This is a genomic window from Quadrisphaera granulorum (assembly GCF_003149145.1).
Lineage (GTDB): Bacteria > Actinomycetota > Actinomycetes > Actinomycetales > Quadrisphaeraceae > Quadrisphaera > Quadrisphaera granulorum.
This window is the reverse complement of the sequence record NZ_QGDQ01000031.1, coordinates 1-54,224: the sequence shown is the minus strand read 5'-3', so window position 1 is coordinate 54,224 and position 54,224 is coordinate 1. Positions and strand designations below refer to the sequence as shown.

The following is a 54,224-nucleotide window of genomic DNA, read 5'->3' as shown; positions in this document are numbered from 1 at the left end:
GGCTACCTGCTGCCCACCGAGTGGACCAGCACCGCGAAGCCCCCTCCGCCAAGATCACCTCGCCGCGAGGTCACGACGCGGTGGATCGAGGCTGAGCGCGTCGTGGGTGTCCCCCAGCGGCTGACCTACGCTGGAGGGGTGACGCTGGCACCTGAGGGACGTCGGATGCTTCGGGTGGAGGCCCGCAACGCCGCCGTACCGATCGAGCGCAAACCCGAGTGGATCCGCACCACCGCCAAAACGGGCCCGGAGTACCAGGCCCTGCACTCCCTGGTGAAACGCGAAGGCCTGCACACGGTCTGCCAGGAAGCCGGCTGCCCCAACATCTTCGAATGCTGGGAAGACAAGGAAGCCACCTTCCTCATCGGCGGTGACCAGTGCACCCGCCGCTGCGACTTCTGCCAGATCGACACCGGCAAACCCGCCGCCTTCGACACCGACGAACCCCGCCGCGTCGCCGAGAGCGTGGCCTCGATGGGGCTGCGGTACGCCACCATCACCGGCGTCGCCCGTGATGACCTGGCCGATGGTGGGGCGTGGTTGTACGCCGAGACGGTCAGACGCATCCACGACAACCCCACCGTTGATGGTGCGGGCACGGGGGTGGAGCTGCTGATCCCGGACTTCAACCGCGATCAGGCGCAGTTGGCGGAGGTGTTCTCCTCAGCCCCGCAGGTGCTGGCGCACAACGTGGAGACGGTGCCGCGGGTGTTCAAGCGGATCCGCCCCGCCTTCACCTATGAACGCTCCCTGGGGGTGATCACCGATGCCCGGGCGGCGGGGTTGGTGACCAAGTCCAACCTCATCCTGGGGATGGGGGAGACCACCGAGGAGGTGGTCACTGCGCTGCGGGATCTGCATGAGGCGGGCTGCGACATCATCACGATCACCCAGTACCTGCGGCCCTCCCCGCGTCACCTTCCGGTGGATCGGTGGGTCAAGCCGGCGGAGTTCGTGCAGTTGCAGGAGGAGGCGGTGCGGATCGGGTTCACCGGGGTGCTGGCGGGGCCGTTGGTGCGTTCGTCGTATCGGGCGGGGCGGTTGTACGCCCAGGCGTTGGCCGCCCGCGGTGGGGTGCTGCCGGAGCACCTGGCGCACCTGGGGGCTGCCTCGGCCGCGGGGCCGGCACGCCAGGAGGCCTCCGCTGTGCTGGCCCGCCACAGCTGACAACCCTCCGGACGGCCGTCGCCTGGTCGCCGCACCGCGCCCTGGGCGGCGTCTGCCAGCGCGCCTAGAATCTCGTCTCATGGCCCGACGCTCCGACCCCGCGCCCTCCCCCGCCCCGGCGGAGGGACGTCGTCGAGGGCTGTTCCGCCGCAAGCCCCGCACGGGGCCCGGGCGCATCGCGCAGATGCGCGAGGTCTACAAGATGACCGCCCGCGTCGACCCCTCCGTCAAGTGGTGGATGCTCGGCGCGCTGCTCATCCCGTTCGCGGTGTTCGAGGTCATCGGCCTCATCACGGGCCACTGGATCTACTTCGGCATCATCGGTCTGCTCTTCTCCGTGCTCGCCGCGCTGTTCGTTCTCGCGCGGCGCGCGGAGTCCGCGGCGTACAAGAGCCTCGAGGGGCAGCCGGGTGCTGCCGGCGCTGCGCTGCGCACGCTGCGCCGCGGCTGGCTGGTCGAGGAAGAGCCGGTCGCCATCGACCCGCGCACCCGCGACGTCGTCTTTCGCGTGGTCGGGCGGCCCGGCGTCATCCTCGTCTCCGACGGCCCCGCGCCCCGCGTCAACCGCCTCCTGGAGGACGAGAAGCGCCGCACCGCACGCGTCCTGCGCGACGTCCCCCTGCACACCATCCAGTGCGGCCGCGGCGAGGGCCAGACTCCGCTGCCGAAGCTGCCGAAGAAGGTCCAGCGCCTGGAGCGCAAGCTGACCAAGCAGGAGGTCGCCGAGGTCACCAAGCGCCTCAAAGCCCTCGGCGGCGTGCGTCCCCCGATCCCCAAGGGCATCGACCCGTTCCGCGCCCGGCCCGACCGCCGCGCGGTGAGGGGCCGCTGAGCAGCAGCCCTAGGCAGCGGATCCGCGCGCTCGTCGTCGACGGCGTCCTGCGCCGCTGGGATCCGCAGCTGTGGGTCACCGCCGAGGCCCGGGCTGGGGTGCCCCGCGGGGCGCTCTAGCGAGCCGCCTTCGACAGGACGGCGCTGCATGACGTCGTCACCGGGCGCGCCACCGACGCCCAGTGGCTCGACGGCACTGCGGAGCGCCTCGCACAGACGCACGGGGTGCCGCTGGAGAGCGCGCGCGACGTCGTCGCCACCTGGTCCGCCTCTGTGTGGACGACGAGGTGGACGCCGTCTACGCGACGTGGCGCCTGGGCGTCGCCAAGCCCGACCCGGCCGTGAATCGGCACGTCGCCGACGACCTCGGGCTGCCGCCATCGGCGTGCGCTTTCGTCGATGACTCCCCGCGCCACGTCGCCGGTGCGGAGGCGGCGGGCATGGTGGCCTACCTCTTCACGGGCGCAACGAACCTGCGGCTCTTCCTCGCGACCCTGGACCGCTGAGCGCGAGCGGCCATGCCCGCAAGGCATGTCACCAATGCTCGCCCGGCCGTGGACAGACGATCTCCGGCACCGAACAGTTGCGCAGGCGCTCCGACGAGGCGCGCATCGGGCAGGCGGAGGACGACCATGACAGCGACGAGCACTTCAGGTCTCGGTACGAATACTAAGGATGGCGGTCTGGCCCGCAACCTGGGGTTGGTTGCCCTGGTCGGGCTCGGCCTGGGGTACATGACGCCCACGGTGATCTTCGACACCTTCGGGACGGTCTCCGAAACCACGGCGGGGGCGGTGCCCTCGGCCTACCTCGCAGCGCTGGTGGTCATGGCGCTCACCGCGCTCAGCTACGGCAAGCTCGTCATGGCCTTCCCCTCGGCGGGATCGGCCTACACCTACGTCCGCGAGACGATGCACCCGAACCTCGGGTTCATGGTGGGCTGGTCGTCACTGCTGGACTACCTGCTCCTGCCCATGGTCAATGCGCTCATCATCAAGCTCTACGTCGAGCAGATGCTGCCTCAGGTGCCCAGCTGGCTGGTCGTGCTGGTCTACGCGGTGTGCACCACCACGCTCGTGGCCATCACCATGCGCGGCACGTCACGTGTGAACCTCGTCCTTCTCGTAACGGCCGTTGTGGTAATGGCCGCGTTCGTCGTCATCGCCAGCTACCAGCTGCTGCAGGGAGAAGGCGCGGGCACCCTCGTCAGCGGCCGCGCCTTCGCGGGCCCGGAGACCACCTTGCCCCTGGTGCTCACGGGCGCCACGGTGGTGTGCTTCTCCTTCATCGGATTCGACGCCGTCACCATGTACGCCGAGGAAGCCAAGAGCCCGAAGATCATGCCCCGGGCGATCATGCTGACCGTGCTGCTGGGCGGCGCGATCTTCCTCGTGGCGGCCTACGTGACCCAGCTGCGCTTCCCCGACAACACGCCGTTCGGCGAGTTCACCGACGACCCGCTGCCCCAGATCGCGCGCATCGTCGGCGGCCCGGCGTTCCAGGCCGTCCTCGTGGGTGCCGCATTCATGGCCACCGTCGCCTCCGGCCTCGCCTCGCACGCCAGCGTCTCCCGCATGCTGCTGGTGATGGGCCGCAACGGCGCTCTGCCCGGCAAGGCCCTGCGCTGGGTCAACCCCCGCACGCACACGCCTGTGGTCAACATCATCATCGTCGGAGCGGTGTGCCTGCTGGCCGTGGACCTCTCCCTCGAACTGGTCTCGGCGTTCATCAACTTCGGCGCGCTGGTGGCGTTCACGTTCGTCAACGCCTCGGTCATCGCCCACTTCGCCATCCGCCGGCGCGAGCTCCGTACGCCCCGCGAGTGGATCGTCAACGCGGTGGTGCCCGGCATCGCCACGCTCCTGACCGCCCTGCTGTGGACCCAGCTCCACAGCGACGCTCTCATCGCCGGCGGGATCTGGGCCGCGATCGGCCTCACGTACTTGATCGTCTACACGCGCGGCTTCCGCCGCCCGATGGCCTCGCTGGAGGAGTAGGACGACGACGAGGGTCAGCCCCCCTCGTACGCCGCGAGCAGGGAGAGCGCCGCGAGGGACACCGCGTCGACAAGTCGACCTCCGGTGACCATCGCGGCGAACTCCTGGCGGGAGACCCAGCGCGTGATGAGGTCCGCCTCGGTCTCCTCCAGGTGCTGTTCGCCCGGGGTGAGGCCCTCGGCCAGCCAGGCGTGGCCGCGCTGCGAGGCCATGCCGGCGGCCAGGTCGAAGCTGCCCAGCAGCGTGAGCCGCGCAGCGCGCAGGCCGGTCTCCTCCGCGAGCTCGGCGCGGGCGAGGTCCTCCAGGGAGCCGGAGGCCCCGGAGGGCCAGGTGCCCTGAGGGAACTCCCAGCGGCGGGCGCGCACCGGGTAGCGGTACTGCTCCACGAGCCACCATCCCTCGCCCGGTCCGTCGTCGGCGGTGGTGCGGGGCAGCACGATGCAGAAGTCCGGCTTGTCGACCACCCCGTACACGCCGGTACTGCCGTCCTCGCGGCGCACGAGGTCTTCCCGGACGCTGATCCACGGGTTGGCGTAGACGACGCGACTCTCGAGGGGCTCCACGCGGGCGACGCTACGACAGCCTCACCGGCGCTCAGCGACGCAGGAGCAGCGTGCCCGCCGCCTTGTCGTGCAGCTGGCGGCCGTCCCCACCGGGCAGCAGGGCTGGCACGAACAGCCCGACGAGCACCGCGCGCACCAGCGCCGCCAGCGGCGCGGGAGGCGTGGCGCCGTCGACGGTGCGGTGCACCCGCATCCCCAGGAGGACGTGCCCGAAGCTTCCGCCGAGCGTGGCGATGAGCAGCACCTGCTCGAGGACGAAGATGCCCAGCGTGACGACGGGGTTGTAGTCGAAGAACGCGAAGGAGACGAGGGAGCAGGCGAGCCAGTCGACGGTGAGCGCAGCGACGCGCCGCCCGGGGGCCGCCAGCGAACCGCGCCCGCTCTCGGGCAGGCCCAGGCCCTGCCCCGGCCAGGCGTCAGCAGGTGCCGTCACAGCGCCACAGTACGTGGAGGGCTGGTGCACGGTCCGACGTCCGGTCCCGGTGATCCGGCCTGACCAGCCCCCGCGTAACCTGCGCTGGTGCCGGCGTCGCCAGCCGGGGACACGTGCTCCTCATCGTGCGACGACGGCAGACGCACGAGCGCCAGCGCGACCCCCCGAGGAGGGTGGATGTTCAAGGACGCGAACGAGGTCACCAGGTACATCACCGACAACGACGTCAAGTTCGTCGATGTCCGGTTCTGCGACCTGCCCGGTGTGATGCAGCACTTCAACGTCCCCGCCGCTTCGGTCGACGAGGACTTCTTCACCGAGGGCCAGATGTTCGACGGATCCTCGATCCGCGGCTTCCAGGCCATCAACGAGTCCGACATGAAGCTCATCCCGGACCTCGACACGGCGTACATCGACCCGTTCCGGGTCGAGAAGACGCTCAACATCAACATGAGCATCGTCGACCCGATCACGGGCGAGCCGTACAGCCGCGACCCCCGCCAGATCGCCGCGAAGGCCGAGGCCTACCTCAAGAGCACGGGCATCGCCGACACGGCGTTCTTCGCGCCGGAGGCCGAGTTCTACATCTTCGACGACGTGCGCTTCAAGACCTCCCAGCAGGAGGCCTACTACCACATCGACTCCATCGAGGCCGCGTGGAACACCGGTCGCGTGGAGGAGGGCGGTAACCGCGGGTACAAGACGCCCTACAAGGGCGGCTACTTCCCGGTCCCGCCGACCGACCACTACTCCGACCTGCGCGACCAGATGAGCCTTGCGCTCGACGCGCAGGGCCTCGGCGTGGAGCGCGCCCACCACGAGGTGGGCACCGCCGGCCAGACCGAGATCAACTACCGGTTCGACACGCTCGCGAAGTCGGCCGACAAGATCATGCTCTTCAAGTACATCATCAAGAACGTGGCCTGGCAGGCGGGCAAGACCGTCACCTTCATGCCGAAGCCGCTGTTCGGTGACAACGGCTCGGGCATGCACGTGCACCAGTCGCTGTGGAAGGACGGCAAGCCGCTCTTCTACGACGAGTCCGGCTACGGCGGCCTGTCCGACATGGCCCGCTGGTACATCGGCGGCCTGCTGCACCACGCTCCGTCGCTGCTCGCCTTCACCAACCCGACGGTGAACAGCTACCACCGCCTGGTGCCGGGCTACGAGGCGCCGGTGAACCTCGTGTACTCGGCGCGCAACCGCTCCGCGTGCGTGCGCATCCCGATCACGGGCTCCAACCCCAAGGCGAAGCGCATCGAGTTCCGCGTGCCGGACCCGTCGTGCAACCCGTACCTGGCCTTCTCCGCGATGCTGCTCGCCGGCCTCAACGGCATCCAGAACCGCATCGAGCCGCCGGACCCGGTGGACAAGGACCTCTACGAGCTGCCGCCGGAGGAGCACGACTCCATCGCGCAGGTCCCGGGTTCGCTCGGCGCCGTCCTCGACGCCCTCGAGGAAGACCACACGTACCTGACCGACTCCGGGGTCTTCACCGAGGACCTCATCGAGACCTGGATCGAGTACAAGCGGAAGAACGAGATCGACCCGATCCGCTTCCGCCCGCACCCGCACGAGTTCGAGATGTACTACGACATCTGATCCTCGCGAGCGCATGACCGCGGTCAGCTGACCGCGGGGTCGAGCCCGCACTGCTCGTCCTGACCGGGCGATTAGTGCGGGCTCGTTGCTCGTGAAGCGAGCGTGCCGCTCAGGCGTGCTGCGGGAGCCCCTCGAGCGCCTTGCGGATGCTGGCGATGGCCTCGTCGCTGGAGGGCGCCGTCGGACGACGCGGAACTCCCACCGGCTCCCCCTGCAGGGCGAGGGCGGCCTTGACCGCGGGGATGAACGGCTCCGACAGCAGCGCGTCGATGACGGGGTAGAGCGTCTTCCACGCCGCCAGGGCACCGGCGAGGTCACCGGCGGCGATGAGACGGCTGACCTGGACGACCTCGGCCGGCACGACGTTCGCGGTGCCGGCCATGACCCCGGCGGCGCCCTCGACGAGGGCGCTGTAGAGGTAGGCGTCCCAGCCGATGAAGGTGCCGATGACGTCGGAGTGGTGGTGGATCAGGCGCAGCGCCTGCTCCCAGTCGGCGCTGGAGTCCTTGATGTACTTGACGTTGTCGACCTCGGTGGCCAGCCGGCGCACGGTGGCCGGGTCAAGGTTGAGGCCCGTCACCGACGGGATGTTGTAGAGCATGATCGGCAGCTCGACCGCGGCCGCGACGTCCTTGATGTAGGCGACCGTCTCCTCGGTGGACAGCGGCTCGTAGTACGGCGAGATGAGCATCAGCACGTCGGCGCCGGAGACCTGCGCGGCGCGGGAGAGGCGGATGGCCTCGGCGGTGGTGGTGGCGCCGGTCTGGGCGATGACGGGGACGCGCCCGGCGGTGTGCTCGACGACGACGTCGACGAGCTGGCGGCGCTCCTCCGAGCTGAGGGCGCCGACCTCGCCGGTGGAGCCGGCCGCCACGACACCGTCGACGCCGGCGTCGATGGAGCGGTCGACGACCTTCTTGAGCAGGGGGACGTCGATGGCGTCGTCGCTGTCGAAGGGGGTCGTGAGGGCGGTGAGGACGCCTCGCAGGTCAGTGGTCACAGGGTGCTCCTGGTTCAGGGGGGTTCACGGGATGGACAGCGCGAAGGGTGCGCTCTGGCGGTCGGTGGCCAGCACGCTGGCGGCGTCCTGGGCGGCGGAGAAGCCGGAGGTGATGGACGTCTCGGTGTAGAGGGTTCCGAGGTAGTCACCCGCGAGGAACACGCGACCAGCGCCGCGAGTCAGGGTCGACTGAATCTTCGCTCGCCCGGGGAAGGAGTACGGGGAGGCGACGGCCCAGCGGGAGGCCTTCGCCTCGACAACGGTCTTGGAGAACCCCGGGCAGTCCAGCACCGCCTCGAGGTCGCGCAGGTGGGTGGCCACGACTTCGTCGTCGCTCTTGTCGAGCAGCGCCCTGCCGAGGGCGGCCGGGGAGAACGTCATGAAGCTGCCGCCGGGGCGGCGGACGGTCTCCGAGCCGCGCACGATGCTGGCCTGGTTCAGGGCGATGGCGAAGGACCGCTTGGGCGCGGCGATCGCGTAGATGTCGTCCCACGGCTGCGGGCCCGTTTCGTCGGTGAGGAACGCGGAGCTGACGTGGGGGCCGTACTTCACCATGCCGAGGGCCTCCTTGAGGTCGGCCGGCAGGTCCACGCCGATGCGGTTCGTGACGTCGGCGGTGGTGGCGAGCACCACCGCGCGAGCCTCGACCTCCTTGGCGACGCCGTCCTGGGTGTACCTCACCAGCACCGATCGGGGCCGGTGGACGACCTCGGTGACGACGGCGCCGAGCTGCACCCGCTCGCCCAGAGCAGCAGCCACGGTCTCCGTCAGGGTGGACGGGCCGCCGACGATGCCGCAGTTCAGACCCTGCCCGAAGCCGAGCACGAGGCTGAAGTAGCCGATGCCGGCGCCCGCGGAGATCTGGTCCATGTCACCGGCCGAGCGCGTCACGGTGGTCTTGAACAGGGCCGCGGCGTCCTCGGGCAGGTCGCCGATGAGGTCGGCGAAGGTCTGGGTGTTGGCGAAGTCGTAGATGCGCTGCTGGCGCATCGCCCCGGACTCCCCCGCCCGCTTGCGGACGACGTCGGTGTACTTGGCCACCCCCGTCACCACCTTCATGCCGGCGGTCACGGTGGCGATGCGGGAGGCCAGCGGCATGGGGATGCGCAGCGGGTACGTGGCGATGTGCCCCTTGCGCAGGAACTTCCCGTTCATCGACAGCGCCTGCAGCGACCCGGGGACGGCCACGGCCATCACCCCGACCTCGTTCAACAGCGCGTCGGTGGACGATCCCGGGCCGGCGAAGACGTGCCCGCCCCAGTTCAGCCAGTAGTCCCCGCGGCGCTCGGACTTGATGCGCCCGCCCACGCGGTGGTCGGCCTCCAGCACCAGCCCGTCCCAGTGGCGCAGGCGCCACCCGGCGGCCAGTCCCGCCAGTCCCGCTCCGACGACGACGACGTCCTTCATCTCGTGCTCTTCTCTGCGTGCGTGGGTGCGGCCGGGTCAGCGCGTGCGGTTGTGCATGACGTGCTTGGTGCGGGAGAAGTCGTCAAGGGCGTAGATCGAGAGGTCGCGGCCGTAGCCGGACCCCTTGAACCCGCCCCACGGCACCTCGCTGGCCAGCACCAGGTGGCAGTTGACCCAGACCGTGCCGAAGTCGAGCTGACGGGCGACGTCGTGGCTGCGGGCGGCGTCGCGGGTCCACACCGACGCGGCAAGGCCGTAGACGACCTCGTTGGCGCGGGTGATGGCTTCGTCCTCCTCGGTGAAGGTCTCCACCGTGACGACGGGGCCGAAGATCTCCTCACGGGCGCACTCGGCGCCGGCGGGCACGTCGACCAGCACGGTGGGGGCCACGAACCAGCCCGGTCCCTCGGCGGGGCCGCCGCCCACGGCGGCGGAGATGCCGGCCTCGCGGGCGCGGTCGAGGAACCCGACGACCTTCTCGTAGTGGCCCTTCGAGACCAGCGGGCCGATCTCGACGTCGTCGCCGGCGCCGGGCTCGCCCACCACGAGGGACTCGACCTCGGCGACCAGCAGGCGCGTGAACTCCTCGGCCACCGAGGCGTGGACCAGCACGCGGCAGCCGGCGCCGCACTCCTGGCCGGAGTTCCAGTACCCGGCCGCCCGCAGGGAGCTGGCGGCGGCGGCCAGGTCGGCGTCGGCGAAGACGACGACGGGGGCCTTGCCACCGAGCTCGAGGTGCACGCGCTTGAGGGAGGCTGCCGCCGACGTGGCCACCGCCCGCCCGCTGCCGACCGACCCGGTGAGGGCGACCAGGGCGACGTCGGGGTGGGTCGAGAGACGCTGGCCCACCACGGGGCCGGTGCCGGTGACCACGTTGAAGGCGCCGGCGGGCAGCAGGTCCGCGATCAGCTCGGCAAGCTTCAGGGTGGCCAGCGGGGTGATCTCCGAGGGCTTCAGCACCAGGGCGTTGCCCGCCCCGAGGATCGGGGCGATCTTCCAGGCGGCCATGAGCAGCGGGTAGTTCCAGGGGGTGATGACCCCGACCACCCCGACCGGCTCGCGGTGGATGACCGAGAGGTGGTCGGTGACGAACTCGTCGGCAGCGGCCGACGTGGCCGTGCGCAGCGCACCGGCCATGAAGCGGAACGTGTCGACGGCCTGGGCGACGTCGTCGCCGGAGACCGACAGCGGCTTGCCGGTGTCGAAGGACTCCAGGCGCGCCAGGGCCTCGGCGGAGCTCTCGATCCGCTCGGCGATGCGCAGCAGCACCAGCGAGCGCTCCTTGGGCGTGGTGGCGGCCCACGCGCGGCCGGCGGCGCGAGCGGCGGCCACGGCGGCGTCGACGTCCTCGACCGAGCCGGCGGGTACGGCGGCGATCTTCTGACCGGTGCAGGGGTCGAAGACGTCGAGGGTCTCGGTGGAGGTGCTCGAGGCCGGCGCGCCGGCGATCCAGTGCTGCAGGGCGGGCAGGTCGCCGTCTTCGACGAGCACGGAGCCGGCGGCGGCGCGGCGCACCGCGGTGGGGCCCGCGGTGGCGGTCGCGGTGGCAGTGGCAGTGGCGGTGGTGGACATCAGGAGACCTCCGGGACGAGGAAGCGGATAGGTGGGTGGTCGCTCAGCGGACCGGGGCTGTGGTGCGCTCGGACATGGAGCGCAAGAACTGACGCGTGGACTCCACCTGCGGATCGTCGATGACCTGGGAGGGAGGGCCGATCTCGGGGACCGTGCCGCCGGACATGAAGACCACCTCGTCGGCCACGCTGCGGGCGAAGCCGATCTCATGGGGAGGCGGCGAGCGCGATCTTGACGAGGAACGACGAAGAGCTGTTCACGGTGTCTTCTCCTGGTGGTGCGATCGGCGTTCGAGACGTGAACGGGCTCGACGGTGAGCTCGCGGTCGATCGGCGGTGCTGGCGTCCACAGCGCCGGGCTGGTGCGCGAGCGGTGTCTCGCGTCCCAGCGGCCGGCCCTGGCGTGCGGCGTTGATGAGAACCTAGGATGTGATCACAGATCACACAAGAGGATGAGTGGCAGCGCCCGCAGCTTTAACATGACGGCAACAGGGGAAAGCCACAGGGAAGCGCTGGTGCCCTGGCCGTGGAAGGCTGTGCGGCACCGACTGCTCGGAGGATCACGGTGGCGATGACCCCGGCTGCACCGTCACTGCTGGCCGACCAGGTCTTCGTGACGCTGCGCGACATGATCGTGAACGGCCACCTGCCCGGTGGGACCCGGCTGCGCATCCGCCAGATCGCGGACGAGGTCGGCACGAGCGTCATGCCGGTGCGCGAGGCGATCCGCCGCCTCGAGGAGGCGGGCCTCGCGGTGAGCAGCCCCCACCGCGGAGCGGTGGTGCGGGAGGTGAGCAAGGACGAGCTGCTGCACATCTACGACATCCGCATCCTGCTCGAGACGGACGCCGCGGAGCGTGGCGCACGGGACGCCACTCCCCAGCGGGTTGCCCTGATGGCCGAGCAGCTCGAGCACCTGCGCACCGCAGCGGACCGAGGCGACGTCGACGGCACCCTGGACCGCGACGAGGACCTGCTGCGCGTCCTCTACGGAAGCCAGCCCAACCGCCATCTCGTCGAGCTCGTCGAGGGCCTGTGGCGCAAGTGCCGCATCTTCAAGATCTTCGGCGCCAAGACGGCACTGGCCGTGGGCGATGACGCACTCTGGGCGTACCCGGCCCGACTCGTCGAGGCCGCCCGCCGCCAGGACGGCCAGGAAGCCGCAGCGGCCACGAGAGAGTCGCTGCTGAGCGCCAGGGGGCGCATCGAGTCGTTCATGGGATCGACCCAGACCGCTTCCGACAGCCCGCCCGTCGAGCATCCGGCGTAGCGCCCCCGCTGCAGCGTGAGCCCCATGCCTGCGGGGGCCGACGCGGGTCTATTCCTTGTCGGCGAGGAAGTGGCGCAGCGTCAACGGGGCCTGCAGCAGCAAGGCCTCGTCGGGGAAGGTCACCGGCTCGTGGCGCCAGTGCGGCCCGGCGTAGCGCACGAGACTGCCCTCGTCGCGCCACCAGCTGACGTACTGCACCCGCGTCGGGTCCTCGAGGTCGACGAGCACCTCGTGCCGGAGCAGGCCGGGGTGCGCCTCGGGGAAGCCCGCCACCAGCTCGTGGAGGCGGATCATGAAGTCCTCGACCCGGTCGGGCCGGACGCTGGCCTCGGACACCCTGATGATCACGCACTCACGCTCGCATGCAGTGCCCGCGCGAGGGGGGCCAGCTCCGGCATGCCCTCCGCCGTCGCCAGGGACTCCTCGAGGACGCGGTCATGGGTGGGGCGGGCGTCGGCGAGCAGGTGCTGGCCGGCCGGGGTGAGCTCGGTGTAGATGCCGCGCCGGTCGTCGGCGCACAAGACGCGCATCAGGAGCCCGCGGTCTTCGAGGCGAGTGACCAGGCGCGTGGTCGCACTGCTCGACAGCGCCGCAGCGCGAGCGAGCTGCTGCATGCGCATGTGCCAGCCACGCTGGCGACTGAGGGCATCGAGCACGGTGTACTCCACGACGGAGAGCTCGTGCTCGCGCTGCAGCGACCGCTCCAGCGCGGCCTCGATGAGCCCGTGCAGGGCGGCGAGCGTCCGCCAGCCACGTGCACGCACCTCGACCGCGTCGTCGGCGATGCCCATCTGCAACCCCCTTGTCGACTCCCTCGACGATCGGGAACCACCGTACCTCACTTGCGCGGATATCCCGCGCCTGCAACTATCTATCCCGCGCCTGCAACTACTGCGAACGCCGGTTGTTGCGTTCGCGTCGTCCTGGACTTCCTCCGGAAGGACTTCCCCATGCCCATCGCCCTCGTCGCGCTCGCCCTCGGCGGGTTCGGCATCGGACTCACCGAGTTCGTCATCGCAGGCCTGCTCCCCGAGGTGGCCGCCGACTTCGGCGTCACCGAGCAGGTCGCCGGCTACCTCATCTCCGGCTACGCCCTGGCCGTCGCGATCGGCGCCATCGCGCTGACGGTGGCCATGTCACGTGTGAACCGGAAGCTCGTCCTCGTCCTGCTCATGGTCCTGTTCCTCGTCGGCAACGCGATGTCTGCGCTCGCACCCACCTATGACGTGATGCTTGCCGGGCGCATCGTGGCCGCGCTGTGCCACGGCGCGTTCTTCGGCATCGGCTCCGTCGTCGCCGCGAGCCTGGTCCCGGCCCACCGCCAGGCCGCCGCCATCTCGATGATGTTCGGTGGTCTGACCATCGCGAACGTGCTCGGTGTCCCGCTGGGGACGTTCCTCGGTCAGGCCGCGGGCTGGCGCTCGACGTTCTGGGCGATCACCGTCATCGGCGTCGTCGCCCTGATCGGCATCCTCGCCCTCATCCCGGCCGCCGCGGTCAAGGCACCCAGCGCCACCGGCAGCATCCTCGGTGAGTTCCGGATCTTTAGGTCCGGGCAGGTGTGGGCGTCGATCCTCCTCACGATCCTCGGGTACGGCGGCATGTTCGGCGCCTTCACCTACATCGCCTTCACCCTCACCGGTGTCTCCGGCTTCGCTCCCGCCGTGGTCCCCTGGCTGCTGGTGCTGTTCGGCGTCGGCCTGTTCCTCGGCAACGTGGTGGGAGGCCGCGCCGCCGACAAGAACGTCGGCGCCACGCTGCTGGTCACCCTCGCCGGCCTGGTGCTCGTCCTGGCCGGGTTCGCGGCAGTGGCCACCAGCCAGATCGCCACGGTGGTCGCCCTCGTGCTCATGGGCGTGTTCGGGTTCGCGACCGTGCCCGCGCTGCAGATCCGCATCATGCGCCACGCCGCGAGCGCCCAGGCCCTCGGCTCGGGCGCCAACATCGCCGCGTTCAACGTCGGCAACGCCTTCGGCGCGTGGATCGGCGGGATCACCATCGCCGCCGGCCTCGGCTACACCTCGCCCCTGTGGGCAGGTGCCCTGGTGACCCTCGCTGGTCTCGGGGTGCTCCTCGTCGCGGGATTCGCACCCGGCGGCGAGCTGCGCCGACAGGCTCAGCAGCCCGAGGCCGACACCGCGCTGAGCCACTCCCGATAGCCGCTACCCGGTGGACTCCGCCGCCTCCAACGCAGCGAAGGATGGAGTCATGCCGTACCCCGGTCGGTGAGGACGGCTGGCGCGCTCCGGCTCAGCGCTCGCCGGAGCGCACCAGTCGCTCAGCGGTCCGGCCGTCCTTCAGCGTCACCTGGATGGTCAGTTCCTGCTCGGCCTTCCCGGGCCACCAGGCGGCGAAGTACCCGTCAGCGACGGTGGCCAGGACGTGGCGGCCGTCCGCCGTCGTCAGCCGCACTGCGGTGACGTCGTCGCCGACTCGTCCGATGGCGCTGGTGAAGGTCCCGGCCGCGGTGCTGGAGGTCGCCCCCCAGGAGACGGCGGTGCCGTCTGGCGCCGGCGCCGGCAGGTCAGCGGACAAGCCCCAGGAGACCGCGCCCTGCTCCTGCTCTCCGTCGGTGCCAACGGGGGCCTCGTCGAGCAGGAAGCAGTTTCCGACGCCGATGGGCGTGGCCACCACGGTGAAGGAGTACGTGCCCCGGGCCTCGCTCAGCCCGGCAACCTGCGCCCCCCCGAAGCCGAGGGCAGCTCCGGTCGACAGGCAGTCCGCCTGAAGCGCTGCGGCCCGATCATCACTGAGCGGTGTCGGGGTCGGGGTCCAGGAGGCAAACGCCGACGAACCACCCTCCAGCAGTGAGGGAACGACGACGGCGACTGCCGTCGCAGCTGCGGCGACTCCGCCCAGCACCCACCAGCGACGGTGGACATCGCGTTGACGAGGTTCGCCTGCTGCGCGGAAGGGCTCCTCCTGCGGCGTGGTCAAGATCCGCGCCAGCATCTGGTCGGCGGTCGCCGAACGGGAACGGTCCTGGCGTCGCGTCGAGGTATCGATGCTGGTCGGGTCGAGACGGCGTAGGTCGACGTCGTCGAGGGTGATGCGCTGCTGGTTCACCGGAGACCTCCAGGGGTGGTGGTGTTCGAGGGACGCAGCCGGGCTCGGCGCGCCGGGGAGTTGAGGTGGACGCGTAGCCGCCGACGGGCACGCATGAGCCGCACGCTGAACGCCGTGGTGCTGATGCCGAGCACCTGCGCCGCGTGGGTGTTGCTGAGGTCGTCGAGCGCGGTGAGGGTCAGCGCCTCCTGGTCAGCGGGGCTGAGCAGCGACCAGGCCCTGGCCAGGTCGATCTGGGACACGACGTGCTCGCTGCCGTCCGCGAGCTGACCCTCCGGGGGCAGCACCTGCCCGATCCGGCTGGTGAGGGCGTCGCGCCTGGCGTCGGTGCGACGTTGGCTGGCCAGGAGCCGGTGAGCGACGCCGAACAGCCACGCTCGGGCCTGGTCGTGCTCTGTCGGCACGTGGGCCAGGCGCCGCCAGGCCACCACGAAGACCTCCGCGACCACGTCCTCGGCAGCCAGCGGGTGGATGCGGCGCTCGGTGAAGCGCAGCAGGTCCTCGTACGTGGAGCGGAACAGGACGGCGAAGCGCTCGTCGTTCGCGCCGCCCATCGCCTCCCCCGATCCGCGTGTGGGTGCCGGCGGGTCGACCGTCGGGCCCGGTGCTCGTGGTGTCGTCACACCCACACATGGCTTCAGAGCCAGGGATCACTACAGGCGACCTGAGCAGATGTCCAGCAGCCGTCCGTCCTCCCGAGGCGCCACGGCAGCCGGCACGCCACCCACGCAGATTCGGCAACCCTGAGTGACAAGGGAGCAACGCTCGGAAACGGCGTCACCAGAGGGCGACGCATCGCCGGGCGATTCCGCCCGCAGCACGGTCGCACGCTGCTCCGTCGCCTGGTTACCGTGGGACTCGTGCCTGCTGGAACCGCTGTGCTGGTGCTGCTCGCCGTCGTCGTCGTGACGGTCGTGATGGGTCTGGTGATGCGCAGCCGCGCTGGTCGGGCGCGCCCCGCCGCCGGTGATGTCGTCGGCGTGGCCCCCGCGTCGCACTTCGGCGAGAAGGCGACCCTCGTGCAGTTCTCCACGCCCACCTGCGCCCGCTGCCCCGCCACGGCACGCCAGCTCGACGCGCTCGCGGCGCGGCACCCCGGAGTCGCCCGCCTCGAGATCGACCTCACCGAGCGGCCCGAGCTCGCGGCGCGCTTCGACGTCATGCAGACCCCGACAGTGCTGGTCGTCGACAGCGCCCTGGCCGTCCGTTCCCGCTTCGGCGGGCAGCCCCGTCCCGCTGAGGTCACCTCGTCCCTCACCGCCGTCCTCGACCAGGAGCACACCGGTGCCTGACACCCGCCCCACCACGCCTGCGGCCCTGCCCACCAGCCAGGGCATCGACCCCCGCTCGCCCCGCTTCGGTGCGGCCATCACGTCGGTGCTGCTGGCCGTGACCCTCCTGCTCACGCTCACGCGCGGCACGGAGGCCGTGGGCGTCGCGCTGCTGGCCGTCCTCGCCGTGGTCTTCGCGTGGGGAGGCTTCGCGGGGATTCGCCGCCACCCCTACGGCGTGCTGTACCGACGGTTCGTGCGCCCGCGCCTGGGTCCTCCCGCTGAGCTGGAGGACCCGGCGCCCCCGACGTTCGCGCAGCGAGTGGGCCTGGTCATCACCGCCGCGGGCGTGGTGCTGGCGCTGCTCGGCGTGCCGTGGGCGGCAGCCGTGGCCGCAGCGCTGGCGCTGGTCGCCGCGTTGCTGAACGCCGTGTTCGACGTCTGCCTCGGGTGCCTGATGTACGTCTGGCTGGTGCGGGCCCGCCTGACCTAACCGGCGATGGCCGTGTTCGCGGCGTCCTGGGCCTGGCGCATCCCGTCAGCCACCGCCAGACGCCCGGCGATGACCTCCCGGAGGAACGGCTGGGCCGCCTGCCCGCCGATCTGCGCCCTCCGCCCGAACGGTGCTCTGATGGTCTCCCCCGCGGCAGCGTCGAGGAACGGCGACACGTCGACCCCCTGCTGCTTCCAGTAGTCCAGGTAGGTCTGCTGCGCCGCGGTCACCGCGGGGAACGCCGCCCCCTCGGCGCCGATGAACAGGGCACCCTCGGGCGAGGCGAGCCAGCGCAGCACCTCGAGCGCGGCCTCACGGCGCGGGCTCTTGGCGTTGGCCACCGCGACGATGCCGTTCGTGACGGTGACCCGCCCGGCCGGGCCGGTGAGCGCGGGTGCGACGGCCCACTTCGCCGTGAGGCCGTCGGCCACGTTCCGGAGGTTGTAGGTGCCGGACTGGAACAGCGCGAGGTTGCCCTGCGTGAACTGGTCGCGGCTGAAGTCGCCGTTGGCGTTGGTGTCCGCCGCGGACGGCGCGACCTTGTGCCGGTTGATGAGGTCGACGACGTACTGGATCGCCTCGACGGACTTCGGGTCGTCGCCGAAGACGTAGCTGGCGTCGTCGGCTTGCCAGCGACCGCCGTTGGACCCGACGAAGTTGTAGTAGATGGCCTGCAGGTCGAAGGCCGCGTTGAAGCCGTACTGCGGCCGGGCCCCGCCGAGCGTGGTGAGGGCCTTCGCGGCGGGCAGCAGGGTGTCGCCGGTCCCGGCGGGGTTCCACACGAGGTCGGAGGCGTCCACGCCCGCGGCCGAGGCCAGGTCGGTGTTGACGAACAGGGCGATGGCGTCGGACAGCTGCGGCACACCCCACAGGGCGCCGTCGCGGGTGAACTGCTGCACCACCGACTGCTGGAACCCGGCCAGGGCGTCGGGCAGGGCCTTCGAGATGTTCTCGAAGGTTCCCGCCTCGACGTAGTTGTCGTAGTTGGAGCTGTTGATCCACAGGATGTCGGGCAGGGTGCCGCCGGCTACATCCACGGGCAGCCGGTCCCAGTAGCTGGCCCACGGCACCAACTCCACGGCAACGGAGATGTCGGGGTTGGCCTGTGTGAACGCCGAGAAGCTCTTCTCGTAGCCGGGCTGCACCGTGTCGTCCCAGATCCGCACCGTCACGGTGGTCGCGGCCGCGCTGGTACCGCTGCTGGTGGCCGGGTCGTCAGCGATGGAGCATCCGGCCGCTCCTGACAGCCCGACGAGCAGGCCCGAACGCAGCACCGCCCGGCGGGTGGGCTGCAGGGCGGCGAGGGATGCGGCGAGGGCCGTCGGGGATGTGGTGCGGCGGCCGGGGTGATTCGTCACGGAGGTCTCCAAGGGGACAGCGCCCATCAGCGGAAGCCGGTGGCGGTGAGGGAGTCGGTGACGTGGCGCTGAACGAGGAGGAACAGCACCACGAGCGGGGCGATGGCGAGGGTGGTGGCGGCTGTGACGAGCGTCCAGTTGCCGTTGTACTGGCTCTGCAGGGCGGCCGTGGCGACCGTCAAGGTCTGCCACGTCGGTCCTGTCGTGATGATGAGCGGCCACAGGAAGCTGTTCCACTGGCTCACCACGGTGATGACGGCGAGTGTGGCCAGCACCGGACGCGACAGCGGCAGCACCACGTGCCGCAGCACGCGCAGCGAGCCGCAGCCGTCGAGGCGGGCGGCGTCTTCCAGCTCCACGGGGACGGCGCGGAAGTGCTCGCGCAGCAGGTACACCGCGAAGGGACTGCCGAAGAGGGTGGGCAGCACGATGCCCCAGAACGTGTTGCGCAGCCCGGTCTGGGAGAACATCACGTAGAGCGGCACCACGGTGACCACCTGCGGCACCATCATCGTGGCCAGGTAGGCGCCGAACAGCAGCCGCCCGCCCGGTACGTCGTACCGCGCGAAGGCGTACGCGGCCAGCACGGAGAACGTCAGCTGCCCGACCAGCAGGACCAGCGCCACCTGCACCGTGACCACCAGCGCCGGCACCAGGCTGGACGCTCCACTGAGCAGCTCGGTGTAGTTGTCGAAGGTCAGCGGATCGGGCCAGGTCAACGTGGCCTGACGCGCCAGCTGCACCGGCTGCTTCAGCGAGGTCAGCACCGACAGCGCGAACGGCGCCAGCGCCAGCAGCGCCCCGGCGAGGAGCACGAGATAGGTGGCCGCGGCGGCAAGCGGGCTCAGGCCGCCGAGGCGGCGGCTACGAAGACGGGCACTCATACGACCATCTCGTACGTGCTGCGGCGGGCGAACCACCAGCGCAGGCTCACGGTGAGCGCCACCATGACCACGAGCAGGACGACGGACAGCGCCGCCGCCCGTCCCATGCGCAGCGCGGTGAACGCCTCGGCGTAGATCTGGTAGGCGATGACCTGGGTGGCGCCGCCGGGGCCGCCGCGGGTCATCGCGTAGACGGTGTCGAACACCTGGAAGCTGGCGATGATCCCGGTGACCAGCACGAACGACGTCGTGGGGCGCAACAGCGGCAGGGTGATCGACCAGAAGCGCCGCCAGGCGCCGGCCCCGTCGATGCGGGCGGCGTCCCCCAGCTCTTGCGGGATCGCGGCGAGACCGGCGAGGTAGAACAGCGCCACGTACCCGACGTGCGTCCACACGGTGACGAAGGCGACGGCGGGTAGCGCGAGCGCCGGTGACGTCAGCCACTCGACCCGCACGCCGGTGAGGGCGTTGAGCGCCCCCGTCGACGGATCGAGCACCCACCGCCACACCAGCCCGACGACGAGCGGCGCGCTCACCCACGGCACCACGAAGGTGACGCGGAACACTGCCGATCCGGGAAGGCGCCGGTCCAGCAGCAGCGCCGACGCCAGCCCGAGGGCCGTCTGGACGGGGATGACGAGCGCGGTGAAGAGCACCGTCGTCACCAGCGACCGGCGCACGGCCGGGTCGGCGGCGATGGCGGCGTAGTTGTCGAGCCCGGCCCAGGTCGGCGGGCTCACCAAGTCCCACCGCTGCAGGCTGAGCCACAGCGCCACGGCGACAGGCACCAGCAGGAAGACGGTGGTGCCTAGCAGGCTGGGCGCCAGCAGCAGCAACCCCGCGGTCCGGCGAGCAGTGCGCTGTGAGGTGCGCCCACTGCTCACGAGAGTTCTCCCCGCCACGGTCTTGCGCCGCGCTCCGCGACGCCTGGTCCTCACCCGGGGCACCCCTGCGTGGTGGGGGTTGCCGGTCGACCAGCCGGGGCCTTTGGGTCGACGCTCGTGACCTACTGGTCGGATTCCACCTCACCACCCGCGGACTCGTCAAGCAGGGAACGACACCCCGGCGCCCGGTCTCGTTGACACTCGTTGCCGTCGCCACCTAAAGTCCCTCACAGCCATCCAGAGCGACCGAGAGACCTGGCTCGTCGACGTCGCAGCAACCACCCGCGAGGGCCGGTGCTACCGCCAGGACCGATGGGAGATCACCATGGTCATGCCGCCCGCTGGGCTGTCGCTCGTGCGCCGTCGCCACGTCGACCTGCTGCACCACGCCAGCGCGCTCTGTCGCCGCTGACCCCACCTCCGCGACCGTTGCCGCAGCGGTCCGCCACCAGCACCACCGCACCACCCGCCCGGTAGCACCGGCCGGTCGCTTTCGCGTGCTCTGAGGAGCGCGAGGGCCCCGGCGACAGGTCGACGCCGGTCGGGCGATGCCCTCTGTCCACCCGCAGTACCTCCACCTGCCGCACTGTCGGCCACCCCACCCAGGAGCTCCTGTGTCTCTCCGCCCACCCCTCATCGACGCCGCCGAGCTGGCGGCCACCGCCGCCCGCGGCTGGCGCACCACCGACGGCACCCCCGTTCGCGTGCTCGACGTCCGCTGGCGCCTCGGCGCCGCCGATGGCCGCGATCAGCACGCCGCGGGCCACGTGCCGGGTGCGGTCTACGTCGACCTCGACACCGAGCTCGCCGTCCCCGCTTCCGAGCACGGCCCCGCCGACGGCCGCCACCCGCTGCCCACCCGCGAGGCCCTACAGGCCTCCGCGCGGCGCTGGGGGCTGCACGACGGCGACGCCGTCGTCGTCTACGACGACTGGGACTCCTTCGCCGCGGCCCGCGCGTGGTGGCTGCTGCGCCACGCCGGCATCGTCGACGTCCGCGTGCTCGACGGCGGCCTGTCCGCGTGGAAGGCCGCCGGCCAACCTCTCGAGACCGGCGACGTCACTCCCGCGCCGGGCTCGGTGGAGCTGAGCTGGGGGCACCAGCCGGTGCTGACCATCGACGAGGCCGCTGCGTTGCCCGAGCGCGGGGTGCTCCTCGACGCCCGCGCCGGGGAGCGGTACCGCGGTGAGGTCGAGCCGGTCGACCCGGTCGGCGGGCATATCCCGGGGGCGGTGAGCCTGCCCACCGCGAGCCATGTCGACGGCGGCCGGTTCCGCACCCCGGAGCAGCTGCGTGAGGCGTTCGCGTCGGTCGGGGTGCCGGTGACCGGGGAGGACGACGACGGCGAGACGCCCGTCGGTGCCTACTGCGGCTCCGGTGTCACCGCCTCGCACACCGTGCTGGCCCTGGAACTCGCCGGTCTGCGCGGCGCGCTCTACCCCGGCTCCTGGAGCCAGTGGTCCAACACCCCCGGGCGCCCCGTCGCCACCGGAACCCAGCCCACCCCGTCCTCCCTCGCTGAGCCTGCAGGAGCCCCCCGATGACCGTCGAGTTCATCAGCGCGATCAACGTCAACCCCGCCAACGAGATCAACGGCTCCACCGACACCCGGATCGACCCGAAGTACCTCGCGCGGTACGCCCGCACGCTGGAGGAGGCCGGCTTCGACTACACGCTGGTGCCGTACGGCTCGCCGTCCTACGACCCGTTCACCGTGGCCGCGACCGTGGTGGCACACACCGAACGCATCAAGCCGATCATCGCGCTGCGCCCCAACACCATCTACCCCACCGTGGCGGCCAAGGCCCTGGCCACGCTCGACCAGCTCTCGGGCGGTCGCGCAGTGGTCCACTTCATCGCCGGGGGCAGCACCCAGGAGCAGGCCCGCGAGGGAGACCGCCTCTCCAAGACCGAGCGGTACGCGCGGCAGGCGGAGTACATCGAGATCCTGCGCAAGGTCTGGACGTCCACCGAGCCGTTCGACCACACCGCCACGTACTACTCCTTCGAGGACTTCGTCTCCCGCGTACAGCCCGTCAACGGCACCATCCCGGTGTCCGTGGGGGGCTCCTCCGACGACGCGTACCGCGTGGGAGGTGCCCTCGGCGACATCTTCGGTCTCTGGGGCGAGCCGCTCGCGGAGACGGCGGAGCAGATCAGCCGGGTCGCCGAGGCCGCCCGAGCCGCCGGCCGCACCGACACCCCGCGCACGTGGGTGACGTTCCGGCCGATCATCGCGCCCACCGAGGAGCTCGCGTGGGAGCGAGCCCGCGCCACCCTCGACGTGCTCTCCGGTCGCGGCGGAGCGGGTCTGTGGCGAACCCGCCGTTCCGCGAGCGCCGGACCGGAGAACGTCGGCAGCCAGCGCCTGCTCGACATCGCGGCGCGCGGTGACCTGCACGACCGTGCCCTGTGGTTCCCGACCGCCACCGCGACGGGCGCCCAGGGCGCGTCGACGGCGCTGGTCGGGACACCGGACACGGTGGCCGCGGCGATCCTCGACTACGTCGACCTCGGCGCCGACCTCATCTCCATCCGCGGCTACGACAACCTCAACGACGCCATCGACTACGGCCGCTACGTGCTGCCGCTCGTGCGCGGTGAGCTGGCCGCCCGCGAGCAGGGCCGGCGCGGGTCCGTCGTCGACGCACCGCCGGTGGACGACGTCGTGCGCGCACGCGAGCAGGCGCACGCCCGCGAACGAGTCGCCTCGTGAGCGCGCCCGCGCTCACGACACCCGCACCAACAACACCCGGGCTGCCCGCCGTCGACACCTCCCCCGAGCGCCTCGAGGCCCTGCGGGCGCAGCTCGCCGCCACGGCACCGCAGGTGGACGAGACCGCGGAGTTCCCGTGGGAGGGACTGCGCGCAGTGCACTCCGCCGGGCTGCTCACCGCGACCGCAGGCGGTCGGCACCTGTCGGGTGTCGATGCCGTGCGGGTGTTCACCGCTCTCGGCGCGGGCGACCCGTCGGTGGCGCTGCTGGCCGCCATGACGGTGTTCCTGCACCCCCTGGCCGCCCGCACCTTCCCGCAGCGGCTGCTCGAGCGGCTGCTGCGGGAGTCGGCCGAGGGGCCCACCCTGCTCAACGCGGTGCGCGCCGAGCCCGAGCTCGGCGCGCCCGCGCGCGGTGGGCTGCCGGCCACCACCCTGCGCCGCGCCGGTACCAGCGGCGGTGACGGACTCGGCTGGGTGCTCGACGGGCACAAGGCCTACGCCACCGGCTCCGAGGGACTCGCCTACCACCTGGTGTGGGCGGTCACCGACGAGCCGACGCCCCGCGTCGGCCACGTGGTGGTGCCGGCGCGGCGGGACGACGGGACGCCGACCCCGGGCATCGAGGTCGTCAGGACGTGGGACCACCTCGGCATGCGCGCCACCAGCACCCACGACGTCGTCTACTCCGGCGTCGAGGTGCCGCTCGACCACTTCGCCGGGGCGCCGGTGGGCACGGTGCCGAACAACGCCGCGCCAGTGGACGCGCTGCACCTGGGGCTGCCGGCGCTCTACCTCGGCGTCGCACGTGCCGCACAGGCCGCGTTCACCGACTTCGCCCATGACCGAGTGCCCGCCGCGCTGGGACGCCCCATCGCGACCACCGACCGGATCCGCGCCGTGGCCGGTGAGGTGGAGGCGCAGTTGCTGGGCGCCGAGGTGATCCTCACGTCGCTGGCGCGGGCCGTCGACGAGAGCACCCCCGGCAGCACCGACCGCCAGCAGGCGCTGGAGCGCTCCGGTGTCGCGAAGCTGCTGGTCACGCGTGCCGCGATCACCGCGGTGGAGACCCTCGTGGGTGCCGCGGGCAACCCGGGCCTGTCGCGCCGCTCCCCGTTGCAGCGGCACCTGCGCGACGTGCTCTGTTCGCGCATCCACCCGCCCCAGGACGACACCGCCCTCATCGCCCTCGGCTCGCGGGCCCTCACGCGTTGATCGGGCGCGCTGACGCCCCGAAATCCAGCCCTCACCACCAGGAGCTTCCGTGTCCTTCGAGCAGTCCCACGCGCCCTCTCGCAGATCCTTCCTCGGTCTGACCGCTGCCGGTTCGCTGGCGGTGCTGCTGTCCAGCTGCGCCGTCGACCCGAAGACCCTCGAGGCCGACCCCGCAGCGGGCACCGCGACCTCCGCGGCGATCGTCGAGGGCGGCACGCTGCGCCTGGCGTTCACCTCCGACGTCTACGGCAACCTCGACCCGAACCAGAACTTCTGGATCGAGTCGCGCAGCATCAACCGCAACCTCGTCGACTCCCTCACCGACCAGGACCCGAAGACCGGTGAGATCGTCCCGTGGCTCGCCACGAAGTGGGAGGTCGCGCCCGACGCGAAGAGCTACACCTTCGACCTGCGCGACGACGTCACCTTCAGCGACGGCACGAAGTTCGACGCCACCGCCGTGAAGACCGCACTCGACGGCATCAAGGCGCTCGGTGCCAAGGCCTCCCTCGGCGCCACGTACATCTCCGGGTACGCGGGCACCACGGTGCTCTCACCGACTCGGGTGCGCGTCGACTTCTCGACACCGAACGCGGCGTTTCTGCAGGCGACGGCCACGACCACGCTGGGGATCCTCTCCCCCGCCTCCTACAGCAAGACCCCCGAGGCCCGCGCCAAGGGCGACTACGTCGGGTCGGGGCCGTTCACGCTCACCGAGTACGTGCAGCAGCAGTCCATCAAGCTGGCCAAGCGCGCGGACTACGCCTGGGGCTCCGGCATCAACGCCAACACCGGCGCCGCGCACATCGATGCGCTCGAGGTGACCTTCATCCCCGAGGAGGGCGTGCTCACCGGCAGCCTCACCTCGGGGCAGATCGACGTCGCGTGGCCGCGGACCCCGCTGTCCGAAGCTGCGCAGACCTCGGTCAAGGCCGCGGGCGCGACGGTGCTGAGCGCCGTGTTGCCCGGCCTGACGTACAACATCATTCCCAACGTCAACGGGATCCTCGGTGACCCGGCTGTCCGTCAGGCCCTGCAGAAGGCCCTCGACCGGGCCGAGTGGGCCTCGACCGTCTTCTACGACGGCTACCCGGTGGCCAAGAGCGTCATCGACTCCACCACCCCGCAGTGGGCCGACAACTCCTCCCTGCTGGAGCACGACCCGACCGGCGCCAAGGCGCTGCTCGACCAGGCCGGATGGGTGGCCGGCTCGGACGGCACGCGGTCCAAGGACGGCAAGCCCCTGTCGCTGACGCTCGTCGTCGGTGGCCCGTGGGCCGGCTGGGACCTCGTGCAGAGCCAGCTCGGGGAGGTGGGCATCACCCTCGTGCAGCGCGTGGTGACGCCCGCGGAGTTCACCACCGCGAGCAACAGCGGCGACTTCGACCTCACCGCCACCTACTTCACCCGCGGTGACGCCGACATCCTGCGCACCTACTACGACCAGAGCGTCGTCAAGCCCGGCACCGGCCCGGGCGCCTACAACCAGGAACCGCAGACCGCCGCGCAGCTGACCACCCTGTTCGCCCAGGAGATCAGCGAGACCGACCCGGTCAAGCGCAAGGCCGTCTTCGCGGACATCCAGAAGATCCTCATCTCCAGCGGCGCGCTCTTCCCCCTCCAGGACCGCGTGCAGACCGCTGCGACGGCGGCGACGGTGCACGACCTGAAGTTCACCCTCGAGAGCTTCCTGCGGCTCAACGACGTCTGGATCTCGAAGTGACCGCGCGGTACGTCGCGGGACGCATCGGGCAGGCCGTCGTCGTGCTGTGGGCGGCGTACACCGTGACGTTCGTCGTCCTCTACCTGCTCCCCAGCGACCCGGTGTCGATCCTCGTGGACACCGCGGGCGGCGCGAAGGGCGCTGCGAGTGCGGCGCAGGTCGCGGCGATCAAGGCGGAGTACGGCTTCGACAGGCCGGTGCCCGTGCAGTACGTGACGATGCTCGGCGCTGCCCTCACCGGTGACCTCGGCAGGTCCGTCTCGCTGGGCACCCCGGTGAGCACACTGCTCGAGGAGAACCTCCCGAGCACGCTGGCACTGGCGGTGGTGGCCATCGCCATCACCGTGGTGGCCGGGCTGGTGCTGGCGTTCGTCGCCACGTACGTGCGCCGCCCGTGGCTGCGGACCCTGCTGGAGCGGGTCCCGGCGCTGGGGGTGTCGTTCCCGACGTTCTTCATCGGGCTGCTGCTCCTGCAGGTGTTCTCCTTCAACCTGCGGCTGTTCCCCGCGACCGGCTCGCAGGGGCTCTCCTCGCTGGCGCTGCCCGCCGTGACGATGGCGATCCCCGCCGCGGGCATGCTCGCCCAGGTGCTCGTGCGGGGGCTGTCGGACACCCTCGGCGAGGCGTACGTCACCACCGCGCATGCCAAGGGGCTGCACCGGCTCGTGGTGCACGGCAAGCACGCGCTGCGCAACGCCGCCCTGCCGGCGCTGACGATCCTCGGGGTGCTCGTGGGCTCCGCGGTCACCGCGTCGATCGTCGCCGAGACGATCTTCTCCCGGGCCGGGCTGGGCCGGCTGACGCAGCAGGCCGTGCTCGCGCAGGACATCCCGCTCGTCATGGGCATCGTCGTGGTGGCAGCGGCGGCGTTCGTGCTGGTCAACCTCGTCGTCGACCTGATCTACCCGCTCCTGGACCCGCGCGTGGTGGTCAGCCGCCTCGCCGTCCGGGCCGCCTGAGGAGGCCGCCGTGACCACGCTCACCTCACCCACCCAGACATCGCACACGACCTCGACGACGACGGCTGCCGCCGACGCGACGACGGCTGCCGCCGAGCCTGCTCTCCTGCCTGGGGGGCGGCGTTCGCGCCGTGCGCAGCTGCTGCGCCGTCCCGGCGTCGTCGTCGCCGTCCTCTACGTGCTGCTCGCCCTCGGCACCGCGGCGGTGCCGGGGCTGTACACCGGCGTGGACCCGCAACAGCCTCACCCTGCCGACAAGCTGCTGCCGCCGGGTGGGCAGTACTGGTTCGGCACCGACGAGCTCGGGCGCGACCTGTTCGCGCGGGTCGTGCACGGCAGCGCACTCACCGTCCAGGCGACGCTGGTGGCGCTGGCCATCGCGGTGGTCGCCGGACTGCTCGTCGGCCTCGTGTCGGGGTTCTGCGGTGGGTGGGTCGACGTCGTGCTGATGCGCGGGGTCGACGTGGTGCTCGCCATCCCGACGCTGCTGCTGTCGCTGACGATCATCACGGCGCTCGGCTTCGGCACCGTCAACGTGGCCATCGCCGTGGGCGTGGCGCTCGTACCCGGCTTCGCGAGGATCACCCGCGCCGAGGTGCTGCGCGTCAAGACGCTGCCCTACATCGAAGCGGCCCGCTCCGGCGGCGCCACCTGGACCAGCGTGCTGCGCCGCCACGTGCTGCCCAACACGTGGGGCCCCGTCGTGGTGCTCGCCGTGCTCGACGTCGGCACCGCGATCCTCGCGGTGTCGTCGCTGAGCTTCCTCGGCTTCGGGGCGCAGCCGCCGCACGCCGACTGGGGCTCTCTCATCGCCAGCGGCAGGACCTACCTCGTCACCAACCCCTGGCTGAGCCTGCTGCCCGGCCTCGCGGTGGGCCTGCTCGTGCTGTCGCTGAACCACGTCGCCAAGAGCCTCGAGGAGGTGGCCCGATGAGCACGTCGACCCTGGCCGTGGACACCCCCGTGGTCGAGGTGCGCGACCTGTCGGTCGCCTACGGCCAGCACCAAGCGGTCAACGGCGTGAGCTTCGCCGTGCCCGCGGGGCGCGTCGTCGCGGTGGTCGGGGAGTCCGGCTCCGGCAAGACCACCACGGTCTCCGCGCTGCTCGGGCTGCTGCCGGCCGCCGGCCGCGTCGTCGCAGGCTCGGTGCACGTCGGCGGGCGCGACCTCACCCACGTCTCCGAGCGGGAGCGGCGCGCCGTGCGCGGCCGGGTGGTGGGGTACGTCCCGCAGGACCCGACCGTGGGACTCAACCCGACGCTGCGGGTGGGCGAGCAGGTGGCCGAGGCGGTGCGCCGCCGCGGCGTGCCGCGCCGGTCGGTGCCCGCCGAGGTGCTCGAGGCCCTGGCCGCCGCGGGCATCGACGACCCCGCCCAGCGCGCCCGCCAGCACCCGCACCAGCTCTCCGGGGGGCTGCGCCAGCGCGTGCTCATCGCCACCGCGCTGGCCGCACACCCGCAGCTGGTCATCGCCGACGAGCCCACGAGCGCGCTCGACACCACGGTCGCCCAGAAGATCCTCGACCATCTCGAGGGCTTAGTGAGGACGTCGGGCACGGGCCTGCTAATCATCACCCACGACCTGCGCGTAGCCACCGACCGCGCTGACGAGGTGCTCGTCATGTCCGCCGGGCGCATCGTCGAACGCGGACGTCCCGTCGACGTGCTCGGCTCCCCACAGCACCCGTACACGCAGCGGCTCGTGGCCGACGCGCCCGGCGGCGGGTCACGCAGCGTGACGCTGGTGGCGCCGGCAGCGGCAGTGTCGGCAGAGGCGGCAGAGGCGGCCCAGGCTGACGACGTGGTGCTGCGGCTGGAGGGCGTCACCAAGGACTTCGTCGTGCCGCGGGGGGCGGCGCAGCGGACGCTGCGGGCCCTCGACGACGTCAGCCTCAGCGTGCGGCGCGGCACCACGCTGGCGCTGGTGGGCGAGTCCGGCTCGGGCAAGACGACCGCGCTGCGGGTGGCGATGCGCCTGGAGGAGCCGACCTCGGGACGCGTCGTGTTCGACGGCGAGGACATCACCCGCCGCGGCTGGCGGGAGCTGCGGCCGCTGCGCCGCCGCTTCCAGCTGGTGCACCAGAACCCGTTCGCAGCGCTCGACCCCCGATGGGACGTGCGCGACCTCGTCACCGAGCCGCTGCACTCCTTCGGCATCGGCACCTCCGCGGAGCGGGCGCGCGCGGCGGAGCGGCTGCTCGACGCCGTGCACCTGCCGGCCGCCTTCGCCGACCGCCGCCCCGCCGAGCTCTCCGGGGGGCAGCGCCAGCGGGTGGCCATCGCTCGGGCCCTCGCGCTCGATCCGGAGCTCGTGCTCCTCGACGAGCCCGTCTCAGCGCTCGACGTCACCGTGCAGGCGCAGGTGCTGGACCTGCTCGTGGAGCTGCAGCGCGAGCGGGGGCTCTCCTACCTGCTCATCTCCCACGACCTCGCCGTGGTGGCCGACACCTCCCACGACGTCGCCGTCATGAGCCGGGGCCGCATCGTGGAGAGCGGTCCCACGGCGCAGGTCTTCGCCGATCCGCAGGCGACGACGACGGCGGAGCTGCTCGCCGCCGTGCCAGGGCAACGCGCGGCCCGCCGAGCCGGTGCGCCCGACGGCCAGCTGCTGGCGGAGGCGGCCCGATGACGCGATACGTGGTCATCGGCGCTGGCGCCGTCGGGTCCGTGCTGGCTGCGCAGCTGCACGCCGCCGGGCGCGAGGTGGTGCTCGTCGCCCGTGGTCGGCAGGTGGAGGTGCTGCGCAGCCGTGGGCTGACGGTGCTGCGGCCGGCCAGCGCCGGTGCACGGTCCACCGAGGTGGTCCGGGTGCCGGTGGCCGCCGGTCCCGACGACGTCGACCTTCGCCACGACGACGTGCTGCTGCTCACCACCAAGGCGCAGGACGTCGACGCGGCGCTCGACGCCTGGGCGTGGCAGCCGGTGATCTCGGACGACGGTGCAGGCCTGGTGGGCGCGGACTTGCCGCTCGTGACGTTCCAGAACGGCGTCAGCACGGAGCGGGCGGCGCTGCGCCGCTTCCGCACCGTGCTCGGAGCCACGATCTGGATCGCCGCCAGCCACACCGAGCCGGGCGTCGTCGTGAGTCCCAGCTGGCCGCGCGTCGGCCTCGTGTGGGTGGGCCGCTCCCCACGCGAGTCGGGCTACATGTCAGATCCCGTGGCCCACGCGGTGGCGGCTGACCTGGACGCCGCGGGCTTCGCGGCGTGGAGCGTGCCGGACGTGGCGCGGTGGAAGGCCCACAAGCTCGTCATCAACGCCACCAACGGCCTGGACCTGTTCTCCCGAGAAGCTCCCGCGGACCGGGAACTGCTCGACCGGCTGGCCGCCGACCTCGTCCGGGAGACCGAGGCAGTGCTCGACGCAGCGGATCTGCCCCGCGCCGACCCCCGCGCGGTGGGTGTCGGTCCCGGCTCCCTCGTCATCGAGGAGGTACCGGGTCACGTCGGCGGTCGCCGCTCCACCTGGCAGAGCTTCGCCCGCGGTGCGGGATCGGAGGTCGACCACCTCAACGGCGACGTCGTGCAGCTGGGCCGGCTGCACGGCGTGCCCACCCCGGCCAACGAGCTCCTCCAGCGCGTGCTCGGAGCAGCGTTCTCCGGCGAGACCCGCACGCTGCCCCTCCCCGCGGAGCTGCTGCGGTCAGCCCTCCCAGCATCCCCGCCGGCATCCACGCCACCGTCCCTTCCCACACCCACCACCCTCACGGAGGTCCCGGCATGACCACGACGACGAGCACCACTCCCAGCACCAGCAGCACCGACTTCGACACCACAGCCACCGAGCCCAGCGCGCCGACCGTGCCGCTCGTGCCCCCGGCCATCGCCGGAGCCGCCGTCGCGGGCGGCGCGCTCCTCGTCGACGTCCGCTCCGCGGGCTACCGCGAGAAGCACGGCGAGCTGCCGCAGGCCGTCGTCGTCGACAAGCCCACCGCGGCCGAGGTCGTCCCCACGCTGGCCGCGACGGACGCCCCCGTCGTCGTCATCTGCGGCTCCGAGGCCGGCTCGACGCCGGTGGTCGAGGCGCTGGCCGCCATCGGCTACACCGCGCTGGTGCACGTCGCCGGCGGCTACCCCGCGTGGAAGGCGGCCGGCCTGCCCACGACGCCCGGTACCGAGGACAGCACCGACACACGCGCCGAGGGCGCTGCGTGACGAGCACGACCACCGGGGTCGAGGCGGGGGTCGACACATCGCTCGTCGACGGGCTGGTCGCCGATCTCAGCGACTGGTCCGTCGAGCCCACGGCGCTGCAGGCCGCGCGCCGCGACAGGTCGGGGGTGCCCGCGCCGGGCGACCCCGCCGTCGTCGTGCGCGCCCGCAGCGTCGCCGAGGTCCAGCACACCGCCCGGTGGTGCTCCGCCACGCGCACGCCGCTGGTGGTGCGCGGGGCGGGCAGCGGCCTGGCGGGAGCGGCCACCGCGGGCGCAGGTGTGGTGGTGCTGGACCTGTCGAGGCTGGACCGGATCGTCGAGGTCGACCCCGTCGACCAGGTGGCCGTCGTCGAGGCCGGTGTCGTCACCGCCGCGCTCGACGCGGCGGCGGCCGAGCACGGCCTCATGTACGCGCCCGACCCGGGCAGCGTCGGCATCAGCACCATCGGCGGCAACATCGCCACCAACGCCGGCGGCCTGCGCGGCGCCAAGCACGGCGTCACACGCGAAGCCGTGCTCGCGCTCGACGTCGTTCTGGCCGACGGGCGGCTCATCCACGTCGGGCGACGCACCCTCAAGGGCGTCACCGGGTACGACCTGGTCGGCCTGTTCACCGGGTCCGAGGGCACCCTCGGCGTCGTCGTCGGCGCGACGCTGCGGCTGCTCCCCCGGCCGGCGGCGGTGGCCACGGCGCTCGCGACGTTCACCAGCGTGGCGGCGGCCGCCGCGGCGGCCAGCGCCGTCGTGTCCTCAGGCGTGCGACCCCTGGTGCTGGAGCTGGTGGACGGCGCCACGCTCGGCGCCATCGACGCCCTCGCGGGCACCGCGCTGCAGGTGGCCACGGGGCCGTCCGGCGCGGTGCTCGTGGCGCAGACCGACGGCTCGTCCTCGGCCGCTGCCCGCGGGGAGCTGGACCGGCTCGCAGCGGTGCTCACGCCCCTGGCGCTGACCGTCGAAGCCACCGACGACGCGGCACGCGCCGAGCAGCTGCTCACCGCCCGCCGCGCCGCGCTGCCGGCCGTCGAACGGCGCGGGCGCGTGCTCATCGAGGACATCGCGGTGCCACTGTCACGCCTGGCCGAGGCAGTGGAAGGCGTGCAGGGCATCGCCGCGCAGACCGGCACCGAGATCTACGTGCTGGCACACGCCGCCGACGGCAACCTGCACCCGCTCATCGCCGTCCCCGGTGGTTCCGGAGAGGGACAGGACGAGGCACCGCTGCCGCCGCAGGTGCTCGCCGCCGCCGACGCGGTCTTCGACCTCGCGCTGCGCCTGGGCGGCACGGTCACCGGGGAGCACGGGGTCGGTTCGCTCAAACGGGAGCATGCCGCCCGCGAGCTCGGGCCCGACGTGGTGGAGTTGCAGCACCAGCTGAAGGCCGTGCTGGACCCATCGGGGATCCTGAACCCGCACACAACGCTCTGAAGATCCAGAAGAACCTCGAGGAGACCTCGTGACGACACCAGCGGACCAGGGAGCCCAGACCGGAGCGGAGATGGGTGGTCTGCTGCGCTACCGCCTGCTCACCGGCACCGACGACCGTGCCTTCTGCGAGAAGGTCAGCGCCGCGTTGGCGCAGGGGTACGTGCTGCACGGCTCGCCCGCCATCACCTTCGACGGGACCAAGCCTGTCACCGCTCAGGCCGTGGTGCTTCCCGCGGTCCTTCACGAGGTGCAGCCGTGAGCCGCGCCGGTGACGTCACGCCGCGCGAGGCGTGGGACGTGCTGACCACCGAGCCGGGCGCCGTGCTCGTCGACGTGCGCACCCGGGCCGAGTGGACCTTCGTCGGGGTGCCAGACCTCGCCGGTCTGGGCAAGCAGCCCGTGCTCCTGGAGTGGAACGACTACCCGGACGGGCAGCGGAACCCGCGGTTCCTCGACGAGCTCGCGGCCGCCGTCCCCGACCGGGACGTCCCGGTGCTGTTCCTGTGCCGCTCGGGGGTGCGGTCGGTCGGTGCCTCCGACGCGGCCGCCGACGCGGGCTGGTCGCGGGCGTTCAACGTGCTCGACGGCTTCGAGGGCCCCACCGTCGACGGGCACCGCGGTGCCGTCGGGTGGCGCGCCGACGGGCTGCCCTGGAGCCAGCCGTGACCGCCCTCGACGAGCAGAGCTGGGGGCCGGCCACGCGCGCGGTGCGCGGAGGTCTGGCCCGCTCCGGCTTCGATGAGACCGCCGAGGCGCTCTACCTCACCAGCGGCTTCGTGTACTCCTCGGCAGCCGAGGCGGAAGCCGCCTTCGCCGGGGAGCACGACAGGTTCGTCTACTCACGGTTCAGCAACCCCACCGTGAAGGTGGTGCAGGACAGGCTCGCCCTCATCGAGGGCGCTGCCGGGTGCTGGGGGACGTCCACCGGCATGGCCGCGGTGTACGCCGCGTTGCAGTCGCTGGTGCGCCACGGTGACCGGGTGGTGGCCTCGCGGGCGCTGTTCGGTTCCTGTTACGTCATCTGCGACGAGCTCCTCCCCCGCTGGGGCGTGGAGGTGGAGTTCGTCGACGCTGCCGACCTCGGCCAGTGGGAGCGCGCCCTTTCCCGGCCGACGACGGCGGTGTTCTTCGAGACGCCGTCCAACCCCACGCAGGAGCTCGTCGACGTGCGTGCGGTGAGCCAGCTGGCGCACGCCGCCGGCGCGACCGTCGTCGTCGACAACGTCTTTGCCTCCCCGGTGCTGCAGAAGCCGCTGGAGCTCGGCGCCGACGTCGTCGTGTACTCGACCACCAAGCACCTCGACGGCCAGGGCCGCACGCTCGGTGGTGCGGTACTGGGGACCGAGGCGTTCTTCGCGAGCAAGGCCGCGGAAGACCTCGAGACGTTCATCCGTCACACCGGCCCGTCGATGAGCCCGTTCACCGCATGGGTGCTCGCCTCGTCACTGGGCACGCTGGAACTGAGGGTGCAGCGGATGAGCGCGTCGGCGCTGGCCGTGGCCGAGCACCTGCAGGGCCTCGCCGACTCGGGCTCGGGCGCCGGGGCGCAGCTGGCGTCCGTGCGCTACCCGTGGCTCCCCTCCCACCCCCAGCACGAGCTGGCCCGGGCGCAGATGAGCGGAGGCGGCTCCGTGGTGACCCTCGAGCTGGCGGGGGGCAAGCCGGCCGCCTTCGCCTTCCTCGACGCGCTGCAGCTGGTGGACATCTCCAACAACCTCGGTGACGCGAAGTCGCTGGCCACCCATCCGGCCACCACGACACACCGGCGGCTGGGCCCGGAGGGACGCGCCGCCGCGGGCATCACCGACGGCACGGTGCGGCTGTCGGTGGGGCTGGAGGACGAAGCCGACCTGGTCGCCGACGTCAGCGCGGCGCTCGCCGCGGCCGCCGGGACGCGCTAGGGGCTGTCGGACGTCCGTCCCTGCGCCCGCCGCGAAACGGCGGGCGCAGGGACGGCGCCTCTGACCGGTGGGTTGGGGGAACCAGATCCGGTCAGTCGAGGGGCGGGTCTACCAGGTCACGACCGCGGAGTTCGTGGTGGCACCACACGTCCTCGTCCGCCGCGCTCGTTCCTTGGCGTCAACATCGCCGGTGGAGAGCCTGGCCGATGTGAGTGGACAGCGGTACCGACACCCGTCGGGCATTGCGTCGAGGCCTGTCCGACACCTGTCGGTGCCTCGGACGCCCTCCGGGGAGCCGGCAGGTCGAGCACCCGGGAGTGCCTCAGGCGCCACCTCAACCACGCGACGCTCAGGCGCGCCCTCCCCAGACCCGCGAGCGGGTCGAAGCCCAGCGCCTCGACCACCTCCTCCAGACGCCCGTGCAGGGTGCTGTGGTGCACGTGGGCCAGCCGTGCCGCGTGGCGCACCGATGTGGCCTCGGTCAGGGCCGCGAGGGTCGAGGCGCCCCAGGGCAGCGCCGCGAGCGCCTCGAGCCGGTCCACGTCACGCGTGTCGGCGTCCTCGGGGAGGTCGACGAGCAGCTCGAGGAGACCCCCGAATCGCTCCGCGTGCGAGGTCGGCCCGTAGGCGGCGTCCCACAGCCGCAGCGCGGTGATCGCGGTCTGTAGAGCGCGGGGGAGGTCGTCGACGGCGACCAGCTGGCTCGCGCCGCTGGGCGTTGCGGGGATCGGGGCGTGCCCCTCGGGGACGACGAGGACGTGCAGCGGCCCGTGGGGTGTCGGGACGACGTCCTCGGGGACGACGGGATGGGAGGTCCACTGGGCGAACAGCGGCGCCACCACGACGCGGTGACGTCCGTCGGTCCGGATTCTCAAGGCGCTGGCAGCTTGCCGCCGGCAGGCCACCGGCACGTCCCGGTCCAGGAGCACCGCCATGTGTCGCCGCTCTGCGAGAACTGCCCGGCCCCGGCCGTGACGGATACGCAGTGCCAGCACGAGCCGCTCGAGGATCAGCGCATCGTGTCCGCCGGGTGAACCGTCGCGCTCGAGCCAGACGAGGACGCCGTCGACACCCCGCGTTCCCTCCGGGGCCGGCGCGGACTCCAGCACCGTGCCGGTGCTGGCGACCCGCAGGCACGTCGAGGTTCCCTCCAACTGGAATCCGGCAGGGCAACCGGCCATGGCCGCTGCGGCTGACAGGAGCCCCCTCGTGCCGACGTTGCCCACCAGCAGTTCGTCGAAACAGGCGATGACGCGCAGCCCGTGGCTGGCGTCGGGGTCGAGCGCTTCGAGGCGTCCTAGCAGGTCCTGCACCGAAACATGATGACCGGGCCTCCCCTGGGAAGACGCGGTGCTCAGTCGCCGACCACCCGTTCCAACCAGGCGTTTCGCACGGATGCCAACGAACGGGCGAGCGCCGTGTGCGGCGCGAAGATGTCGAAGGCGTGGAAACCGCCGGGCCAGACGTGCAGCTCCGCGTCGACCCCGGCACCCCAGAGCGCGGACGCGTACGCCACCGCCTCGTCGCGGAAGATCTCGGCCTCGCCCACGCTGACGAAGGCCTGCGGCAGGTGGCGTAGGTCGGTCGCCCGGGCGGGCGCGGCGTACGGCGACACGTCCGGCCCACCGACCGCCGCACCCAGCAGCGCCGTCCATCCGGTCTCGTTGCTGACCCGGTCCCACACGCCCACGCCGTCGAAGGCACGCGTGGAGTCCGTGACGCCGCGGTCGTCGAGCATCGGGAAGTCGAGCAGCTGGCCGCACAGCGCCGGGCCGCCGCGGTCACGTGCGGCCAGGGCCAGACCTGCGGCGAGGCCGCCGCCGGCGCTGGCACCACCGACGAGAAGGCGGTCGAGCCGGATGCCCAGGTCTGCCGCGTGGGCAGCTGTCCACTCCAGCGCGGCGTAGCAGTCCTCCCGAGGGACCGGATCGGGGTACTCGGGAGCTCTCCGGTACTCTGGGGTCACGACCACCAGGCCCAGGTGCTCGACCCAGTCGAAGACCTGGTCGAGCCCGCTGAAGCGGTCACCGAAGATCATGCCGCCGGAGTGGGCGTAGAGCATCCCCGGGCGCGGCCCGGTGATGCGGGGGTTCCGCAGGACCGAGACGGTGACCGGAGCCCCCGCGAACCCTTCGACCACGACGTCCTCGCAGGTCACCGACCGACCGGCCAGCGACTCCACCAGCGGCCGTGACGCGTAGGACCGGCGCATGAAGTCGATGAGGTCAGGCGTGACGGTGGGCGGGAAGACACCGCCCACGAGGGCCAGGCCCGCTCGGAGCTCGGGATCGAAACGGGGACGCTCCACCGGGGGCCGCCTTGGCTCGGTCAGGACGAGGAACGGTCATCCTCGCAGGGGCGGCGTGCGGGGCGGCGCGACGCGCCGCGAGCCCGTGGCCTCGAAAGCAGCGGCCAGGCGCAGCAGGCGGGTGTCGTCGTAGGCGCGTCCGGCCAGCGTCAGCCCCACGGGCATGCCCGCGTCGTGCATGACCCCCATCGGCACTGTCACGGTGGGGATGCCGAGGTGGCGGACCGCGAGGTTGCCGTTGGCCACCCATACGCCGTTGCGCCACGCGGCGTCGGCAGCGGCCGCGTCGACGTCAGCGGTGGCCGGACCGACGTCCGCCACGGCGGGGAAGACGACGGCGGCCAGGCCGAGCCCGTCCATCCAGTCCTCGAGGTCGGCCTTCCGGGTGGCCTCCAGCCCGCGCAGCCCGTCGGCGATGCCGGGGACGTCGGTGTACGAGGCGCCCGGGTGGTCACGCACCCACTGCGGGTACGTGGGCAGGTCGTCGTCGAAACCGGTGTAGCGGTCGGGCAGGGCGCCCTCAGGGTGGGGGAAGATCCGCTCGCCGTCGACGTCGGCGAGGGTGCGCAGCGCCGGGTCGCCGTTGGCGTCGAGGAAGTCCTCGAACGCCCACGCGGCGAGGTCGGTCAATTCTCGGCGCAGGAAGTCAGCGGGCACGAGACCGCGAGTGGCGATGGTCGGAGCACCGGCGCGGTCGCCCTCGTAGTTCGACACCGCGGGGAAGTCGACCTCGACCACCTCGGCGCCCGCAGCCTCCAGATCGGCGCGCGCCGCCTCCCACAGGGCGATCACCGAGGCGCGGGTCTCGATCCGCTCGCCGGTGGGGCCGCCGATGCCCGTGCCGGTGCCCGCGTCGGTGTCGGCGTTGACGTACATCCGCGGCACGCCCACGCGCACGCCGCGCAGCAGCTCACGGGCGGCGTCGTCGGCGGCGTCGTCGACGGCCAGCGCCGCGTAGGACTGCGGCCGCACCTCGGACGCGGCGGGGATGGGCACCCAGGGCTGCGACCGCCACAGGTCACCGCGGGTCTGCTCGTCGTCGGCGACGACGACGTCGAGCACCTCCAGCAGGTCGGCCACGGTACGGGTGTGCGGGACGACGACGTCCATGGTCGGCACCAGCGGCCAGTTGCCCCGCGTGGAGATGACGCCGCGGGAGGGGGTGTAGGCGACCAGGCCGTTGTTGCTGGCGGGGCCGCGGCCGCTGGACCAGGTCTCCTCCCCCAGGCCGAAGGCGGCGAAGCTCGCGGCCGTCGCTGTCCCCGAGCCGTTGGAGGAGCCGGAGGCGAAGGGAGCGGTGAGCCAGTCCGCGCTGTACGGGCTCTCGGCGCGGCCGTAGACGCCGCGCTGCATGCCGCCGTTGGCCATGGGCGGCATGTTGGTCAGGCCCAGGCAGATCGCTCCGGCGGCGCGCAGGCGCTCGATGGTGAAGGCGTCGCGCTGGGCCACGAGGTCGACGAACGCCGGGCTGCCCGCCGCCGCCGTCAGCCCGCGCACGAGGTAGCTGTCCTTGGCGGTGTACGGGATGCCGTCGAGCGGGCCTCGAGCCTCGCCCCTGGCCCGGCGCTCGTCCGAGGCCCGCGCCTCGTCGCGGGCGGCCGGGTTGAGGACGACGACCGCGTTGAGCGCCGTCTCGGTACCCGGGGCGTCGTAGGCCGCGATGCGGGCGAGATAGGCCTCGACCAGCGAGACGGCGGTGGCGCGACCGTCCTGCAGCGCTGCGCGCAGGTCGGCGATCGAGGCCTCGACGACGTCCACATCGACGTCCACGTCGACGTCCACATCGACGTCGCGCTGAGGGGTTTGGGGGGCCATGCGATGCGCCTCTCGCCGAGGCTGACTAATCGACAGCCTTTCGGTTACTGTTCCCCGCATCTTGGGGCACGGACCGCGTGGTCCGCAACGGGCCGCGGACGACCGCGGACGAGGCCGCCCCGGCCGAGTGGCAGGAGCAGCTGTGCCGACGACCAGGACGAGGACGACGACGATGCCCGCCGAGTGGGAGCACCACTCCCGCACGTGGATGGCCTTCCCCCCGCCCAACGCCACGTTCGGCGAGGTGGGCGGGGCCGACCTCGCCCGGGCGCGCGTCGCCTGGAGCCGGGTGGCGAACACCGTGGTGGGCTTCGAGCCGGTGACGGTGCTCGTGCGGCCGGAGGACGCCGGCGCTGCGCGCGAGCTGCTCGACCCGCGCGTGGAGCTCGCCGAGGTGGGCCTCGACGACTCCTGGCTGCGCGACTCCGGCCCGACGTTCGTGCGGGGAGCCTCCGGCATCCAGGCGGTGGACTGGACGTTCAACGGCTGGGGCGCGCAGCGCTGGGCCGCCTGGGACCAGGACGCGCAGGTCGCTCGCCACGTGGCGGAACTGGCCGGGGTGCCGGTGGCGTCGTCGTCGCTGGTGACCGAGGGCGGAGGCTTCCACGTGGACGGCGAGGGCACCGTCCTGCTCACCGACACGGTGCAGCTGGACCCGCACCGCAACCCCGGGTGGACCCGCGAGCAGGTGGAGGCCGAGGTCCACGCCCACCTGGGCACCACGAAGGCCATCTGGCTGCCGCGCGGGCTGACTGCCGACTACGGGGAGTTCGGCACCCGCGGGCACGTCGACATCGTCGCCGCGTTCACCGCGCCCGGCCAGGTGCTCGTGCACACCCAGACCGACCCGGGCCACCCCGACCACGAGGTCTCCGCCGAGGTGCTCGAGCTGCTGCGCACCGCTACCGACGCTCGCGGACGCCGCCTGCAGGTCACCGAGCTGCTCGCCCCGGTGGTCAGCGAGGTGGACGGGGAGCTGGTCGACCACTCCTACGTCAACCACTACGTCGCCAACGGCGTCGTGGTGCTGTGCGCCTTCGCCGACGAGCACGACGCGGCCGCCGCGCGCGTGCTGACGCAGGCCTACCCCGATCGCGAGGTGGTGCTCGTGGACGCCCGCGACATCTTCGCGTTCGGCGGCGGCATCCACTGCATCACGCAGCAGCAGCCGGCCTGACGGATCCGGTCGAGGAGGTTGCCGTGGCACGTCCGACCTCGCCGCTGCTCTCCCGTGGCGGGATCCTCGCCGCAGCACTGGAACTCGTCGACGCCGACGGCGACTTCACGATGCCGCGGCTGGCCCGCGCGCTGGGCGTCAGCTCGTCGTCGCTGTACCACCACGTGCCGGGCGGGCGCTCCGACGTCGTCGAGGGTCTGCGCAACCTCGTCTGCGCGGGGCGGATGCCCACCGAGCGCACCGGCAGCGAGGGCTGGCGCGCCTTCGCCGAGCACTGGGCCCGCGGCTACCGCGGGGCGATGGCGGCGCACCCGCACGTCGTCCCCCTGCTCACGACACAGACCGTCAGCGACCCCGCGGTCCTCGCCAGCTACGAGGCGCTCGTCCACGTGCTGGTCCAGGACGGCTTCGACGACGCCACCGCGCTGCACGTGGTGGCCGTCCTCGACTGCTTCGTGCTCGGCTCCGCCCTCGACGCGGGCGCGCCAGCGCAGGTCTGGGCCGACGACGACGGCAGCCGTCCCCACCTGTCGCGCGCTGTCGACGCCGCGCGGTCACGGCCGGGCGACCGGTCAGCGACGACCTTCGAACTGGGCCTGACGAGCCTGCTCACCGGCCTGGAGTCGGCCCGGGAGGGCGGCGACGCGTAGGACGATCCGCTGGCGAAGGCTGCCGTCGGAATCATTAAGACTGCCGTTCCCGTCAAGTGCGGGGAGTGAGCTGTGGGCACTCTCCTCGCCACGACCTCACAGGGAGGGGCCAGATGAGACCCACCACCACCGCCACGGAACTCGCCTCGGAGATCCGTGCCCGCCGCACCAGTCCGGTCGAGGCGGCCCAGTACTACCTCGACCGCATCGACAGGCTCGACGGCCCCGTCAACGCCATCGTCTGGCGTGACGACGAGCGCACGCTCCAGGAGGCGCGTGCCGCCGAACGACTCCTCATGACCGGCGGCGACCTGCCGCCCTTCCTCGGGGTTCCCATCCCGGTCAAGGAGCTCACGAACGCAGCCGGCCAACCCAACACGCTCGGCTCGCTCGGCACCAGCACGGAACCGCGGACCCATGACGACCTCGTCATCGCGGCGCTGCGCCGTGCGGGCGGGGTGCTCATGGGTCGGTCGAACACCCCGGAGATGGGCCCGATGTCGGTGTCGGACAACCGCAGGTTCGGGCGCACCGCCAACCCGTGGCACCTCGGCCGCACCGCCGGTGGCTCCTCGGGAGGCGCTGCGGCAGCCGTGGCAGCGGGCCTGGCGCCCGCGGCCCAGGCCTCCGACGGTGGCGGGTCGATCCGCATGCCGTCCTCGTGCTGCGGCACGGTGGGGCTCAAGCCGAGCCGAGGGCGCGTCCCCGCCTTCGTGGCGGCCTGGGACCACGGCGTCGTGGACGGCATGATCACGCGCTCCGTGCTCGACGCCGCGGCGCTGCTGGATGTCATCTCCACTCCCGACCCGCTGTCCTGGTATAACGCCCCGGCGCTGCAGCGCCCGCTCGCCGAGGAGGTCGGTCGTGATCCCGGCCGCCTCCGGGTGGGCCTGCTGCTGGAAGCCCCCAACGGTGTCCCGGTCGACGCCGAGAGCATCGCGGCCGCTCAGCGGCTGGCCGAGGAGCTGGAGCACCTCGGGCACCATGTCTTCCCCGCGAAGCTGGATGGGTACTCCCCCGTGGCGCTGCGCGAGTACCTCGACGTCATCGTCAACGCGTGGGTGCTGGCTACCCCGTACGTCGACGAGACGCTGGCCGAGCCGTACCTGCAGTACCGCAGGGACCGCGGGCGCCAGCGCAGCGCCGGCGACTACGCCGTCGCTGACGCCCGTCTCCAGTACGAGACCCGCGCCGTCAACGCCCAGTGGGGACGCGACTGGGACGTGCTGCTCACCCCGACCATGGCCACCGTCGCGCCGCCGATCGGCACCGTGCTGGAAGAGGCCAACGCCACACCGGACGGTCCGCGGGTCACCGAGAACCAGATGATCGCCTTCACCGCGTTCGCCAACATCGCCGGACTTCCCGCCATCAGCCTCCCGGTGCACCGCACAGGCGACGGCGTACCGGTGGGCGCGCAGCTCATCGGTGGTCCCTTCGACGAGGCGACGCTGGTGCGCCTCGCCTCCCAGGTCGAGCCGGCCTTCGCCTGGACCGAGGCCCTGCCGCCCGGCTTCGACTGACAGCTACCCGCTGCTCCAGACATCCCGCTGCGCCTGACCGCGCGCCGAACTCCGACGTGCTCGTTCCGACGACTTCGAGAGGACCCCCCATGTCCCCAGCAACCATGTCCCCCGCAAAGCCCCGCCGTCGGCTCCGTGCCCTGGCCGCCGGATCCCTCCTGCTCCTGACGCTCACGGCGTGCAGCTCCACCACTACCTCCTCCACCTCCGCCTCAGCGAGCGCGGGCGGTGCCGACACCGCGGCCGCAGAACGTGCCGCAGCGGCCGTCGAGGCCGGCTACGCCGGTGACAGCACGACGCCACCGACCTCCGGCCCGGCGCCCGCCACCGGCAAGAACGTGTGGCTGATCTCGGCGTCCCAGCAGGTGCCCGGTCTGGCCCACCTCACCGAGCGCGGCGTGGAAGCCGCGACCACACTGGGGTGGCAGACGAACGTCTGCGACGGTCAGAACAACGCCGACGGCGGATGGGCCAAGTGCGTGCGGCAGGCGGTCTCCGCCGGCGCCGACGCGGTCGTGCTGGAGGCCATCGACTGCGCCCCGGTCAGCCAGGCGCTGTCCGAGGCGCGCGCCAAGGGCGTGCTCGTGGCCTCGCTGACCTCCTTCGACTGCGACGACCCGACGCAGGGCGGCGGCCAGAAGCAGTTCGACGTCGACGTCCCCTTCTCCAACGACCGCACCGCGGCCCAGAACTACACCGACCAGGGGAAGCTGCGCGCGGACTGGGTCATCGCCCAGACGAAGGGCGCAGCGAAGGTCGTGCACGTCGAGTTCCGCGGCGTCGCCTTCGGTGAGTACCTCGCCGACGCGTTCAACGAGCAGATCGCCACCTGCACGGGATGCGAGGTCGTCTCCACCGTCGTCATCACGCCCGCCGACATCCCCAACATCCGGCAGAAGTTCGAGACCGCGCTGCTCCAGGCGCCGACGGCGAACGCCGTCGCCGTCGACGTCGACTTCATGCTGCCCGCGGGCGTTGCCCAGGCGCTGAGCACGTCGGGCAAGCAGCTCACCGTCGCGGGCGCCGAGTGCTCGCAGGAGTCCATCGGCTACCTGCACCGCCAGCAGGCCATCGGCATGTGCATCGGCGGGTCGTCGGGTTGGCTCGCCTACGCCGGCATGGACGGCCTCAACCGCGCCTTCGCGGGGCAGCCGGTGGTCGACAGCGGGGCCGGCATCCAGCTGGTCGACGCCACGCACAACCTGCCCGCCGAGGGCAGCGTGTTCGAGGGCTCGGTCGACTACGCCTCCGCGTACCGGGCGGCCTGGGGTGTCTGAGTCCGGGGTGTCTGACACCGGCCCGGCGCTGCGCCTGCGCGGGATCAGCAAGTCCTTCGACGGGGTGCGGGTGCTCCGGGGGGTCGACGTCTCGATCACCCGGGGCACGGTGCACGCGCTGCTGGGCGGCAACGGCTCGGGCAAGTCCACCACCCTCAAGGTGGTGGCCGGGGTCTACCGCGGCGACCCCGGCGGCGTGGTCGAGGTCTTCGGGACGCCGCACCCGGCGGACTCCTTCTCCCCGCAGCAGGCCCACCGAGCGGGGCTGCGCTTCGTCCACCAGGACCTGGGCCTCGTCGACGACCTCAGCGTGGCCGCGAACTTCGGCCTGGTCAGCGGCTTCCCCCAGCGCCTCGGCGCCGTGAGGTGGCGGGCCCTCCACGAGCGCACCGCCCGGGAACTCGCCGCTGCGGGCCTGGACATCGCACCGCAGGCACCGGTGCGGGCCCTCAGACCCAGCGACCGCACCCGCGTGGCCATCGCCAGGGCGCTCCAGGACGACGACGGCGGGCACCCCCTCGTGCTCGTGCTCGACGAGCCCACCGCGAGCCTGCCCCACCACGAGGTCGACGAGCTGCTCGAGGAGCTGCGCCGACGACGAGAGCAGGGGCACACCATCGTCTACGTCAGCCACCGCATCCCCGAGGTGCTGGCGGTGGCCGATGACCTCACGGTGCTCCGGGACGGCGTGGTGGCCTACAGCGGACCCGTCAGCGGCCTCACCGAAGACCACGTCATCGCGATGATGACGGGTCTGGCGGCCGAGCAGGCAGCGCCTGCAGCACGGACGCCACGGGCACCGACGACAGCAGCGCCGCTGCTTCGAGTCAGCGGCCTGTGCACCGCCGGGCTGGGCCCCCTGGACCTCGAGGTGCGCCCCGGGGAGGTGGTCGGGGTGGCCGGCCTGCTCGGCTCGGGCAGGTCCCGCCTCCTGGGGCTGCTCGCCGGACAGGTCCCCCGGACCTCCGGCAGCGTCCAGCTCGCCGGGCGGGAGATCCACCACCGCTCACCGCGGGCGGCGCTCGCGGACGGTGTCGCCTGCGTGCCGGAAGACCGCGCCCGCGACGCAGCCTTCCCCGACCGTCCGCTGTGGGAGAACGTCTCGGCGATCGCCTTCCCCCGCTACGCCCGCTGGTGGGGGGCCGACCGGCGCGCGGAGCGACGCGACGCCGTGAAGGCTGCGGCAGGGTTCGCCGTCCACGCCGCCCACGGCGAGGTGCCGTTCGCCTCGCTGTCGGGAGGCAACCAGCAGAAGGCCGTGCTGGCGCGTGCCACGTGGACCTCGCCCCGGCTGCTGCTGCTGGACGAGCCCAGCCAGGGCGTCGACGCGATGGCACGCAGGGACATCCACTCCTTCATCCATCGCCACGTCGACGGCCACGACCGGGCCGCCCTGGTCGTCTCCTCCGACTTCGTGGAGCTCGCGGCTCTCTGCGACCGCGTCCTGGTGCTGCGAGACGGCCGTCTGCGCGCCGAGCTCACCGGCGCCGAGCTGCACGAAAGCGCCATTGCCCTGGCAGTGCACCAAGACCGAGAGGATCCCCGATGAGTCCCGCGAGTCCAGCAGTCGGCACGGACCCCACCTCCGAGGACGCCTCCCCGGCGTCCGGCCAGCCGTCACCGTCGATGCCCGCGAAGGGCCACCGGAGCCTCGGGAACGTCCTCGAGAGATACGGCCTGCTCCTGCTCCTCCTCGCCGTCGCGGTGTTCTTCTCCGCGTCACCCGTCTCGGGCCCGGCCTTCCGCAGCAGTGCCAACTGGCTCACCCTGACCGCCAACCAGGCGGTGACGTTCGCCGTCGCCCTGGCGCTGCTGTTCCCCCTGGCGGCAGGCTTCTTCGACTTCTCCGTGGGTGCCGTCGCGGCGACGTCGTCGGTGGTCGCGGCCGCCGCGATGAGCCACCACGCGCTTCCCCTGGGGGTGGCGATCGCCCTCGCCCTCCTCACCGGCCTCACGATCGGGCTGTTCCAGGGGGTGCTCGTCGCGCACCTGCGGATGAACCCCTTCATCGCCACGCTGGGGACCGCGACGCTGCTGGGCGGGGCGATCTTCGCCTACACGGGCGGGCTCCAGATCACCCAAGGCATCTCCCCGGCCCTGACCAGCGCGGGCTCCGGCCTCTGGGCGGGACTGCCGGCGATCGTCGTCGTCGTCGCCCTGCTCGCTCTGGTGGTCTGGTTCGTCCTGGACCAGACCGTCTTCGGGCGCCGGTTGTTCGCCATCGGTTCCAACGTCAACGCCGCACGTCTCATCGGCGTGGACGTGGCGCGCACCCAGCTGCTCGCCTTCGCCGCGTCCGGCCTGGTGGGAGCCGCGGCGGGGGTGCTGCTCCTGGCTCGTCAAGGTGCAGCGACGTCGGACAACGGGATGACGATGCTCTTCCCGGCACTCACCGCCGTGCTGCTGTCCACCATCGTCATCGACGTCGGCCGACCGTCCGTCCAGGGAACGGCCATCGGGGTGGTCTTCGTGGCCGTCAGCACCAGTGGTCTCACACTGATCGGGTCTCCGGCGTGGGTCAGCTCCGTCTTCACGGGGGCAGCCCTGCTCGTCGCGGTGGCCGTCGCCAGCCTGGGGCGCCTCCGCAAGGGACGATGATCCGAGGCCAGGGGCAGGTCCCCGGCCACCACCAGGAGGACCTCGTGACCTCGCCGGACCACGCACCCACCGATTCCGAGGTCACGCTCCGCGTCGAGGCACCCGCCCGGCTCGCCGGCTACCTGTCGACCCCGGGTCAGGAGGCCGTCTCCCTCGCCCAGGACGAGACGATCTCCCTCCTGTGGCGGGAACCCGGCGCGGAGCTCAGCCTCGAGAGCTGGCACGTGGGGGACCTGGACATGGTGGAGTTCGTCAGTGACGGCGCCGTCGACGTGGCACCGGTGCTGCGCCCCGCTCCGGGCTCCTCCACGTGGCCGGGCCTGACGGTGGGGGTGTGCCTGGAGGGCCGTGTGACCCTCACCCAGTCCTCCAGGACGGTGCACCTGGAGCCGGGCAGGTTGGCCTTCTACAACGGAGGCCGTCCGTTCCGCATCAGCACCGACGGACCCCACCGGTGGCTGGTCTGCCGCCTGAGGTTCTTGCGACAGGGCAGTACGACGGATGCGGCGGCGGACGTGGCCGCCCGCGAGATCCCCCTGGCGGACGCCGCCGGGGGGATGCTCGCCGACCTTCTCGTCAGCGTCGCCCGTGCGCGAGGGACGCTTTCGCCGCGAGCACGCGTGCACTGCGCCGATGCCGTCCACTCGCTGGTTCGGGCCGTGATGGAGGACGTCGCCGGATCCCTGCGTTCCCGGAAGGCCGCCAGCTCCTTCACCCGGTACACGCAGTGGCTGGAGGAGCACCTCACCGACGACGACGCCACCGCCGAGCAGCTGGCCGCCGCGCACCACGTCTCCGTCCGCCAGGTGCGCGGCGTGTTCGCCGCCCACGGCACCACCGTCTCCACCTTCGTGCGCCAGCTGCGGCTGGAGAGCTTCAAGCACGACCTGCTCGACCTGTCGCTGCTCGACCACACGGTGGCGGCGCTGGCGCGGCGCTCGGGCCTGCGGGACCCCGCCGTGGCCAGTCGCCTGTTCCGGGCCCAGTACGGCCTTCCGCCGGGGACCTACCGCCGCGGGGCCCTGAACAGCGCACTGTCCTGACCTGCTGTCCTGACCTCAGGCAGGGCAGGCCTGGTAGGCGTAGCCATCGTCGTCGGGGGTGAGCAGGTCGTGGTCGCGCAACACCACCGACGTGCGGCGGTCGGGGTGTCGGCACACCTCGTCGAAGCGATCAACGCCCAGGCCGTCGGTGTACTCGATGTCGAGCACCACCGGGTAGTGGTCGGTGTAGGCGTCGCACTCCTCGTAGACCGCGCACGACTCGGCGACGGCGAAGTCGTAACCCGCCGCCCGCAGCCGCGCCGACAGTTCCGGCGTGTTCTTCTGCGCGATCGCCAGTCCGGCCTCGTGCGCCACCCGCACGTACTCCTCGGCCAGAGCGGTGTTGTCGGCGGCGGTGAGGTGCTCCTGGGACCGGGTCCAGCTGTCGAGGTTGTCGATCTCGACGGCGTCGAACCCCGACTCCGCGCACCCGCGGATCCACGGCCCGACCACCTCCGACAGCTCGGCGCGCTTCGCGGCGGTGGAGGTGTCGAAGAGCAGCTCGTCCGGCCAACCCGGGTCCGCCAGGGGGCCGTCGGCGGTCTGCACCACCAGGTCGGGGTGTGCCGCAGCGAACGCGGCCGAGTCCTGCGGCTGCGTCTGGAAGCCGTTGACGTAGCAGATGTCATAGCCCAGGCCCGCGGGCTGGGCGGTGCGGTCGCGGGCCACCACCGTGACGCCGCCAGGGGGCGTGTACGGGCCCGACAGCTGGTAGTCGAACCGCGTCCCGCTCGGCGGCGGCGACCAGGTGCGGTGCTCGGGGGTCGCCTGAGGCGCGGCCTGCGTATCGGTGGCGGAGCTCGCGCAGCCGGTCAGGGCCAGGACGACGACCACAGCGCATCCGGTAGCGCCACCGACCACTGCGCCGACGCGGCGCCCGTCAGCCGGCAGCGGCGTCCGCAGCAACGGAAGCGCGGCAACCACGTGCGCAGGCGTGAAGGGCACCCGTCCACGCTAGCGAGCACGGACTGGGATGCTGCGGCGATGGCAGTCCACCACCAGGCGTCGATCGTCCCCACCAAGGCCGAGCTGCTGGCGGCGTGGGTGCCTCGCCAGCCGTGGGCAGCCGGAGCCGACACGTCGTCGCTGACGAAACTCGGCTCGTACCGCTTCGACGACCCGGACGGCGAGGTCGGGATGGAGACCCACGTGCTCGCCACCGCCGACGGGCAGGTGCTCCAGGTGCCGCTGACCTACCGCGGAGCCCCGCGCGCCGGCGCCGAGGAATCCCTGGTCACGACGATGACGCACACCACCCTCGGCGACCGCTGGATCTACGACGCCCTCCACGACCCGGTCTACGCCGCCGTCCTCGCCTCGACGATCGCCACCGGTGGCCACGAAGCCGACCTCTTCCTCTCCACGCCCGACGGTCTGGTGCTGCAGCCTGCCTCGGCGCGCGTGCGGGGCAGCGGCACGGCCCCCTCCGCACCCGCCGCAGGCTGGAGCGGCCCGCGAGTCACGGTGGCCGGCACGACGTCACGCATCGAATGTGACGGCGCCCTTCTCACCGTGCTCCACGTGCTCGAAACGACGACGGCGAGCGCCGCAGCGGACGAGCTCGTGCTGACGGGCACCTGGCTAGGTCAGGATCGACCCGTTCTGCTGGCCGTGCTCCGCTGACGGGTGCCTCCCCAGACAAGGACCGGCGTCAGCCTGCGGGTAGGGGACGAACTTCGGCCAGGCAACGGCGGAGGTGCGCGCCGAGCGGTCCCCGGGGAGCTGACACCATCGCCCGCATGACGGGCAGTGGCTGGCCGGCGGACGACCACGTGCACTCCCAGTATTCGTGGGACGCCTCGGCCGGTGACATGGAGGCGACGTGTGCCCGCGCCGTCGAGCTCGGACTCCCAGCCATCTCCTTCACCGAGCACGCAGACTTCGGCGCATGGCGACCGCCGCCCGGCGGGTGGAGCTGGAAGGGCACGGTCCGCGGCCGCACCGACGAGCACGGGCGGTTCATGACCGAGCCGCTCCACGTGCGGGCCTACGTGGAGGCGGTCCAGCGGTGCCGCCACCTCTTCCCCGACCTGCGCATCCGCTGCGGCATCGAGCTGAGCGAAGGGCACCGCTTCCCCGCGGAGGTCGCCGAGCTCGCGGGCTGGGGCTTCGAGCGGGTGGTGGGCTCGCTGCACGCCCTACCCGACCTGCACCTGCCGGGCGAGGTGGTGGAGATGCGCGGGGCCGTCGCCCAGCGAGGGCTGCTGGGGGCCGTGCGGACCTACCTCGACGAGGCGGCCGTCATGGCGGCGAGCGATGCGCCATTCGAGGTGCTCGGCCACCTCGACTACCCGCTGCGCTACTGGACGCCGGAGGCAGGGCCACTGCCGTGGGCGGACCTCGAAGAGCAGGTGCGCCACGTGCTGACGGTGCTCGCAGGCTCCGGGAGGGCGCTGGAGGTGAACACCACCCGGCCGATGGAGATGCTGGTCGTGAGGTGGTGGCACGCGGCGGGCGGCCAGGCGGTCTCGTTCGGGAGCGACGCCCACGCGCCGGAGCACCTGGGACGTCGGTGGCGCGAGGTCGCCGACGCTGTGAGCGTGGCGGGGTTCCGGCCGACAACCGACCCGACGGCCTTCTGGTCGCGCACCTGACACCGCGCGGTCTGCGTTCAGGGCCGCGATCGTCCGCTCACGCGCCGTCGTCCACGCGAGGAGTCAACGCGTCGAAGGCCTCGTCGACGAGCTGCGGCAGCTCATCGACGCCATCGCGCTCGGCCCACAGAAGGCTCGCCGCCGTGGCGCACGCGAGGCCCGCGGCCGCAGCGGCACGCGTGCCGACCGCTCCGGCGTTGTGTCCGGGGTGGGTGGCCAGCCCGTCGGCGATGAGGCGCTCGGTGGTCAGCGCCCGCTCGGCCTGCCGTGCTCGCAGCTCAGGGGTGACCAAGACGAGACGCCAGCGGCGCAGCAGCTCGTCCCGGTGCGTCGGGTAGACCTCACCGAGGACGTGGTGGATGGCACCGCGCACCATCTGCAGCGCGGGCTCATCGTGCGGACGCTGGGCCACGAGAGCCTGGAGCCGCGCGTCGTGGTCGTCGGTGAGGACGACCTGGTCCTTCGCGGCGAAGTGCCGGAAGAACGTCATGTGCGAGACCCCGGCAGCCGCGGCGATCTGCTCGACGGTAGTCGCCGCGTAGCCCTGCTCCTGGAAGAGCCTCAGCGCGTGGCGGTGCAGCTCCTCACGGGTGGCCTGCCGTCGTCGAGCGTGGCGGTCTGCGCCAGCCGCTGCGGTCTCCCCCTCGTCCACAGGGGTCATCCTCCACAGCGTGGTCTCGCGGCGGCGCAGCACCTCAGGCAGGAGGTCGCACTCGTGTGCTCGGCAAGACCATCCAGGTGGTCGCCGCACAGGCCAGGGCCAGCCCGCTGCACGCGAGCAGCACCGCGCCGACGCCCGTGGTGAACGCCGACGCCGCAGCCTGCTCCAGGCCCAGGCGATGCAGGGCACCAGCTCCGGAGAGGGAACCGAGGGCGAGGCCACGTGAGGACGGCGGCAACCCGGCCACTGCTGGCCGGAGGTGGTTGGCGTAGGTCGCCGCCAGCAGGCTGCCCAGGGCGGCCACAGCCAAGGCACCGCTGATCTGACGGAGCGTGTTGATGAGCGCCGAACCGGCTGCGGCTGCCGTGTCGGGGACGGTGGACATGGCGGCGTCCATCGCAGTGGAGACCGCGGCACCGATGCCGGATCCGGTGATCGTGAGAAGCCCTGCGAACAGCCACTGCGGCGCCTCTGGCCCTGCTGCGGCCAGCCCGCCGGCCCCGGCTGCAAGTACGAGCAGCCCTGCCACGGCCGTCGTCCGGGTGCCCCACGCCCGCTGGAGCCGGGCACCGGCGGCGCCTGCCACCAGGAGGCCGACCATGAGCGGCAGCAGCCGGAGCGCGGCAGACGGTGCGTCGAACCCCCGGACACCCTGCAGCAGCTGAGGGAGAACGAAGAGGACGGCGAGCAGCACAGCGCTCGCTCCGGCGACGGCGACGACCCCGCCGCAGAACCGCCGGTCACCGAACAGGGCGACGTCCACCAGTGGGTGGCGACTGCGTCGCAGGTTCGCCGCGAAGGCCGCCATCGCGGCCAACGCGACGGCGACGAGCACGAGCGTGCGCGGCGACGTCCAGCCTGAAGAAGGCGCCTGGATCACCGCGCCCACGAGGCTCACCAAGCCCACGGCGGAGGCGACCACGCCGATCGCGTCGAGCCGGACGTCACGGCGCCCTGGACGGACCGGGACGGCGACGACGACGGTGGCGATGGCGAGGACGACGACGGGCACGTTGACCCAGAAGACCGACGCCCAGGACCACCGGGCGAGCAGCGCACCTCCCACGAGCGGTCCGAGCGGCAGTCCCAGCGCGACCGCCGAGGTGAGGAGACCCAGGGCCCTGGCGCGCTGGTCCTGCGGGAACTCGGTGGTAACGATCGCCAGGGCGAGCGGCACGAGCACCGCCGCCCCAGCGCCCTGGACGGCCCGGGCTGTGATCAGCTCGCCGACCGACGTCGACAGCGCTGAAGCCACCGACCCGACACCAAAGACGAAGAGTCCCACCAGCAGCGCGCGGCGGTGGCCGAAGCGGTCACCGAGGCGACCCGCCGGCAGCATCACCGCGATGACCGCCAGCAGGTAGGCGTCGACCACCCACTGCAGCGCTTCCGTCCCGGCCCGCAGCTCCGCGGAGATCGTCGGCAGCGCGACGTTGAGGACTGTCGTGTCGAGCCCGACCACCACGACCGACAGGGACAGTGCTGCCAGCGCTGGCCATCCCCGGCCCCGGTCGCGACCAGTAGCTCGTGAGTTAGCGACTAACATGCCTTTATGTTAGTCGCTAACATGAGCTTCGGCGAGCCTGATCGACGCAAGCTGCAGGCTCCCCACGACCGGCCCAGTCCGGAGCCGACAGCCCTGGCATCTCCAGTCAGTGCGGCTCGCACACACCTCGAGCGCCCCGCGATGGTCGGGATCTCCGGCTACGGCGGAGCAGGGAAGTCAACGCCGGGTTGGGCCCTCGTTCAGCGGGCCCCCGGAGCGGTGCGGCTGCGCGGAGGCGACTTCCTCGACATCGCTCGCTTCCGCCGGCGGTCATCCGACAGGGACGGCGTGGAACGCGACCAGCTCGCCCAAAGGTGCTCGCACCCCTCCGCTCCGAACAGCCGGTGACGTACCGCCCCTACGGCTGGCGTGCGCGGGAGCTAGCGGAGCCGCGGAACTCCCGGCGGCCGACGTCGTCGTCGACGTCATCGGGCTCTTCCACCCGGATGTACTGGAGCTGCTGGACGTGACGATCTAGGCGGACGCTGGCCCCGACGCCGCGACAACGCGGGGCAAGGCCAGGGACACGCGCCTCGGGCACGACGACGACCAGCTCGAACGGCTTCGGGTTCTCCCCGGTGACGGCTGCTGAGTCGACACGGTCGGACAGCCGTTCCGCAGGTCAGCCTGGGATAGAGGCGCCCTGGCCGCGCCCCACGCGCAAACACCCTTGCTGAGGCAGCTGTCGCTCAGACGAGGAAGTCGTCGACCTGCAGGTCAAACGCCACGAAGGGGCGCAGGGTCGGAGCGAGCTCCAGCACGAGATCCCTCACCGCGGGCGCCGCGTCGGGGGTGAACTCCAGCAGCACAGCCGACTCCGTCGTTGTGTCGCGCGGCGGCCCAGCCCACGCCGACTCAGGTAACGCCGCGGCGATCCGCTCGATGCAGTCGTCCAGCACGAGCCCCGGCTCGGTGGGGCGCTCCTCGAGGGCCTTCAGCTGACCCTCGACGGCGGCGCCCCACAGGTGCGGCTCGTCAGGCGGCAGGAACAGCAGCACGTCGTAGGAGGACACGCACACCTCTCTCACTCGACAGCGGGAAGCCCTCGCGGCGCGGGAGCTCTAGCACGTAGCTGACGCCATTCTCGTCTCGCAGCACCGCGCGTGGGCCAGCGCTCCAGCACCAACCCAGCCGAGCGCCGAGTAGGTTGCGGAGCGGGTGCGGGGCAAGCATTCGCAGTGCTTCCAGCTGGTGAGGCACGACCGGGGACTGCTGAATGGCGTTTCGAGGGAGGAAGCGATGAGCACGCACATTGACGACATCGACGAGAAGATCCTCGCTGAAGCGCAGGACCTGCTCGGCGCACCTACTCCACAGGACGCCGTCAACCAGGCACTGCGAGAGGCTGTGCGCAATCGACTGGTCGCGCAATACATGGAGCTGATGAAGCAGCAAGGGACTTCGCAGAGTCACTCGCCCAGGGACGATGCGTGGCGCTGACGGAGTACATGCTCGACACGAGCGCCAACAGCCGGCTCCACCTCGACGCCGTGGCGCAGCGAGTGCAGCCGCTCCTCGAGCGAGCTCTCATCCACACCTGCGCGGTGCTCAACCTCGAAGCTCTGTTCTCGTCCCAGAACGCGGACGAGTACGACCGCATATGGACCATCCGCAACAGCATCTTTCTCTATCAAGACACCGACGAGCGTCACCTATCGAGGGCACAAGAGGTCCAGCAGCGTCTGGCCAGAGAGTCGCAGCACCGCGGAGCGTCGCTTCCGGATTTGATCATTGCCGCTGTGGCTGAAGCTCGCGGCCTGACGGTTCTGCACTACGACAGGGACTACGAGCACATCGCAGCCGTCACCGGGCAGGCGACTGAATGGGTCGCTCCCCCCGGGAGCCTTCCGTAGGCGCAAAGCGCCGTTGGTCGCGATCATGCGTCACAGGGGATGCCTCAGTGGTGTTGTGCCCTGGTGTGCCATTCAGCCAGCCCTGCTGGGAGCAGTCCCTGCTTGCTCATCGCACGTGAACGCGACTTCCCCTCCAGTACCAGAGCGTGGGGTGACCGAGCGCACCGTTCCGCGGCACGTGCCGATGTGCCGCGAGGTGCAGCCACTCACAGACCGCTGAGGAAGTCCTCGATGCGCCGTTGCGTCGCGTCGCCTCCGGAGCCGTACCAGACCAGGTGGCTCAGGCTGGGGCTCGGCCACAGCAGCGACCCGCAGATGTTCTGGTGCAGGTGTTCCGCGTGGCGCCAATCCACCTGCCCGTCGTGACGGGAGGCGATGACCAGGGCGGGCTGCTGGACCGCACGGCCGAGGTCGGGAGCCAGCCGGTGGCGCACGTCGATGGAAAAACCTTGGCCTGAGCGCATGGCGGCGAACAGGCGCACGAGCTCGTCCTGCTCGCCAGGGCTCAGGTCGGCCATCACCCGGTGCGCCGGTGAGGTCGACAGGCTCGAGAGCATCATCCGCAGCCCCAACGAGGGGTAGCGGCGCAGCAGAGCCCGCACGCTGGTCCAGGTCCAGGGTTCGACGTGGGCACCGAAGGCCAGGTGCGCGGCCAGGCGCGTGGCACCGGTAGGAAAGGGCAGCGCGGACCGGGCGGAGATCAGCAGGAGCGAGCGCACCAGGGACGGGTGGCGTTCGGCCAGGGCTACCGCCGCTGGGCCTCCTGCGGAGATGCCGAGGACTGCTCGCACGGAGCTGATGCCCAGGTGGGCGCACAGCTCGGCGGTGGTGTCGGCGAAACGTTCTGGGGTGGGCCCGGCTGAGGTGGGGGTGCGGCCGTAGCCAGGTCGAGAGGGGATGAGCAGCTGGTGTCCGGCCGCACGCAAGGGAGCTTCACCCAGCGCGATGCCGGCGCGCATGTGCCCGCCGTGCATGATCAGCACGACGTCGCTCGTCGTTGCCGTCGCTGGTTTTGAGCTGGTGCCCGCGGTGACGGGGAGAAATTGTCAAGACCTGTGGATGAAGATCGTTTAGGCGGCGGTCGGGAGGGCCTGCTCAGCCGCTGACGCGCCGGCTTCACCGAGTTCGTCGGGGCGTTCCACACGCTTGCCGGCCTCGAACACGACCCCCGCGCGCACCAGCGCCACCAGGTGCGGGGCGGTGATCGCCCGCCACCGGCACTGAGCAGCCTCGATGAGCTTGAACGCCATCGCCAACCCCGCCTTGGCGCTGCCCGGCCCCTTGGTGACCTT

Annotated in this window: 53 protein-coding genes, 2 pseudogenes and 2 riboswitches; of the genes and pseudogenes, 33 read left to right on the top strand and 22 right to left on the bottom strand. The window is 72.0% G+C overall.

From position 1 onward, the window contains the following. The first annotated feature begins 138 nt into the window (after positions 1 to 138). The 4 genes from lipA to BXY45_RS19045 all read left to right on the top strand — a co-directional run bounded on the left by lipA (position 139) and on the right by BXY45_RS19045 (position 3,995). Complete coding sequence (gene lipA, locus BXY45_RS19060) at positions 139 to 1,167, top strand: lipoyl synthase (RefSeq protein ID WP_109776120.1); 1,029 nt, start codon at positions 139 to 141, stop codon at positions 1,165 to 1,167. Between the two features lie 79 nt (positions 1,168 to 1,246). Further along, on the top strand, positions 1,247 to 1,999 hold the full coding sequence (locus tag BXY45_RS19055) for a DUF4191 domain-containing protein (RefSeq protein WP_109776112.1): 753 nt from the start codon (positions 1,247 to 1,249) through the stop codon (positions 1,997 to 1,999). Between the two features lie 181 nt (positions 2,000 to 2,180). Continuing rightward, positions 2,181 to 2,504, top strand: coding sequence for an HAD-IA family hydrolase (locus BXY45_RS19050; RefSeq protein ID WP_109776111.1), 324 nt, complete (start codon positions 2,181 to 2,183; stop codon positions 2,502 to 2,504). 126 nt (positions 2,505 to 2,630) lie between these two features. After that, a complete protein-coding gene (locus BXY45_RS19045) occupies positions 2,631 to 3,995 on the top strand; it encodes an APC family permease (protein WP_109776110.1) in 1,365 nt (454 codons plus the stop codon). A gap of 14 nt (positions 3,996 to 4,009) precedes the next feature. Here BXY45_RS19045 and BXY45_RS19040 read toward each other — a convergent pair whose 3' ends face one another. After that, on the bottom strand, positions 4,010 to 4,558 hold the full coding sequence (locus BXY45_RS19040) for an NUDIX domain-containing protein (RefSeq protein WP_109776109.1): 549 nt from the start codon (positions 4,556 to 4,558) through the stop codon (positions 4,010 to 4,012). A 31-nt stretch (positions 4,559 to 4,589) separates the two neighbouring features. Continuing rightward, complete coding sequence (locus tag BXY45_RS19035; RefSeq protein WP_109776108.1) at positions 4,590 to 4,991, bottom strand: RDD family protein; 402 nt, start codon at positions 4,989 to 4,991, stop codon at positions 4,590 to 4,592. Positions 4,992 to 5,168: 177 nt separating this feature from the next. Between BXY45_RS19035 and glnA the strand changes: the two genes are divergently transcribed. Beyond that, positions 5,169 to 6,593: a type I glutamate--ammonia ligase gene (gene glnA, locus BXY45_RS19030; RefSeq protein WP_109776107.1), complete on the top strand. Its 1,425-nt coding sequence runs from the start codon at positions 5,169 to 5,171 to the stop codon at positions 6,591 to 6,593. Positions 6,594 to 6,702: 109 nt separating this feature from the next. Here the strand turns inward: glnA and dapA are convergent, their stop codons facing one another. The 4 genes and pseudogenes from dapA to BXY45_RS19010 form a co-directional block, all read right to left on the bottom strand. Beyond that, positions 6,703 to 7,593: a 4-hydroxy-tetrahydrodipicolinate synthase gene (gene dapA, locus BXY45_RS19025; protein WP_109776106.1), complete on the bottom strand. Its 891-nt coding sequence runs from the start codon at positions 7,591 to 7,593 to the stop codon at positions 6,703 to 6,705. 24 nt (positions 7,594 to 7,617) lie between these two features. Further along, complete coding sequence (locus tag BXY45_RS19020; protein ID WP_109776105.1) at positions 7,618 to 9,000, bottom strand: FAD-dependent oxidoreductase; 1,383 nt, start codon at positions 8,998 to 9,000, stop codon at positions 7,618 to 7,620. 36 nt (positions 9,001 to 9,036) lie between these two features. Next, the gene (locus BXY45_RS19015; protein ID WP_172601973.1) at positions 9,037 to 10,572 is read right to left on the bottom strand and encodes an aldehyde dehydrogenase family protein; all 1,536 of its coding nucleotides are present in this window, start codon (positions 10,570 to 10,572) and stop codon (positions 9,037 to 9,039) included. Between the two features lie 43 nt (positions 10,573 to 10,615). Then, positions 10,616 to 10,783: pseudogene (locus BXY45_RS19010) on the bottom strand (ectoine/hydroxyectoine ABC transporter ATP-binding protein EhuA); the annotation flags it as partial. 359 nt (positions 10,784 to 11,142) lie between these two features. Between BXY45_RS19010 and BXY45_RS19005 the strand changes: the two are divergent. Continuing rightward, positions 11,143 to 11,841 carry a GntR family transcriptional regulator gene (locus BXY45_RS19005; protein WP_109776118.1) on the top strand — a complete coding sequence of 233 codons (699 nt, stop codon included), beginning with the start codon at positions 11,143 to 11,145 and terminating at the stop codon, positions 11,839 to 11,841. Positions 11,842 to 11,889: 48 nt separating this feature from the next. On the opposite strand, the gene BXY45_RS19000 is transcribed toward BXY45_RS19005, so the two are convergent. Both BXY45_RS19000 and BXY45_RS18995 read right to left on the bottom strand, forming a co-directional pair. After that, a complete protein-coding gene (locus tag BXY45_RS19000) occupies positions 11,890 to 12,189 on the bottom strand; it encodes a putative quinol monooxygenase (RefSeq protein ID WP_109776104.1) in 300 nt (99 codons plus the stop codon). Continuing rightward, entirely contained in the window at positions 12,186 to 12,632 is a 447-nt protein-coding gene (locus BXY45_RS18995) for a MarR family winged helix-turn-helix transcriptional regulator (protein WP_109776103.1), read from the bottom strand. Before BXY45_RS18995 ends, BXY45_RS19000 begins: the two co-directional genes overlap by 4 nt. A gap of 159 nt (positions 12,633 to 12,791) precedes the next feature. Here BXY45_RS18995 and BXY45_RS18990 point away from each other — a divergent pair, with 159 nt between their 5' ends. Next, positions 12,792 to 14,000 carry an MFS transporter gene (locus tag BXY45_RS18990; protein WP_109776102.1) on the top strand — a complete coding sequence of 403 codons (1,209 nt, stop codon included), beginning with the start codon at positions 12,792 to 12,794 and terminating at the stop codon, positions 13,998 to 14,000. 91 nt (positions 14,001 to 14,091) lie between these two features. Here BXY45_RS18990 and BXY45_RS18985 read toward each other — a convergent pair whose 3' ends face one another. After that, positions 14,092 to 14,907, bottom strand: coding sequence for a hypothetical protein (locus BXY45_RS18985; RefSeq protein WP_109776101.1), 816 nt, complete (start codon positions 14,905 to 14,907; stop codon positions 14,092 to 14,094). Beyond that, a complete protein-coding gene (locus BXY45_RS18980; RefSeq protein WP_109776100.1) occupies positions 14,904 to 15,461 on the bottom strand; it encodes an RNA polymerase sigma factor in 558 nt (185 codons plus the stop codon). Before BXY45_RS18980 ends, BXY45_RS18985 begins: the two co-directional genes overlap by 4 nt. Before the next feature lie 306 nt (positions 15,462 to 15,767). Between BXY45_RS18980 and BXY45_RS18975 the strand changes: the two genes are divergently transcribed. Together BXY45_RS18975 and BXY45_RS18970 are read left to right on the top strand one after the other, a co-directional pair. Continuing rightward, positions 15,768 to 16,199 (top strand): thioredoxin family protein, encoded by a 432-nt coding sequence (locus tag BXY45_RS18975; protein WP_211319746.1) that lies wholly within the window; start codon positions 15,768 to 15,770, stop codon positions 16,197 to 16,199. Next, positions 16,192 to 16,671: a DUF4395 domain-containing protein gene (locus BXY45_RS18970; RefSeq protein WP_218566947.1), complete on the top strand. Its 480-nt coding sequence runs from the start codon at positions 16,192 to 16,194 to the stop codon at positions 16,669 to 16,671. The genes BXY45_RS18975 and BXY45_RS18970 overlap by 8 nt, the downstream gene beginning before the upstream one ends. Here BXY45_RS18970 and BXY45_RS18965 read toward each other — a convergent pair. From BXY45_RS18965 to BXY45_RS18955, 3 genes are read right to left on the bottom strand one after another with little or no spacing between them, the layout of a single operon-like run. Further along, a complete protein-coding gene (locus BXY45_RS18965) occupies positions 16,668 to 18,029 on the bottom strand; it encodes an ABC transporter substrate-binding protein (RefSeq protein WP_211319745.1) in 1,362 nt (453 codons plus the stop codon). The two genes, BXY45_RS18970 and BXY45_RS18965, sit on opposite strands and share 4 nt — an antisense overlap. A gap of 26 nt (positions 18,030 to 18,055) precedes the next feature. Then, positions 18,056 to 18,913 carry a carbohydrate ABC transporter permease gene (locus tag BXY45_RS18960; RefSeq protein WP_109776098.1) on the bottom strand — a complete coding sequence of 286 codons (858 nt, stop codon included), beginning with the start codon at positions 18,911 to 18,913 and terminating at the stop codon, positions 18,056 to 18,058. Next, positions 18,910 to 19,797 carry a carbohydrate ABC transporter permease gene (locus tag BXY45_RS18955; protein ID WP_109776097.1) on the bottom strand — a complete coding sequence of 296 codons (888 nt, stop codon included), beginning with the start codon at positions 19,795 to 19,797 and terminating at the stop codon, positions 18,910 to 18,912. Before BXY45_RS18955 ends, BXY45_RS18960 begins: the two co-directional genes overlap by 4 nt. A 13-nt stretch (positions 19,798 to 19,810) precedes the next feature. Further along, positions 19,811 to 19,920: riboswitch (SAM riboswitch) on the bottom strand. A gap of 107 nt (positions 19,921 to 20,027) precedes the next feature. Beyond that, a riboswitch (SAM riboswitch) is annotated at positions 20,028 to 20,116 on the top strand. A gap of 295 nt (positions 20,117 to 20,411) precedes the next feature. Here BXY45_RS18955 and BXY45_RS18950 point away from each other — a divergent pair. Genes BXY45_RS18950 through BXY45_RS18895 form a run of 13 tightly spaced genes read left to right on the top strand, consistent with a single transcriptional unit; the run spans position 20,412 to position 33,887 of the window. Further along, positions 20,412 to 21,341: a sulfurtransferase gene (locus tag BXY45_RS18950; protein WP_245961921.1), complete on the top strand. Its 930-nt coding sequence runs from the start codon at positions 20,412 to 20,414 to the stop codon at positions 21,339 to 21,341. Beyond that, positions 21,338 to 22,513, top strand: coding sequence for an LLM class flavin-dependent oxidoreductase (locus BXY45_RS18945; protein ID WP_109776095.1), 1,176 nt, complete (start codon positions 21,338 to 21,340; stop codon positions 22,511 to 22,513). Before BXY45_RS18950 ends, BXY45_RS18945 begins: the two co-directional genes overlap by 4 nt. Next, positions 22,510 to 23,727 carry an acyl-CoA dehydrogenase family protein gene (locus BXY45_RS18940; protein ID WP_109776094.1) on the top strand — a complete coding sequence of 406 codons (1,218 nt, stop codon included), beginning with the start codon at positions 22,510 to 22,512 and terminating at the stop codon, positions 23,725 to 23,727. The genes BXY45_RS18945 and BXY45_RS18940 overlap by 4 nt, the downstream gene beginning before the upstream one ends. 49 nt (positions 23,728 to 23,776) lie before the next feature. After that, entirely contained in the window at positions 23,777 to 25,450 is a 1,674-nt protein-coding gene (locus tag BXY45_RS18935; RefSeq protein ID WP_170131616.1) for an ABC transporter substrate-binding protein, read from the top strand. Further along, positions 25,447 to 26,409, top strand: a complete 963-nt coding sequence (locus BXY45_RS18930; RefSeq protein WP_109776092.1) for an ABC transporter permease — start codon at positions 25,447 to 25,449, stop codon at positions 26,407 to 26,409. The genes BXY45_RS18935 and BXY45_RS18930 overlap by 4 nt, the downstream gene beginning before the upstream one ends. A 10-nt stretch (positions 26,410 to 26,419) precedes the next feature. After that, positions 26,420 to 27,343, top strand: a complete 924-nt coding sequence (locus tag BXY45_RS18925; RefSeq protein ID WP_109776091.1) for an ABC transporter permease — start codon at positions 26,420 to 26,422, stop codon at positions 27,341 to 27,343. Continuing rightward, positions 27,340 to 29,037, top strand: coding sequence for a dipeptide ABC transporter ATP-binding protein (locus BXY45_RS18920; RefSeq protein ID WP_109776090.1), 1,698 nt, complete (start codon positions 27,340 to 27,342; stop codon positions 29,035 to 29,037). Before BXY45_RS18925 ends, BXY45_RS18920 begins: the two co-directional genes overlap by 4 nt. Then, entirely contained in the window at positions 29,034 to 30,131 is a 1,098-nt protein-coding gene (locus BXY45_RS18915; RefSeq protein WP_109776089.1) for a ketopantoate reductase family protein, read from the top strand. The genes BXY45_RS18920 and BXY45_RS18915 overlap by 4 nt, the downstream gene beginning before the upstream one ends. Beyond that, the gene (locus BXY45_RS18910; protein ID WP_109776088.1) at positions 30,128 to 30,562 is read left to right on the top strand and encodes a rhodanese-like domain-containing protein; all 435 of its coding nucleotides are present in this window, start codon (positions 30,128 to 30,130) and stop codon (positions 30,560 to 30,562) included. Before BXY45_RS18915 ends, BXY45_RS18910 begins: the two co-directional genes overlap by 4 nt. Beyond that, the gene (locus BXY45_RS18905) at positions 30,559 to 31,986 is read left to right on the top strand and encodes an FAD-binding oxidoreductase (protein ID WP_109776087.1); all 1,428 of its coding nucleotides are present in this window, start codon (positions 30,559 to 30,561) and stop codon (positions 31,984 to 31,986) included. The genes BXY45_RS18910 and BXY45_RS18905 overlap by 4 nt, the downstream gene beginning before the upstream one ends. Before the next feature lie 28 nt (positions 31,987 to 32,014). Then, on the top strand, positions 32,015 to 32,245 hold the full coding sequence (locus tag BXY45_RS23505; protein WP_245961920.1) for a DUF1737 domain-containing protein: 231 nt from the start codon (positions 32,015 to 32,017) through the stop codon (positions 32,243 to 32,245). After that, a complete protein-coding gene (locus BXY45_RS18900; RefSeq protein WP_170131615.1) occupies positions 32,242 to 32,652 on the top strand; it encodes a rhodanese-like domain-containing protein in 411 nt (136 codons plus the stop codon). The genes BXY45_RS23505 and BXY45_RS18900 overlap by 4 nt, the downstream gene beginning before the upstream one ends. After that, positions 32,649 to 33,887 (top strand): O-succinylhomoserine sulfhydrylase, encoded by a 1,239-nt coding sequence (locus BXY45_RS18895; protein ID WP_211319744.1) that lies wholly within the window; start codon positions 32,649 to 32,651, stop codon positions 33,885 to 33,887. The genes BXY45_RS18900 and BXY45_RS18895 overlap by 4 nt, the downstream gene beginning before the upstream one ends. A gap of 116 nt (positions 33,888 to 34,003) precedes the next feature. Here BXY45_RS18895 and BXY45_RS18890 read toward each other — a convergent pair whose 3' ends face one another. From BXY45_RS18890 to BXY45_RS18880, 3 genes are read right to left on the bottom strand one after another with little or no spacing between them, the layout of a single operon-like run. Next, positions 34,004 to 35,200 carry a helix-turn-helix domain-containing protein gene (locus tag BXY45_RS18890; RefSeq protein ID WP_174976638.1) on the bottom strand — a complete coding sequence of 399 codons (1,197 nt, stop codon included), beginning with the start codon at positions 35,198 to 35,200 and terminating at the stop codon, positions 34,004 to 34,006. Positions 35,201 to 35,241: 41 nt separating this feature from the next. Beyond that, complete coding sequence (locus BXY45_RS18885; protein WP_211319743.1) at positions 35,242 to 36,195, bottom strand: alpha/beta hydrolase; 954 nt, start codon at positions 36,193 to 36,195, stop codon at positions 35,242 to 35,244. Between the two features lie 36 nt (positions 36,196 to 36,231). After that, positions 36,232 to 38,010, bottom strand: a complete 1,779-nt coding sequence (locus BXY45_RS18880; RefSeq protein ID WP_109776085.1) for an amidase — start codon at positions 38,008 to 38,010, stop codon at positions 36,232 to 36,234. A gap of 172 nt (positions 38,011 to 38,182) precedes the next feature. On the opposite strand from BXY45_RS18880, the gene BXY45_RS18875 reads away from it, so the two are divergent. From BXY45_RS18875 to BXY45_RS18845, 7 genes are all read left to right on the top strand, one after another. Next, on the top strand, positions 38,183 to 39,187 hold the full coding sequence (locus tag BXY45_RS18875) for an agmatine deiminase family protein (protein WP_109776084.1): 1,005 nt from the start codon (positions 38,183 to 38,185) through the stop codon (positions 39,185 to 39,187). Between the two features lie 23 nt (positions 39,188 to 39,210). Continuing rightward, positions 39,211 to 39,837, top strand: a complete 627-nt coding sequence (locus BXY45_RS18870) for a TetR/AcrR family transcriptional regulator (protein WP_109776083.1) — start codon at positions 39,211 to 39,213, stop codon at positions 39,835 to 39,837. Positions 39,838 to 39,950: 113 nt separating this feature from the next. Continuing rightward, the gene (locus BXY45_RS18865; protein ID WP_109776082.1) at positions 39,951 to 41,360 is read left to right on the top strand and encodes an amidase; all 1,410 of its coding nucleotides are present in this window, start codon (positions 39,951 to 39,953) and stop codon (positions 41,358 to 41,360) included. An 89-nt stretch (positions 41,361 to 41,449) separates the two neighbouring features. Next, positions 41,450 to 42,637, top strand: a complete 1,188-nt coding sequence (locus BXY45_RS18860) for a sugar ABC transporter substrate-binding protein (protein ID WP_109776081.1) — start codon at positions 41,450 to 41,452, stop codon at positions 42,635 to 42,637. 7 nt (positions 42,638 to 42,644) lie between these two features. Beyond that, a complete protein-coding gene (locus tag BXY45_RS18855) occupies positions 42,645 to 44,186 on the top strand; it encodes a sugar ABC transporter ATP-binding protein (RefSeq protein WP_170131614.1) in 1,542 nt (513 codons plus the stop codon). Further along, positions 44,183 to 45,235: an ABC transporter permease gene (locus tag BXY45_RS18850; RefSeq protein WP_109776079.1), complete on the top strand. Its 1,053-nt coding sequence runs from the start codon at positions 44,183 to 44,185 to the stop codon at positions 45,233 to 45,235. Before BXY45_RS18855 ends, BXY45_RS18850 begins: the two co-directional genes overlap by 4 nt. Positions 45,236 to 45,279: 44 nt before the next feature. After that, positions 45,280 to 46,278, top strand: coding sequence for an AraC family transcriptional regulator (locus BXY45_RS18845; RefSeq protein WP_170131613.1), 999 nt, complete (start codon positions 45,280 to 45,282; stop codon positions 46,276 to 46,278). A gap of 15 nt (positions 46,279 to 46,293) precedes the next feature. Here the strand turns inward: BXY45_RS18845 and BXY45_RS18840 are convergent, their stop codons facing one another. Next, positions 46,294 to 47,223: an endo alpha-1,4 polygalactosaminidase gene (locus tag BXY45_RS18840; RefSeq protein WP_211319742.1), complete on the bottom strand. Its 930-nt coding sequence runs from the start codon at positions 47,221 to 47,223 to the stop codon at positions 46,294 to 46,296. A gap of 39 nt (positions 47,224 to 47,262) precedes the next feature. Here BXY45_RS18840 and BXY45_RS18835 point away from each other — a divergent pair, with 39 nt between their 5' ends. Beyond that, the gene (locus BXY45_RS18835; RefSeq protein ID WP_109776077.1) at positions 47,263 to 47,901 is read left to right on the top strand and encodes a CG0192-related protein; all 639 of its coding nucleotides are present in this window, start codon (positions 47,263 to 47,265) and stop codon (positions 47,899 to 47,901) included. Between the two features lie 116 nt (positions 47,902 to 48,017). Further along, the gene (locus BXY45_RS18830; protein ID WP_109776076.1) at positions 48,018 to 48,872 is read left to right on the top strand and encodes a PHP domain-containing protein; all 855 of its coding nucleotides are present in this window, start codon (positions 48,018 to 48,020) and stop codon (positions 48,870 to 48,872) included. 37 nt (positions 48,873 to 48,909) lie between these two features. Here the strand turns inward: BXY45_RS18830 and BXY45_RS18825 are convergent, their stop codons facing one another. The 3 genes from BXY45_RS18825 to BXY45_RS18810 form a co-directional block, all read right to left on the bottom strand. Then, positions 48,910 to 49,533, bottom strand: coding sequence for a TetR/AcrR family transcriptional regulator (locus tag BXY45_RS18825; protein WP_109776113.1), 624 nt, complete (start codon positions 49,531 to 49,533; stop codon positions 48,910 to 48,912). Positions 49,534 to 49,567: 34 nt separating this feature from the next. Then, entirely contained in the window at positions 49,568 to 51,079 is a 1,512-nt protein-coding gene (locus BXY45_RS18820; RefSeq protein ID WP_109776075.1) for an MFS transporter, read from the bottom strand. A gap of 689 nt (positions 51,080 to 51,768) precedes the next feature. After that, a complete protein-coding gene (locus BXY45_RS18810; protein ID WP_109776073.1) occupies positions 51,769 to 52,092 on the bottom strand; it encodes a hypothetical protein in 324 nt (107 codons plus the stop codon). Between the two features lie 226 nt (positions 52,093 to 52,318). Here BXY45_RS18810 and BXY45_RS18805 point away from each other — a divergent pair, with 226 nt between their 5' ends. After that, positions 52,319 to 52,519, top strand: a complete 201-nt coding sequence (locus tag BXY45_RS18805) for a type II toxin-antitoxin system VapB family antitoxin (RefSeq protein ID WP_146211280.1) — start codon at positions 52,319 to 52,321, stop codon at positions 52,517 to 52,519. Further along, positions 52,510 to 52,932 carry a PIN domain nuclease gene (locus BXY45_RS18800; RefSeq protein WP_109776071.1) on the top strand — a complete coding sequence of 141 codons (423 nt, stop codon included), beginning with the start codon at positions 52,510 to 52,512 and terminating at the stop codon, positions 52,930 to 52,932. The genes BXY45_RS18805 and BXY45_RS18800 overlap by 10 nt, the downstream gene beginning before the upstream one ends. A 206-nt stretch (positions 52,933 to 53,138) precedes the next feature. Here the strand turns inward: BXY45_RS18800 and BXY45_RS18795 are convergent, their stop codons facing one another. Continuing rightward, complete coding sequence (locus tag BXY45_RS18795) at positions 53,139 to 53,906, bottom strand: alpha/beta fold hydrolase (RefSeq protein ID WP_245961923.1); 768 nt, start codon at positions 53,904 to 53,906, stop codon at positions 53,139 to 53,141. A gap of 96 nt (positions 53,907 to 54,002) precedes the next feature. Further along, positions 54,003 to 54,224: pseudogene (locus tag BXY45_RS18790) on the bottom strand (IS256 family transposase); the annotation flags it as partial.

Excerpts from the sequence above, each read along its gene's own strand:
- BXY45_RS19055 (WP_109776112.1), top strand. The coding sequence starts at position 1,247 with ATGGCCCGACGCTCCGACCCCGCGCCCTCCCCCGCCCCGGCGGAGGGA.
- BXY45_RS19045 (WP_109776110.1), top strand. The coding sequence starts at position 2,631 with ATGACAGCGACGAGCACTTCAGGTCTCGGTACGAATACTAAGGATGGC.
- glnA (WP_109776107.1), top strand. The coding sequence starts at position 5,169 with ATGTTCAAGGACGCGAACGAGGTCACCAGGTACATCACCGACAACGAC.
- BXY45_RS19020 (WP_109776105.1), bottom strand. The coding sequence starts at position 9,000 with ATGAAGGACGTCGTCGTCGTCGGAGCGGGACTGGCGGGACTGGCCGCC.
- BXY45_RS19015 (WP_172601973.1), bottom strand. The coding sequence starts at position 10,572 with ATGTCCACCACCGCCACTGCCACTGCCACCGCGACCGCCACCGCGGGC.
- BXY45_RS19005 (WP_109776118.1), top strand. The coding sequence starts at position 11,143 with ATGACCCCGGCTGCACCGTCACTGCTGGCCGACCAGGTCTTCGTGACG.
- BXY45_RS18995 (WP_109776103.1), bottom strand. The coding sequence starts at position 12,632 with ATGGGCATCGCCGACGACGCGGTCGAGGTGCGTGCACGTGGCTGGCGG.
- BXY45_RS18990 (WP_109776102.1), top strand. The coding sequence starts at position 12,792 with ATGCCCATCGCCCTCGTCGCGCTCGCCCTCGGCGGGTTCGGCATCGGA.
- BXY45_RS18980 (WP_109776100.1), bottom strand. The coding sequence starts at position 15,461 with ATGGGCGGCGCGAACGACGAGCGCTTCGCCGTCCTGTTCCGCTCCACG.
- BXY45_RS18960 (WP_109776098.1), bottom strand. The coding sequence starts at position 18,913 with ATGAGTGCCCGTCTTCGTAGCCGCCGCCTCGGCGGCCTGAGCCCGCTT.
- BXY45_RS18945 (WP_109776095.1), top strand. The coding sequence starts at position 21,338 with ATGACCGTCGAGTTCATCAGCGCGATCAACGTCAACCCCGCCAACGAG.
- BXY45_RS18920 (WP_109776090.1), top strand. The coding sequence starts at position 27,340 with ATGAGCACGTCGACCCTGGCCGTGGACACCCCCGTGGTCGAGGTGCGC.
- BXY45_RS18915 (WP_109776089.1), top strand. The coding sequence starts at position 29,034 with ATGACGCGATACGTGGTCATCGGCGCTGGCGCCGTCGGGTCCGTGCTG.
- BXY45_RS18910 (WP_109776088.1), top strand. The coding sequence starts at position 30,128 with ATGACCACGACGACGAGCACCACTCCCAGCACCAGCAGCACCGACTTC.
- BXY45_RS18880 (WP_109776085.1), bottom strand. The coding sequence starts at position 38,010 with ATGGCCCCCCAAACCCCTCAGCGCGACGTCGATGTGGACGTCGACGTG.
- BXY45_RS18875 (WP_109776084.1), top strand. The coding sequence starts at position 38,183 with ATGCCCGCCGAGTGGGAGCACCACTCCCGCACGTGGATGGCCTTCCCC.
- BXY45_RS18865 (WP_109776082.1), top strand. The coding sequence starts at position 39,951 with ATGAGACCCACCACCACCGCCACGGAACTCGCCTCGGAGATCCGTGCC.
- BXY45_RS18860 (WP_109776081.1), top strand. The coding sequence starts at position 41,450 with ATGTCCCCAGCAACCATGTCCCCCGCAAAGCCCCGCCGTCGGCTCCGT.
- BXY45_RS18850 (WP_109776079.1), top strand. The coding sequence starts at position 44,183 with ATGAGTCCCGCGAGTCCAGCAGTCGGCACGGACCCCACCTCCGAGGAC.
- BXY45_RS18835 (WP_109776077.1), top strand. The coding sequence starts at position 47,263 with ATGGCAGTCCACCACCAGGCGTCGATCGTCCCCACCAAGGCCGAGCTG.
- BXY45_RS18830 (WP_109776076.1), top strand. The coding sequence starts at position 48,018 with ATGACGGGCAGTGGCTGGCCGGCGGACGACCACGTGCACTCCCAGTAT.
- BXY45_RS18825 (WP_109776113.1), bottom strand. The coding sequence starts at position 49,533 with ATGACCCCTGTGGACGAGGGGGAGACCGCAGCGGCTGGCGCAGACCGC.
- BXY45_RS18820 (WP_109776075.1), bottom strand. The coding sequence starts at position 51,079 with ATGTTAGTCGCTAACTCACGAGCTACTGGTCGCGACCGGGGCCGGGGA.
- BXY45_RS18805 (WP_146211280.1), top strand. The coding sequence starts at position 52,319 with ATGAGCACGCACATTGACGACATCGACGAGAAGATCCTCGCTGAAGCG.
- BXY45_RS18795 (WP_245961923.1), bottom strand. The coding sequence starts at position 53,906 with ATGCACGGCGGGCACATGCGCGCCGGCATCGCGCTGGGTGAAGCTCCC.